The sequence below is a fragment of the Paenibacillus glycinis genome (genome assembly GCF_009909185.1).
Lineage (GTDB): Bacteria > Bacillota > Bacilli > Paenibacillales > Paenibacillaceae > Paenibacillus_Z > Paenibacillus_Z glycinis.
Genome location: NZ_JAAAMV010000007.1, coordinates 173,014 through 230,684, shown reverse-complemented (window position 1 = coordinate 230,684; position 57,671 = coordinate 173,014). Strand labels below are relative to the sequence as shown.

Annotated in this window: 46 protein-coding genes (2 of these 46 only partly in view); 41 read left to right on the top strand and 5 right to left on the bottom strand. The window is 57.7% G+C overall.

What is annotated here, in order from left to right; translation table 11 throughout:
- The 10 genes from GT019_RS12165 to GT019_RS12120 form a co-directional block, all read left to right on the top strand.
- On the top strand, nt 1-624 hold the 3' portion of the coding sequence (locus GT019_RS12165) for an aldo/keto reductase (protein WP_161743419.1). It extends 303 nt beyond the left edge of the window; 624 of the gene's 927 nt are visible here — the last part of the coding sequence; its start codon lies off the left edge, out of view; it ends in the stop codon at nt 622-624.
- Between the two features lie 28 nt (nt 625-652).
- Nucleotides 653-1,528, top strand: a complete 876-nt coding sequence (locus tag GT019_RS12160) for an NAD-dependent epimerase/dehydratase family protein (RefSeq protein WP_161743418.1) — start codon at nt 653-655, stop codon at nt 1,526-1,528.
- Nucleotides 1,529-1,649: 121 nt separating this feature from the next.
- Entirely contained in the window at nt 1,650-2,240 is a 591-nt protein-coding gene (locus GT019_RS12155) for a hypothetical protein (RefSeq protein WP_161743417.1), read from the top strand.
- Nucleotides 2,241-2,931: 691 nt separating this feature from the next.
- Entirely contained in the window at nt 2,932-5,532 is a 2,601-nt protein-coding gene (ppsA, locus tag GT019_RS12150) for a phosphoenolpyruvate synthase (protein WP_161743416.1), read from the top strand.
- Nucleotides 5,533-5,886: 354 nt separating this feature from the next.
- Nucleotides 5,887-7,680 (top strand): ABC transporter ATP-binding protein, encoded by a 1,794-nt coding sequence (locus GT019_RS12145; RefSeq protein WP_161743415.1) that lies wholly within the window; start codon nt 5,887-5,889, stop codon nt 7,678-7,680.
- Nucleotides 7,677-9,470, top strand: coding sequence for an ABC transporter ATP-binding protein (locus GT019_RS12140; protein ID WP_161743414.1), 1,794 nt, complete (start codon nt 7,677-7,679; stop codon nt 9,468-9,470). Before GT019_RS12145 ends, GT019_RS12140 begins: the two co-directional genes overlap by 4 nt.
- A gap of 176 nt (nt 9,471-9,646) precedes the next feature.
- Entirely contained in the window at nt 9,647-10,825 is a 1,179-nt protein-coding gene (locus GT019_RS12135) for an SDR family NAD(P)-dependent oxidoreductase (protein ID WP_161743413.1), read from the top strand.
- Between the two features lie 204 nt (nt 10,826-11,029).
- A complete protein-coding gene (locus GT019_RS12130) occupies nt 11,030-12,478 on the top strand; it encodes a spore germination protein (RefSeq protein WP_161743412.1) in 1,449 nt (482 codons plus the stop codon).
- A 24-nt stretch (nt 12,479-12,502) separates the two neighbouring features.
- Nucleotides 12,503-13,591, top strand: a complete 1,089-nt coding sequence (locus GT019_RS12125) for a GerAB/ArcD/ProY family transporter (protein ID WP_161743411.1) — start codon at nt 12,503-12,505, stop codon at nt 13,589-13,591.
- Entirely contained in the window at nt 13,588-14,652 is a 1,065-nt protein-coding gene (locus tag GT019_RS12120) for a Ger(x)C family spore germination protein (RefSeq protein ID WP_161743410.1), read from the top strand. The genes GT019_RS12125 and GT019_RS12120 overlap by 4 nt, the downstream gene beginning before the upstream one ends.
- 98 nt (nt 14,653-14,750) lie before the next feature.
- Here GT019_RS12120 and GT019_RS12115 read toward each other — a convergent pair whose 3' ends face one another.
- The 3 genes from GT019_RS12115 to GT019_RS12105 all read right to left on the bottom strand — a co-directional run bounded on the left by GT019_RS12115 (nt 14,751) and on the right by GT019_RS12105 (nt 17,110).
- A complete protein-coding gene (locus tag GT019_RS12115; protein ID WP_328803951.1) occupies nt 14,751-15,461 on the bottom strand; it encodes an alpha/beta fold hydrolase in 711 nt (236 codons plus the stop codon).
- A gap of 20 nt (nt 15,462-15,481) precedes the next feature.
- Entirely contained in the window at nt 15,482-16,663 is a 1,182-nt protein-coding gene (locus tag GT019_RS12110) for an MFS transporter (RefSeq protein WP_161743408.1), read from the bottom strand.
- 156 nt (nt 16,664-16,819) lie between these two features.
- Nucleotides 16,820-17,110 (bottom strand): ArsR/SmtB family transcription factor, encoded by a 291-nt coding sequence (locus GT019_RS12105; RefSeq protein WP_161743407.1) that lies wholly within the window; start codon nt 17,108-17,110, stop codon nt 16,820-16,822.
- A 349-nt stretch (nt 17,111-17,459) separates the two neighbouring features.
- Here GT019_RS12105 and GT019_RS12100 point away from each other — a divergent pair, with 349 nt between their 5' ends.
- From GT019_RS12100 to GT019_RS12080, 5 genes are all read left to right on the top strand, one after another.
- Complete coding sequence (locus GT019_RS12100) at nt 17,460-19,226, top strand: Rieske (2Fe-2S) protein (RefSeq protein WP_161743406.1); 1,767 nt, start codon at nt 17,460-17,462, stop codon at nt 19,224-19,226.
- Between the two features lie 433 nt (nt 19,227-19,659).
- Nucleotides 19,660-20,595 (top strand): ABC transporter permease, encoded by a 936-nt coding sequence (locus GT019_RS12095; RefSeq protein WP_235947802.1) that lies wholly within the window; start codon nt 19,660-19,662, stop codon nt 20,593-20,595.
- 16 nt (nt 20,596-20,611) lie between these two features.
- Nucleotides 20,612-21,523 carry a carbohydrate ABC transporter permease gene (locus tag GT019_RS12090; protein WP_161743405.1) on the top strand — a complete coding sequence of 304 codons (912 nt, stop codon included), beginning with the start codon at nt 20,612-20,614 and terminating at the stop codon, nt 21,521-21,523.
- Between the two features lie 165 nt (nt 21,524-21,688).
- Nucleotides 21,689-23,299: an extracellular solute-binding protein gene (locus GT019_RS12085; protein WP_161743404.1), complete on the top strand. Its 1,611-nt coding sequence runs from the start codon at nt 21,689-21,691 to the stop codon at nt 23,297-23,299.
- Nucleotides 23,300-23,472: 173 nt separating this feature from the next.
- Nucleotides 23,473-24,489 carry a glycoside hydrolase family 130 protein gene (locus tag GT019_RS12080; protein WP_161743403.1) on the top strand — a complete coding sequence of 339 codons (1,017 nt, stop codon included), beginning with the start codon at nt 23,473-23,475 and terminating at the stop codon, nt 24,487-24,489.
- Between the two features lie 110 nt (nt 24,490-24,599).
- On the opposite strand, the gene GT019_RS12075 is transcribed toward GT019_RS12080, so the two are convergent.
- Nucleotides 24,600-26,939: a helix-turn-helix domain-containing protein gene (locus GT019_RS12075; protein ID WP_161743402.1), complete on the bottom strand. Its 2,340-nt coding sequence runs from the start codon at nt 26,937-26,939 to the stop codon at nt 24,600-24,602.
- A 340-nt stretch (nt 26,940-27,279) separates the two neighbouring features.
- On the opposite strand from GT019_RS12075, the gene GT019_RS12070 reads away from it, so the two are divergent.
- The 13 genes from GT019_RS12070 to GT019_RS12010 all read left to right on the top strand — a co-directional run bounded on the left by GT019_RS12070 (nt 27,280) and on the right by GT019_RS12010 (nt 43,126).
- Entirely contained in the window at nt 27,280-28,368 is a 1,089-nt protein-coding gene (locus GT019_RS12070) for an amidohydrolase/deacetylase family metallohydrolase (protein ID WP_161743401.1), read from the top strand.
- A complete protein-coding gene (locus GT019_RS12065) occupies nt 28,346-29,452 on the top strand; it encodes a DgaE family pyridoxal phosphate-dependent ammonia lyase (RefSeq protein ID WP_161743400.1) in 1,107 nt (368 codons plus the stop codon). Before GT019_RS12070 ends, GT019_RS12065 begins: the two co-directional genes overlap by 23 nt.
- The gene (dagF, locus tag GT019_RS12060) at nt 29,452-30,207 is read left to right on the top strand and encodes a 2-dehydro-3-deoxy-phosphogluconate aldolase (RefSeq protein ID WP_161743399.1); all 756 of its coding nucleotides are present in this window, start codon (nt 29,452-29,454) and stop codon (nt 30,205-30,207) included. The genes GT019_RS12065 and dagF overlap by 1 nt, the downstream gene beginning before the upstream one ends.
- Nucleotides 30,200-31,213: a sugar kinase gene (locus GT019_RS12055; RefSeq protein WP_161743398.1), complete on the top strand. Its 1,014-nt coding sequence runs from the start codon at nt 30,200-30,202 to the stop codon at nt 31,211-31,213. The genes dagF and GT019_RS12055 overlap by 8 nt, the downstream gene beginning before the upstream one ends.
- Nucleotides 31,214-31,241: 28 nt before the next feature.
- On the top strand, nt 31,242-31,964 hold the full coding sequence (locus GT019_RS12050) for a GntR family transcriptional regulator (RefSeq protein ID WP_161743397.1): 723 nt from the start codon (nt 31,242-31,244) through the stop codon (nt 31,962-31,964).
- Nucleotides 31,965-32,130: 166 nt separating this feature from the next.
- The gene (chvE, locus tag GT019_RS12045; protein WP_161743396.1) at nt 32,131-33,303 is read left to right on the top strand and encodes a multiple monosaccharide ABC transporter substrate-binding protein; all 1,173 of its coding nucleotides are present in this window, start codon (nt 32,131-32,133) and stop codon (nt 33,301-33,303) included.
- Nucleotides 33,304-33,423: 120 nt separating this feature from the next.
- Nucleotides 33,424-34,953: a multiple monosaccharide ABC transporter ATP-binding protein gene (gene mmsA / locus GT019_RS12040; RefSeq protein ID WP_161743395.1), complete on the top strand. Its 1,530-nt coding sequence runs from the start codon at nt 33,424-33,426 to the stop codon at nt 34,951-34,953.
- 6 nt (nt 34,954-34,959) lie between these two features.
- Nucleotides 34,960-36,126, top strand: a complete 1,167-nt coding sequence (gene mmsB, locus GT019_RS12035) for a multiple monosaccharide ABC transporter permease (protein WP_161743394.1) — start codon at nt 34,960-34,962, stop codon at nt 36,124-36,126.
- A gap of 99 nt (nt 36,127-36,225) precedes the next feature.
- On the top strand, nt 36,226-37,239 hold the full coding sequence (locus GT019_RS12030) for a substrate-binding domain-containing protein (RefSeq protein ID WP_161743393.1): 1,014 nt from the start codon (nt 36,226-36,228) through the stop codon (nt 37,237-37,239).
- Nucleotides 37,240-37,260: 21 nt separating this feature from the next.
- Nucleotides 37,261-39,141, top strand: a complete 1,881-nt coding sequence (locus GT019_RS12025; protein ID WP_161743392.1) for a cache domain-containing sensor histidine kinase — start codon at nt 37,261-37,263, stop codon at nt 39,139-39,141.
- Entirely contained in the window at nt 39,107-40,300 is a 1,194-nt protein-coding gene (locus GT019_RS12020; protein ID WP_161743391.1) for a response regulator transcription factor, read from the top strand. The genes GT019_RS12025 and GT019_RS12020 overlap by 35 nt, the downstream gene beginning before the upstream one ends.
- A gap of 217 nt (nt 40,301-40,517) precedes the next feature.
- Nucleotides 40,518-41,723, top strand: coding sequence for a hypothetical protein (locus GT019_RS12015; RefSeq protein WP_161743390.1), 1,206 nt, complete (start codon nt 40,518-40,520; stop codon nt 41,721-41,723).
- Between the two features lie 590 nt (nt 41,724-42,313).
- A complete protein-coding gene (locus GT019_RS12010) occupies nt 42,314-43,126 on the top strand; it encodes a M48 family metallopeptidase (protein WP_161743389.1) in 813 nt (270 codons plus the stop codon).
- Between the two features lie 120 nt (nt 43,127-43,246).
- Here GT019_RS12010 and dapA read toward each other — a convergent pair whose 3' ends face one another.
- Nucleotides 43,247-44,158, bottom strand: a complete 912-nt coding sequence (gene dapA, locus GT019_RS12005; protein ID WP_161743388.1) for a 4-hydroxy-tetrahydrodipicolinate synthase — start codon at nt 44,156-44,158, stop codon at nt 43,247-43,249.
- 119 nt (nt 44,159-44,277) lie between these two features.
- Between dapA and GT019_RS12000 the strand changes: the two genes are divergently transcribed.
- The 13 genes from GT019_RS12000 to hutH form a co-directional block, all read left to right on the top strand.
- Nucleotides 44,278-45,177, top strand: coding sequence for a LysR family transcriptional regulator (locus GT019_RS12000; protein ID WP_161743387.1), 900 nt, complete (start codon nt 44,278-44,280; stop codon nt 45,175-45,177).
- A gap of 277 nt (nt 45,178-45,454) precedes the next feature.
- Nucleotides 45,455-45,925 carry a DinB family protein gene (locus tag GT019_RS11995; protein WP_161743386.1) on the top strand — a complete coding sequence of 157 codons (471 nt, stop codon included), beginning with the start codon at nt 45,455-45,457 and terminating at the stop codon, nt 45,923-45,925.
- A gap of 126 nt (nt 45,926-46,051) precedes the next feature.
- Nucleotides 46,052-46,546, top strand: coding sequence for a DinB family protein (locus tag GT019_RS11990; protein ID WP_161743385.1), 495 nt, complete (start codon nt 46,052-46,054; stop codon nt 46,544-46,546).
- Nucleotides 46,547-46,813: 267 nt separating this feature from the next.
- Entirely contained in the window at nt 46,814-47,257 is a 444-nt protein-coding gene (locus GT019_RS11985; RefSeq protein WP_161743384.1) for an SRPBCC family protein, read from the top strand.
- A 63-nt stretch (nt 47,258-47,320) separates the two neighbouring features.
- On the top strand, nt 47,321-47,758 hold the full coding sequence (locus GT019_RS11980; RefSeq protein ID WP_328803950.1) for a cupin domain-containing protein: 438 nt from the start codon (nt 47,321-47,323) through the stop codon (nt 47,756-47,758).
- Between the two features lie 172 nt (nt 47,759-47,930).
- Entirely contained in the window at nt 47,931-48,089 is a 159-nt protein-coding gene (locus tag GT019_RS31585) for a hypothetical protein (RefSeq protein WP_201755355.1), read from the top strand.
- Between the two features lie 210 nt (nt 48,090-48,299).
- The gene (locus GT019_RS11975; RefSeq protein WP_161743382.1) at nt 48,300-50,114 is read left to right on the top strand and encodes a cache domain-containing sensor histidine kinase; all 1,815 of its coding nucleotides are present in this window, start codon (nt 48,300-48,302) and stop codon (nt 50,112-50,114) included.
- Nucleotides 50,111-51,151, top strand: coding sequence for a response regulator transcription factor (locus GT019_RS11970; protein ID WP_161743381.1), 1,041 nt, complete (start codon nt 50,111-50,113; stop codon nt 51,149-51,151). Before GT019_RS11975 ends, GT019_RS11970 begins: the two co-directional genes overlap by 4 nt.
- 125 nt (nt 51,152-51,276) lie before the next feature.
- Nucleotides 51,277-52,992: a type 2 periplasmic-binding domain-containing protein gene (locus GT019_RS11965; protein WP_161743380.1), complete on the top strand. Its 1,716-nt coding sequence runs from the start codon at nt 51,277-51,279 to the stop codon at nt 52,990-52,992.
- A 97-nt stretch (nt 52,993-53,089) separates the two neighbouring features.
- Nucleotides 53,090-53,995 (top strand): ABC transporter permease, encoded by a 906-nt coding sequence (locus GT019_RS11960; RefSeq protein ID WP_161743379.1) that lies wholly within the window; start codon nt 53,090-53,092, stop codon nt 53,993-53,995.
- A gap of 19 nt (nt 53,996-54,014) precedes the next feature.
- Nucleotides 54,015-54,911, top strand: coding sequence for a carbohydrate ABC transporter permease (locus GT019_RS11955; RefSeq protein ID WP_161743378.1), 897 nt, complete (start codon nt 54,015-54,017; stop codon nt 54,909-54,911).
- A 55-nt stretch (nt 54,912-54,966) separates the two neighbouring features.
- The gene (locus tag GT019_RS11950; protein ID WP_161743377.1) at nt 54,967-56,250 is read left to right on the top strand and encodes an MGH1-like glycoside hydrolase domain-containing protein; all 1,284 of its coding nucleotides are present in this window, start codon (nt 54,967-54,969) and stop codon (nt 56,248-56,250) included.
- Between the two features lie 335 nt (nt 56,251-56,585).
- A protein-coding gene (gene hutH / locus GT019_RS11945; protein ID WP_161743376.1) for a histidine ammonia-lyase crosses the window boundary here: on the top strand, nt 56,586-57,671 show its 5' portion. The gene runs 444 nt beyond the window's last position; the window shows 1,086 of its 1,530 coding nt (coding positions 1-1,086); its start codon is at nt 56,586-56,588; its stop codon lies off the right edge, out of view.

Here is a 57,671-nt window from a genome sequence, read left to right as displayed (position 1 = left end):
GATAAAGTCATCGAAGCTTTCGAGAACAGCTTGAAGAGGCTCGGGACGGATTACATCGACGTCTACTTCTGCCACCTCTGGTGGGATAAGCATGAGGAAACGGAAGCGTTCATGGCGGCCTTCGATCGGCTGAAGCAAGACGGTAAAGTTAGGGCGGTCGGCGTGTCTACCGAGAATTTAGACTATATCAAGCATTTTAACCGAGACGGCGGACTGGATGCCGTGCAGCTGGATTACAGCATCTTGAACCGTTCCACGGAACAGGAAGTTTTGCCTTATCTGCAGCAGCAGGGGATTGGCGTGGTCGTGCGCGGTCCGCTCCGCATGGGGCTGTTGACTGGAAAATTCCACGCGGGCACGGAATTCGCGGAAGGGGATATTCGCAGATTTTGGCCGCATGAAGCGTGGTATGCCCAGGATCTCGCAAAAGTCGATGCGCTCAAGTCGCTTGCTAACGAGAATCGTGCCCTTTCGCAGGTGGCGCTGCGTTTTGTATTGAACCATCCGGCCGTGTCCGTGGCGATACCGGGCGCGAAGACGGCGAAGCAGGCGGCATCGAATGCGTTGGCGTCAACGCGTCCTTTATTATCCGCTGATGACGCAAGACGGATCGATCAACTCTAGGCGATAGAACGAATGGAGGTCTATTCGAATGAAAGTACTGGTAACCGGAGCATCGGGCAATGGCGGACAAGCGGTATGCCGCGCGCTGCTGCAGGACGGCCATACCGTTCGCATGGCCGACGTCATGCCGACGATGGCGGCGGATTTAAGACAAGCGGAGTTCGTTCGTTGCGATTCGCGAACGGTCACGGACGTTCAACGCGCGGTTAAAGGCATGGATGGCGTCATCCATTTGGCGGCTTGGCATTGCGCGCATCAACCTCCCGTCAGCGACGATACGATCTTCGCCGTCAACGTGGACGGGACGTACAATGTGTTCGAAGCGTGCCGCCAAGAAGGGATCCGATCCATCGTGTACGCTTCATCGATGGCTTACGGCTGGGGGTCCGTCTATGGCGTGAGCAAGGTGATTGGCGAAGAACTATGCCGCTCGTATCAGGAGATGACCGGGGCTTCAATCGCGATGCTGCGGTATCACGAATTTATCCCGCGGCCTTATTTGGAGTTTGGCGCTCGATTGCTGCGCAACGGCGTCGACCGCCGGGATATTGCGTCTGCCACCGTCATGGCGCTAACCGCCGCAGACCGCCGAGCGTTCAAGCTGTTCAAAACCATCGTACATACCGACCACGGCATGCCGGAGCCGGTGAAAAACGACTTCGCCCGGCTTGGACCCGACTGGTGCGAACAAGAGGTTCCCGGGGCGCGAGCGTTGCTCGATAAATACGGGATTGCGCTGCCCGAGCAGGTGGAACAACATGATCTGTCGGAAGCGAAAGCCGTGCTGGGATGGCAGCCGCAGATCGGGTTCGTGGATTTTCTGAAGGATCTGAAATCAAGGGATGAGCGGGGCCTCGACGTGAGCGGGCTCTTCGTTCCGTCCGAACTTCCGCAGGATTTATAACCTTTCAGGACCATCGCGAACATCGGCGATGGTTTTTTTTGCGCTGTCAGAAATAAATCCTCTTCATCTCAATCGAGGATTTAGGTATCTTATAGTCGTGAGTAAGGAGGAGGGAGCGTCAGTGAACAATTTCTCGATAAAGTCTAGTGCGCCGTATGCCTTGAATTACATGATCTATCTTCAAAACGCAGGCATCGGCACCAGGGAGAACGAGCGAAAATTCCCCTCTCTCGATAGTTCCCGTTGGGGGCTTATCGAAGGGCAGTCCTTCCGTGATGCGTATCAAGACGTATGGGCGGAGACGACTCGGCGGATAGCGCTGCACTTTTTTACGGTAAGCAACGGTTTATTGGAAGCGGAACAGGAGCTCATGCTGCGTTTATTTAAAGCCGACCGACAGGGAGCGGAAGGCTTTGCGGAAAGCAACAGGTCGTTTCATGCCTGGTTTACGAGCTTTGCGGGACTGATTACGATCGAAAGAGCGGCGGATTCGATCCTGTATGACGAGATGAAGATCTATGAAAAGCTATCGGCGAGGATCAAGCTTCAAGAGAAACAGGAATTGCTTATCAGCCTCATCTATGATGAGTGCACGTTGGGAACGGATGATGATTGTTCGTGGCATTCCGTTATTTCGTTGCGGGACATTCATCTACATAAGAACGAGCTCGTCTCAAAAATTGCGGAAAAATGGAACGCTGGCGGCAGTTGACTCGAGAAAACTGAATATCCAATCTGCGAAGGCAGCCGATCGATTAAAGGGGAGTAGAGGGGGTACTACAAAAGTTAGCACTATTTGATCCAAGGAGGGCGGAGTTATAATCCATGTAACTTGACATGACAAGTTAACCTTCAAGTTTGGCACGAATTTATGTTGAGGAAGTGGCGGACACGATGCGGTTTGTGAACTTTGTATGCTTGTTGACGGGCTCGTTTATCTCCTGCTGTGTGTCTTGATCGAACAGAAAATAAAATCCTTCCTCCGCTATCCCTTATACCCGATAATCTGTGCGCTGGCTTTTGTAATACCTACTTCAATCATTCTAGCAAGTCATGGCGGCGGGAGCATGATTTTGCCCGAAGCGCGGCTATTTATCATTCTGTTTGTCTCGACCGGGGTATCTTTTGGTTTGGGGTTTGGTGTCGTTTCAAAAATATTAGATAAAAGATAGTGTTGAGGGGGGCCTCTGGCTTTACGGTTGACTAAACCCGAACATCAAAAAAGAACCTGGACAGAAGGATCCGGTTCTTGAGATTGCATATAAACAAACACAATGTTACAATCGTTTCGACTCAAAAAAATAAATCGTAGACATAGTAAATCCATCTTACAATTTAAATGTATCATGCCGGCGGAGTTTTGTCAAATGTTTATTCGCAAGCTGATAAGGGAGCGATGTTCAATGCGTGCTTTGGTTCTCGGTTTTCAGGAAATGGACGACACGAAGCTTATGCTCGTTGGCGGAAAAGCGCTGAATTTAGGCGCATTATCCACGATAGAAGGCCTGCAGGTACCGGAAGGATTTTGCGTGACAACCGCGGGATTCCAACAAGCCATCGGACAAAACGAAGCCTACCACGCGCTAGTGGAGCGACTAAGCACGCTGACGGCACAAGATCGCGAGCCGATCGGCGAGATCGGCGAGCAGATTCGGCAAATCATCCAGGAAGCGGAAATGCCTGCCGATGTGGAGCAAGCCGTTGCTCGCTATCTCGCCCGGTACGGCGAGGAGCACGCGTATGCCGTGCGTTCCAGCGCGACGGCCGAGGATTTGCCGCATGCCTCCTTCGCCGGGCAACAAGACACCTACTTGAATATCGTCGGCAAAGAGGCGATCATGCGGCATATCGGCAAATGCTGGGCGTCCCTGTTTACCGATCGCGCGGTCATTTACCGGATGCAGCACGGCTTCGACCACAGGCAGGTTTATTTGTCCGTTATCGTGCAAAGGATGGTTTTCCCGGAGGCTTCGGGGATATTATTCACTGCCGATCCGATTAACGCCAACCGAAAATCGCTTTCGATCGATGCCGGCTTTGGGCTCGGCGAAGCGCTGGTCTCGGGTCTGGTCTCAGCCGATAGTTATCGCGTGCAGGCAGGGGAAATCGTCGATAAGAGGATTGCGGCCAAAACATTGGGCATCTACGGACGAGTAGGAGGCGGAACGGAAACCCGGCAGATCGCTCCCGATCGTCAACGTACCCAGACGCTGACGGACGAACAAATTTTACGTTTGGCGCGCCTCGGCAGACGGATCGAGGCTCATTTCGGCTGCCCCCAAGACATCGAATGGTGTTTGGCGCAGGATACCTTTTACATGGTCCAGAGCCGGCCGATCACGACGTTATTTCCGATCCCCGAGGCGAATGACCAAGAAAATCGCGTGTACGTATCCGTCGCCCACCAACAAATGATGACCGATCCCATAAAACCGTTGGGCTTGTCCTTTTACCTGATGACGACTCGGGCGCCCATGCGCAGAGCCGGCGGCAGGTTGTTCGTTGACGTGACGCCTATGCTGGCTTCGCCTGTCAACAGAGATCGGTTCATGGATACGTTGGGCAAATCCGATCCGCTCGTCAAGGACGCGTTCCTGACCATCATCGCACGGGAAGATTTTATTAAACCGCTGCCCGACGACGGGAAGATGCAGGGGCCCGGCAGAAGCCTTACGGACACGAAGGTCTCATTCGACAATGACCCGACAATCGTCGCGGAGTTGATCGAACGCAGTCAAGCCTCGATCGAAGCGTTAAAACAAACCATCCGAACGAAATCGGGTTCGGCCCTAATGGACTTTATTGCGGACGATATCCAAGAATTGCAGAAGATCCTGTTCGACCCGCGAAGCACGAGCGTGTTTATGTCGGCCATGAATGCCACGTCATGGATCAATGAGAAGATGAACGAGTGGCTGGGCGAAACGAACGCGGCAGATACGCTTTCCCAATCCGTGCCGGGCAATATTACCTCGGAAATGGGTCTGGCGCTGTTGGATGTGGCAGACGCGATTCGTCCTTATCCGGAAGTCGTTGCTTATTTACGGCAGGCGAGAGACGAACGCTTTCTGGACGATCTCGCGAAGCTTGACGGCGGACGGGAAGCGCGCGACGCGATTCAGGCTTATCTCGACCGATACGGCATGCGATGCGCCGGGGAAATCGATATGACCAGAACGCGCTGGAGCGAGAAGCCGACGACGCTTGTCCCGCTGATCTTGGCCAACGTCAAAAACTTCGAGCCGCATGAAAGCCGGCGGAAGTTCGAGCAAGGACGAGAAGAAGCTTCGGAGAAAGAAAGATCGTTATTGGAGCGATTGAAGCAGCTGCCGGACGGCGAAGCGAAGGCCGCTGAGACGAAACGCATGATCGACCTCGTCCGGAATTGCATCGGGTATCGGGAATATCCCAAGTACGGCATGGTCAGTCGCTACTTCGTCTATAAGCAGGCCTTGCTGAGAGAAGCCGAACGACTCGCGCAAGCGGGCGTTATTCGCGATAAGGAAGATATTTATTACCTCGCCTTCGAGGAGCTTCGCGAGGTTATCCGCACTAATGAACTGGATGACCGGATCATCTGTGGTCGACAAGAAGAGTACAAGTTCTATGCAAAGCTAACGCCGCCGCGCGTGATGACGTCCGATGGCGAGATCATTACCGGCACGTACAAAAGAGACCATCTCCCGCCCGACGCGATCGTCGGCCTGCCCGTTTCTTCCGGCGTCGTAGAAGGGCGCGCGCGCGTCATCTTGAACATGGAAGATGCCGATCTGGAGGAGGGGGATCTGCTGGTCACCGCCTTCACGGACCCTAGCTGGACGCCGTTGTTCCTGTCCATAAAAGGCCTCGTCACCGAAGTCGGCGGACTGATGACGCATGGCGCCGTTATCGCGCGCGAATACGGATTGCCGGCGGTCGTCGGCGTGGAGCATGCCACCAAACGGATACAAGACGGGCAGCGCATTCGCGTGAACGGAACGGAAGGGTATATCGAACTCTTGTAAAGGCTCCATCCCGCGGATCAGGGACGGGCATGGCAATGAATAACCTGACTATCCAGATTCTGGGTTGACGCTGTTCGCAAGCACGTGCTATAGTTTGCTTATTCGAGTTTCGATTCGAAACCATTCACAAAGGAGGTCGCCAAAATGACAAGTCCAATCGCCCAAATCCCATCCAATTTCATAGGCTTGTATCTATTGGCTGACCCTGCCGTGCGTATGCGTATGCATTAATTCCCCTACGTACTTCGCTCCAGGCGGTTGCGCCTGGAGTTTTTTATTGTTTTCTCCAGGCCCCCGCCTGCACGGTCACGGTCACGCCGCGATTGCTCAAACCAGAAAGGGGCTCTCCTCCGCATGCCGCAAAAACAAAAAAGCGAACCGCAATCCGACCGCAATCCGCAATCCAACCGCGATCCGAAACAATCCATGTCCTGGCTTCTTCAATACCTGCGTCCCGTCAAATGGCGAATGCTCGCGCTGCTGCTGTTGCTGCTGGCGACGACCGCGCTGCAGCTCTTGAACCCGCAGATCGTACAACGGTTCATCGACCAGGCGACGGGCTCGGGAAGCGTCTCCGGCCTGTTGTCGCTGGCGGGACTGTATCTCGCCGTGGCCGTGCTCAATCAATTGTTCACGGTATCGGTCGACTTTCTGGGGAATGACGTCGCCTGGCGGGCCACCAATCAGATTCGGGCCAACCTGCTCAAGCACGTCCTGCGGCTCGATATGCGCTTCCATAACGTCAAGACGCCGGGCGAGATGATCGAACGCATCGACGGAGACGTCACCAACATGTCGAACTTCTTCGCGATGTTCATCGCCAAGATCGTGGGTAGCTTCGTCCTGCTCGCGGGCATTCTGGGCTATATGTTCGTCTATGACTGGATGATCGCCGCGACGATGACGGCCTTCACCTGCCTGTCCATCGGCGTCATGTTCCGAATCCGCGACCTGGGCGTAAAAGCCTCCCAATCGGAGCGCCAAGCGAACGCCTCCCTCTTCGGCCTGATCGAGGAGCGGATCGCGGGCATCGAAGACGTGCAAGCGAACGGCGGGGTGCCGCGCTTGATGAATCGGTACCATCGGGCGATGCGATCGGTATTCCTGTCCGGCCGCAAGGCTTGGATGCTCCGGGTCATGCCTTGGAACGTCACGGTCGCGATGTTCACGGTCACCGTCACGATCGTGCTGCTGCTCAGCGTCCGCATGTATCTGCAAGGCCATATCACGCTCGGCATGTTATTTCTCTTTTTCCAATACACCCAAATGCTGAACGACCCGATCGAACAGCTCGGCGATCAATTGCAAGAGTTTCAAAAGGCCAAGTCTGGCATGCGCCGCGCGCGGGAGCTGCTCTCGCTGCGAAGCGAGATCGCGGACGGCGACGGCGACGAGCTGCCGCCGGGTCCGCTGTCCGTATCGTTCGAGCGGGTGAACTTCGGCTACGGCGAGGATCAGCGCATCCTGCACGACATCAGCTTCAAGCTGAAGCCGGGGGAACGGCTGGGCCTGATCGGAAGGACCGGCAGCGGCAAGTCGAGCATCAGCCGGCTGCTGCTTCGCCTGTATAATTCGGACAGCGGCGTCATTCGGGTAGGCGGGGCGGATATCCGATCCCTGCGCCTGGAATCGCTGTATCGCAGGGTCGGCATGGTCACGCAGGACGTGCAGCTGTTCGACGGCACGCTCCGCGACAATCTGACGCTGTTCAATCCGCGGCTCTCGGACGAAACGATCCTCGAGACGACCGAACGGCTCGGATTGCGCCCGTGGATCGAGGCGATGCCCGAAGGGCTGGACGCGCGCCTCTCCGCCGGAGGCGCATCGCTCTCCGCTGGGGAAGCGCAGCTGTTCGCGCTGACGCGGGTGTTCCTGACCCAGCCGAGCCTCGTTATCCTCGACGAACCTTCCTCGCGGCTCGACGCCGCGACGGAAGCGACCTTGCAGAGGGCCGTCGATCAACTGCTGGAGCAGTGCACGGGGATCGTGATCGCCCACCGCTTGGCCACGCTGGACAAAGTCGACAAAATCATGGTGCTGCGTCAGGGACGCATCATCGAGTTCGGCCCGCGAGCCGCGCTGGCGCAGGATCCGTCATCGGAATACGCGCGGCTGCTGCGAGCCGACCGACAGGAGGAATTGGCATGACCGTCACGCAATTCATGGGGAAGCTGTTTCGTTACAACCCCCTGCTATATCTCGTCAATGCCCTGCTATGGGGCGGGTTCCACGCGATGCCCGTCGGCATCGGACTCGGCATGAAATGGTTCTTCGACCGGGCGACGACCCAATCGCACGATTACCTATGGCTCGCGGTGCCGCTGATCGTCGTCGCGCTGATCCGCTTTTCCAGAGTCGGGCTGTTTTTTATCGCTTTTTTCAAATGGGTGACGTACATCTATCACCTCCAAGCCGTCCTGCGCCGCAATATGCTGGCGGGAATCATGCGCTGGCCCGGACGCAATCTGCCGGCTTCGCCCGGGGAAGCGATGACCCGTTTCCGGGAAGACGTGGACGAAGTCGTCGAATACGTGGAGTCCTGGGTCGATTTCTGGGGGCGCGTGATCTACGCGGTCACCTGCGTCGTGATCATGGCCCGCATCAATTGGCAGATCACGCTCGTGGCCATCCTCCCGCTCGTCATCGTCACGCTGTTTAATAACCTCTCCGGCAATCGGGCAAGACGGTATTCCCGGCTGAACCGGGAAGCGACCGGCCGGATCACCGGCTTCATCGCGGAGACGTTCGGCGCGGTGCAGGCCGTGAAGCTCGGGCGGGCGGAGGACCATGTGCTGAACCGGTTTCTCCAACTGAACGAGAGCCGGCGGAAGGCGGCCCTGCGGGATAACCTGTTCAGGCAGTGGATGCGATCGCTCAACCAGCATGTGCTCAGCATCTGCACGGGCGTCATCCTCCTGATGTGCGCCGCGGAGATGAAGGCGGGCCGCTTCACCGTCGGGGATATCGCGCTCTTCACGTCCTACCTGAGCACGTTCGCGTTCAGCGTGTCCCTGTTCGGCTACATGGTCTTCCAGCACAAACGGCTGCGCGTTGCGCTCGACCGGATGCGGGTTCTGTTTCGCCCGGGCGAGGAAGATCGCATCGCGGAGCATAGCGAGATCCATCTGTACGGCGATCCCCCGGAGACCGAGGCTCCGGTCGCGAGCGCGGACGATCGTTTGCAAAGCCTGGAAGTGCGGGGCTTATCCTATACGTACCCGAACTCGGAGAACGGGATCCGGGACGTCGGCTTCCGGCTGGAGCGCGGCAAGTTCCTGGTCGTGACCGGACGGATCGGCTCGGGCAAATCGACGCTCGTCCGCACGCTCCTCGGTCTCCTGCCGAAGTCCGACGGCACGATCCGATGGAACGGGCGATTGATCGAAGACCCGGCTGCCTACTTCCAGCCGCCGCGGACGTCTTATACGCCCCAAGTGCCGCGGCTGTTCAGCGACACGCTCGGCGAGAACATCACGCAGGGCAGCCCCGTCACGCCGGAAGCGATGGACCGCGTCATTCGCTTGGCCGTCATGGAGCAGGATCTGCGAACGTTGGATAACGGGCTCGAGACGTTCGTCGGCCCCCGCGGCGTCATGCTCTCCGGCGGACAGATTCAGCGTGCGGCCACGGCCCGGATGCTGATGACGCAGTCGGACGTCTTCCTCTTCGACGATCTCTCCAGCGCGCTGGACGTCGAGACGGAGAAAGTGCTGTGGGAGCGGCTGTTCCGGGAACGGGACGTGTCCTGCATCGCGGTGTCCCATCGCCGGGCGGCGCTGGCGCGGGCCGATCACATCCTCGTGATGAAGGATGGACGGGTCGAAGCCGAGGGCTCGCTAGCCGAACTGCTTGCCACCAGCGCGGAGATGCAGCTGCTCTGGCAGGGCGAGGAGTCGAAGGCGGAGAGCGAGGAGGAAGAAGCGGAACAACCGGCGTGAGGTTGCGATTGCGGGGAGTGCGAGCAGCAGTAAGCGCGATGATCGAATGATCCGAAGGAAGGCTGCTATAGAAAGTTAAGATTTTAAGTAGATTATAGCTACTGAGTTGTTTATTGAAACTTACTAATGTATAGTCGTCAAGTGCTATTGCACAATCACATCCGGAGGTTACACGCATGACGACTCAGAATCCTATCGCGCTTCAAACTCCGCTTCGAACGGGCTTCGGGCCAAGAACGACCGCCAAGGAAGCCTTGGGCGGCCAGGACCTGACCGGCAGGATCGCTATCGTTACGGGCGGTTATGCCGGGCTTGGTCTGGAAGCCGTCAAAGCGCTTGCCTCTGCCGGAGCAACGGTGATCGTGCCCGCCCGCACGCCCGAGAAAGCGCAAGCGGCCTTAAGCACGGTTCCGGGCGTGGAGCTGGAACGGGTGGAGCTTATGGATCCCTCGTCCATCGATGCGTTTGCCGAACGTTTCCTCGCTACCGGTCGCCCTTTGCATATGATGATCAATTCCGCAGGCATCATGGCGGCTCCGCTGGTTCGCGATTCGCGCGGATTCGAATCTCAACTTTCGACGAATCATTTGGGCCATTTTCAGTTAACCGCGCGATTATGGCCGGCGCTCAAGAAGGCGGAAGGCGCAAGAATCGTATCCGTATCGTCGTTCGCGCATCAGCTCGGCGGTTTTGATTTCGAAGACCCCAACTTCCATACGCGCGATTATGAGAGGTGGGTTGCGTACGCGCAATCGAAGACGGCGAACGCATTGTTTGCCGTGGCCATGGACAAACGCGGAAAAACGCATGGCGTACGGACCTTTTCCGTACATCCGGGCACGATCATCACGAATTTGAGCCGCCATATGACCGAGGACGAATTGAATGCGTTCAGTGCGTTGAACGAGCGCGGGGAACGCGTCTTATTGGCGTACAGCGACGAATTCAAGACGATCGAAGAAGGCGCGGCCACGCTCGTCTGGTGCGCGGTCCATCCTCAGCTCGACGGGAAGGGCGGCGTTTATTGCGAGAACGGGGACATCGCGGAAATCACGTCCGTTCCGTTCACGCCCGGCGTATTCGAACGCGCGGTGAACGCCGAGGACGCCGAGCGGCTGTGGACGTTAAGCGAACGACTGACCGGCGTGAAGTTCGAACTTTTACCGGTCGGATCGAGCGTTTGCCGGCCTTGCTCCGGTTTCCGGGATCCAGCGGGCTCCGATGAAGGAAAAAGAAGGAGCAACCATGATGTATGCCCAACCGGCTGCGCTGAGGCAAGGGCTTGCCCTGCGAGTCGATCCGAGAACATAAGAAAGGCGGCCAACGAATCCGTTGGTCGCCTTTCTTCATTATGAACCGCGCGCTCGATGCCGGCGCTCGCTTATTGCCAGTATTTCGCGATAATGCCGATAAAGGATACGAAGGCAGCGGTCGGGAAGGGGGCAATCCGGATAGAGGCGAAGCGGCTTCAACCCGATTCACGGAGCTGCACGCACGTATAAGAAGCGGGTGACAGTGAATAATGATACACAAAGTTACAGGAAAAGGAGGTATTTTAAATGCCTGCAATCCCCAAGGAGTGGGAGGAATTCAGGGAATCCTCGGATTTCGTTATTTTCCATCAATCAAATCACGGAGAGCCTTATTTGATCTGCTATTTTAAATCCATTACGGATATCAACATTCTCAATGAACAGATTCTTGATTATATAAGCAAGAACGCCGGACTGCCGTTCGATGAATTATTCGAATCGCTGCCCATCGCGGAGAAAGAGCGCTCGTCCGACTGGAACGCGATCCGAAACAAATTGCTGCGCGGATACGCGGCGATTGGGCACGCCTCCAACCCCGCAACGATGCTGGTGAACGCCTGTCTGTCAAAGGGCCGCGTCGTATCGAAACCCGAAATCGAATTCAATGTCGAAGGTCCGAAAGAAGCGCTCGTCGAGTCATTGGACACGAACTTAAACCTGATTCGCCAGCGGCTGCCGGTCGCTTCGCTGCGTATCAAAGAACTCCAGGTCGGGGATCTTTCCAAGTCGAGGGTGGCGATTTGTTACATCGAGGGGATCGCGAACGAGCAATATGTCCAAACCTGCCTGCAGCGCGTCGGGGACATGCAGTTCGATTCCGTGACGGACATCACCATCATTCAACAAATCATCGAAGACAATTCGAACTCGATCTTTCCGCAGATGCTCGGAACGGAACGAACCGACCGCATTACGTGGAGCTTGACGCTCGGACAAGTCTGCGTCCTGGTTGACGGGTCTCCGAATGCGATTATCGGTCCCGTTACGTTCGAGCATTTCTTCACCTCGTACGAGGATTATTTTTTGCCATGGATCATCGGTTCGATTATTCGCATGATTCGAATCACGTCCGTGATATTCTCCATATTAGCTTCGGCCGTGTATGTAGCCGTCCTGACTTATCATGGTCACGGGATCTCGAATACCTTTCTGCCCACGATCATTGCCTCCCGAATCAACGTTCCATTCCCTCCGGTCGTCGAGGTTCTGATCATGGAACTGTCCATCGAGCTGCTGCGCGAAGCAGGAGCGAGATTGCCGTCCAAGATCGGGCAGACGATCGGGATCGTCGGAGGCATCGTCCTCGGCACCGCCGCGGTGCAGGCTGCGCTGACCAGCAACTTCCTGCTCATCATCGTGGCATTGTCGGCGATGGCTTCGTTCACGACGCCTGTTTTTCGCATGAGCAATACCATACGGATCCTGCGGTTTCCGTTCATTCTCTTTGCTCAACTGTGGGGCTTGCTCGGGATTTTCCTTTGTACCTTCATCGTCGTTACGCATCTGCTCCGCCTTACATCCCTCGGAATGCCGTATCTGGTTCCGTTTTATCCGTTTCGCCCGAAGAGTCTGACCGATACGTTGATCCGTCCGCCGTATGCCGTCTTTCATCATCGGCCGGCGTTCTTTAGGACCCGGAATCCGGTCCGGTACGATAAAGAAAAGGCAAAATTAAAAAAAGACATTGACGACTAACAACGGGTTCGGGGAGGATTGACGTTGACTTCACCTATTCAAGAACGATATACCGTCTCTCCTTATCTCACGTTCGTCATCGTGCACGCCATGCTCTTCGGCATCGACTTTCTGTTCGCGTCCGTCAAGCCGGTCCTGATCGCCGGCCAGGACGCTTGGATGTCCGTGCTGCTTTGCTCCCTGGGCATCCATATCGTCATCGCCATGATGTACCGCGTCCTTAACCGTCATCGGACGGACCTGATGAGCATTCATATTCGATTGTTCGGCAGATGGATCGGCCTGATGTTTAACCTCGCCTTTGCGGTCTATTTTCTGTTCGTAACCGTCTATCATGTCCGATTATTTATTGAAGTGATCCAGGTTTGGGTGTTTCCGGATTTAAAAACGTGGCCGCTGGCGGCGGTTGTGCTCCTGATCGCCTATTACATCATTTCATGCGGTTTTCGAGTTATCGTCGGCATAGGCATGTTCAGCCTGCTCAACACCGTTCTTTTCGCCACGATCTTTTCCATGGTCCCGTTTTTTCACTTCAACAATTTATTGCCCGCCATGAGCCATTCGCCGGAAGACATACTCAGCGCAGCAAAGGAATTGACCATTTCCTACATGGGCATAGAAATGCTCCTGTTCTGCTACCCGTTTATCAAGACACCGGAAAAATCGCAAACATGGGCGCATGCGGGAACGTTATCCATGACCCTGCTTTACGTGATGGAAGTCATCTTCGGGGTGATCACCTTCAAACCTCGGCAGTTGGCGCATGAAATCTGGCCGGGCTTGACCAAATACGGATTCATTCAGTTTCCATTCGTCGAACGATTCGAATTCATCGGCGCATCCGCAACGGTGCTGCGGTTGTTTCCCGTCATCGGATTATGCGTGTGGGTTGCCAGCCGGATCATGAAGTTTACGTTCGCGGTCAGGCAAATGACCGTTCTTCCGTTTTTGTTGGGTTTGGTTTTCATCGCGGTCTGTTTGATTCCGAATCGGATCGGCGTAGACGCCGTTCAATCCTGGATCAGGCTGTCGGGGATCGGCGTTATATTCGTCTATGTCCCCGCGCTCTTTCTATTCGATACTCTCAGAGCAAAGGTGATCAAAACGAAGTGAAACGGACCGCTTGCGTGATGCTGACGATATGCCTGTTAGGGACGGCATGCGTGAAACAACAAATCCTGGATAGAGTCAACCTGTTTATAGTCGCCTCCTACGACAAAATAGCCAACGATCAAATCGAAATCACATTGGCGGTTCCCAAATTTCAAGCCGGAAAGCCCGAGACCGTGACGGATGAACTGTACTCGAAAACAGGCCGTACAAATTCCGGAATCCGGGAATTCATGAGTTCGCAAATGGACAAGCCCTTGCAGACCGGGAAGCTTTCCGTCGTATTATTCGGCAGCGACAAAGCCTCGGGCGGGGTAGCGAAGGAGCTGGACGTCCTGCTGCGCAACGCGGTTTTTTCCCACCGGATGTCCTTGGCCGTGGTGGACGGAAACGCCAAAAACGTATTGGAGCGGAATTTTAGCAAGAAACAGGAGAAAGGGATGTTTATCGATCATCTCCTTGATTCAAACACGAGGAAAGGAGCGCTTCCCAGTCAAAATCTGCATGAATTCGAGTATTCGCTCCTAGGGGAAGGGCTTGACCCCTATTTGCCGCTCCTTCAAATCCAGCATGACCGTCTCGTCGTGTCCGGAACTGCCTTATTCAAAAACGACAAATACGTCGCATCGCTGGATTTTAGCCGGTCGAAGCTCATGAAGCTGCTGCTGCAAGACATGAATCAAGGGATCTTCGACGTGAGGCTCGACAGCGGAGCGTTCGTGGCCATTGAAAATGTCGGCTCCTCCGTGAAGTACCGCATGAAGAATGACGCTGTCGCGATCGGCCTGTCGATGAACGGCAAGATAAGGGAAGCGGACGGCTACCGAATATCGGACAAGGATCTCCGCAATCTGAACAAACGCTTCGAACGACAGCTCGTCCAAGCAGAATCGGAGCTCGTCAAAACGTTTCAAAAACATGGAGTCGACCCGCTGGGCTTAGGGGATTTCGCGAGGAGCCGAAACAAAAACTGGAATGAAGCGGATTGGATGCGCAATTATCCGACGATGGACGTGAGCCTGGATGTCGACGTCAACATCAAGGAGACCGGGACCAGGCTTTAGAATGAGCGCCCGAGCAAGACCATGGACGGCCGATTCCCGATCAAAACGACATGCCGTGCCGCGTTCTTGCGAGAACAGCGGCCACGGCATGTCATGGCTCATTTTTCCCCGATGCCGAGCAGGATGGCACCTAATTGTCCGGGCGTCGAATAGAACGGCGAGTGATCCGTATCCAGCGAGAATACTTCCTTGCAGGGAGAAGCGGCTTCCATTAGCCTCTGCGATGCGATGGGAATGGCTTGATCTCGAAGACCTTCAATATAGTAACGCGGGACTTGACCGTAGTTTTGTTCCGTCAGGCTGAGCGGTGCGACGAATGGACGTAAAGATTGTACCTTTAACCGCGCTGCTGCACGGGCTGCATCCTCGTCCAGGCAATGATTGTAGAAGATATCCTTTGCTTTGTCCGCGGGAACGGCAATCGTACGGCCATCATCGGAGACGCGCATGGCAGGGTTAGGCGGAACCGCGAGCATGTTTTGACCGTGCTGCAATAGAAAGGCAGTCAAATAAACGAGCGAGCGAATGCGTTTCGGGCGGTACTCGGCCGTTTGCGATACGACGATCCCGCCCATGCTGTGTCCGACTAGAATAACCTCTTCATCAAGTTCATCGATGGCAGCTACCACGCGATTTGTATAGGCGTCGAGCGTGACGTCCGATACCGGAGTCAGGTCTTCTCCATGTCCGGGCAAATCAATCGCAATTACGCGATGACCGGCGTTTTCCAACAAGGGAACGATGTTCTCCCAACACCAAGATCCGTGCCACGCGCCGTGAATGAGTATATAAGTCGACAATGAAATCACCTCGGAATGTTGTTAGGTTCTTAGGAGGCAAGCTTGTTCCTGGCTTCCGTTTGACCGGTCAAAATGCCGCTGGATACGAAATAGAACAAGGCGCCGGCGAAGCAGAGCGCGGCAAATACGGCGACGCCGACAAAACCGTTAAAGTTCGCATAGATCAAGCCTGCCAGCCAAGAACCGAGCGTTGTCGCAGCATACATGATCGAGTTGCCCAAGCTCGAGATCGTGCCGCGAATCGACGGATTCAATGAAGTCAGAAGCCCCATGATCAACGGAAACGCGATCCCCATGTTCATGAATACGAAGAAGTATACGCCGTCGAAAGCCGCAACCGAGGGCATGAAAGGCAAGGCGATAAAGCATGCGGTGGCGACAAGAAAGCCTCCTGCCAGCGTATTGAAACGATTGAACCTTTGAATGATATAAGCGCCGCCGAAGCTGCCTGCCAGATTGCCTAAACCCAGAAAAAACATGACGTACCCCACCTGATCGACCGAAAGCGCAAAGCGGTCCGTCATCGATTTTCCGATGAACGCAAAGGCAGCCATAAAGCCGCAATTAAACAGGAAATGACCGAGGAAGGATCTTCTTGCGATTCTGCTGGTCAACAACGGGAGATATCTTTGGAAGATCGGCAGCCTGGTTCGTCGGTCTTGGTTCGGTTTCATCGACGGCAAAGCGAAATGGATAAAGATCGACACTGCCAGGGAACATGCGCCGATGACATAGAAAGGATACGACCAATGGGTTGAAGCGAGCAGACCTCCGATCGGAATCCCGAACGCTTGCGCGGAAGCCAAGCCGGCCATGACGATGCCGAGCACTTTGGCGTTCTTGGCCGGAGGGAACAAAACCGGAATGGAAGCCCAGACTTGAGGCGACGTAAACGCCGCGCTGATGCCGGCCAAGAAACGGAACAATAGCATCGACCAAAAACCCGTGGCAAAGCCGCATAAAATGGTGGCGAGCGAGAAACAAAGCATGCCGCAAAACATGACCTTCTTGCGATCCCAACCGTCGGAGAGCGGGCCGGCGATCAAGGCGAATATCGCATAGCCCAGAGCATAGGCTCCCACCATCCAACCGGAGATTTCGGTCGGGATATCGAACAATTCCTGAAGCGTGGGGATGAGCGGCGAGATCAGAAACGTATCCGTGCCGATAAAAAACATGATCATGAACAATAAAGCCGTGAGCTTACCCAATATGACTCATCCTCTGTCGCTTAGTTTTGTAGTTCAACAAATATTGAACTAATGGACAAAAAAATAAACCTTCGATTTATGCCCTTTGATTCACCTCTTGCTATTTGTTCAGTAGTTCAACAAATATCAAACTACTGAACAAAAAAAATTTCTTGTTTACAACGTATCCAGAAAGCCGGGTAAGTACGATTGAAAGGTTTCCATATCGATGCTCATATACCTCGTTTGCGCGTCTTTTCGTACCTTGATCAATTTCGCCTCCCTTAACGTACGCAAATGATACGAGGTATTCGATTTTGAAATCCCTTGTATGTCTCCCACTTCTCCGCAATTCATCTCGTTTTGCTTGGCGTAGAGATTCCGTATGATTTCCAATCTCGTTTCATCCGCCAAAGCCTTGAATATTCTCGCCCTGTGCTCATCGTTTAATGTTTTTTCGATTGTCATAAAATCATTGTACTAAAGAATCGAAATAAATCAAATCTCCCGGCGCGCCGGCCGCTTCGCGGGCTAATTTGCGATTGGTTGTCCTGCTAACGGCTATTGACGATAACTGTATTCATCACCTCCCGATGGTCGCTACACTCATAGTAGGGGTTCGCCGGCCCGAGATCAATGCGAGCTTTTCTATGATTACGATAGATCCGATCAATGATGCGCCCGGACGAAACGATTGCCATGAGGGCCAACGCAAGAACAATAAGCTATAATGGAACTGGATACAGCAGGCACAGGGCTTCGACCGGATACCATGGTTGCCGCAAGGATTGCAGCTAAAACCAAGGAGGCTGAATCGATGAGCGTCAGTGTAAATTGGGTTTCGGCAGGTGATTTGGAAGCGCTTAAGCAAGAGGGCGCCAAGGTCATACGAGGCGGGATCGCCGTTTTTTATCATGAAGGCCAGGTATACGCGGTGGACAACCGCTGTCCGCATTTGGGCTTTCCGCTTCATATGGGGAGCTTGTGCGACGGGATGTTGACCTGCCATTGGCATCATGCGCGGTTTGACATCTGCGGCGGCGGCACGTTCGATCCGTGGGCGGACGACGTTCCGTCGCACGAGGCGCGGGTCGACGGCGGCGAAGTATGGGTGAATCCGGTCTCCAGAAGAGCGGAAGGCGCGAACAAATACAAGCTGAAGCTGAAAGAAGGGCTCGAGCAGAATATCGGTATCGTCATCGCGAAGGCGGTCGTCGGACTGATCGAGGCGGACGTGCCGGAGCAGCACGTCGCCCGCATCGGCATCGAATTCGGCACGACGCAGGGAACGGGCTGGAACGCCGGGCTGACCATTCTTACCGCGATGGCGCGATGCGTCGGCAAGCTGGATAAGAACGGCAAGATCCTGGCGCTGTACCAAGGACTTGTCCATGTCGCACGGGGAAGCGCGGGGAGAGGCACCCGGCACCTGCTGTCGGCGCTGCCGTCGGCGGACGTGCCGTTCGAACGGTTAAGCGCATGGTACCGAAGCTGCATCGAGGTGCGGGATACGCAGGGGGCCGAGAAGGTGCTGCTCACCGCCATCCTGAAGGGCATCGACACGAAGCGGCTGTCGGAGATGATGCTTGCCGCCGCGACCGATCATATGTACCTGGACGGCGGGCATGTGTTCGACTTCCACAACAAAGCGTTCGAGGCGCTGGCGTGGGCGGAGGACGCGCAAAAGGAACGGATCCTGACGTCGCTCGTGCCGATGATGGCACGGCCGACCCGGAGCGAGGAGCTGCACCAATGGCAGGCGCCGCTGAATCTCGCGGAGCCGATCAAGCAAGCCGTCCGCGAGCTGGAACGGCATGCGGAGCAGGCGGCGAAGTCCGCCGGCGGTTCAACGCAATCCCGGCTGTCGGCCGACTCGGAGGCGCAATTGCTGCAGCAGCTGCTGAGCGATGCGCCGGAGCGGACGATTGCCCTCCTGCGCGACCTGCTCATCGCGGGCACGGCGCCGGCGCAGCTGGCGCAGCTCGTCGCGCTGGCCGCCGCGGAACGGATCGTTCGATTCCACACGCAAAACGATTTCGGCGATTGGATCGCGGTGCTCCATACGTTCACGTATGCGCACGCGGTGCACGAGAGGCTGCTGCAATCGGATGAACCGCTGCTGCGCCGGGCGATTTTTCACGGCGCCGCCAGCGTCTATCTCGACCGCTTCCTGAACGTGCCGGCAGCCGCGCGGCCGAAGCCGTCCGGTTCCGCCGCGCCGGAGAGCCGGCAAGAGCTGCTTGACCTGCTCGATCAGCGCCAGCAGGTCGGACCGGCCGCGCAGTGGGTAACGGACTACGTCCACGGCGGCGGCGAGCCGGGCGCGCTGCTGAACACGCTCGGCCATGCGCTGCTGCGGGAGGATGCGGAATTCCATTCGTTCCAGATGTACGAGGCCGCGGTGACGGAATTCGGCCATTGGCAGGCGGCGACGGGCGAATTCGCGGCGAAGGCCAGGGAAACGATGCTGCTCGCCTGCGCCCGGTATTTGGCGGCGCACGCGCCGACCGCGCGCGAGCTTCCGCATACGGCCAAGATCGCCTGGCGGCTGCACAAAGGCGAACGTTTGTTCGAAGAAGAATAGCAGAGGTTAGACCAGCCGGAGCGCAGGAGCGCTTCGGCTGTTTTATTGCGGTCGGCGCGCGCAACCCGCAACCTCCTGCAGCGCTGCAATCCGCCCCAAGAAAGCAATTCACGCCCGCGGCAAAGCGCAATATGTATCATTTGAGCGTGGCGCCGCAGGTAAAATACCACACATTTCTCCCCGGACAAGCGACCTTCCGGCGACCGCGGCTCCGATGCCGAAGGCCTTGCCATGCCTGGCATGACGGGCTTTTTGGCGTGACAATTCATAATCGACATATATACGGCCGTCCGCGAGATTCCGTAAAATGTGACCTATGAACGGGCAAGCCGAATATGAATGCGCTTGCTTGAAGGATCATCAGCCGCCTTCGCGAGAGGGCGGAAGCTGAGCCAAGGGGAGGAGACGGTACGTTTTGAAAGCAAGTCAAGAGCTGACGCTTCGGACGCAGCCTGGAACCGGGAAGGCCTCCGGGCGAAGAAGAATTCTGCGCAATTGGGAGCTGTACCTGTTTATCGCGCCGTGCATGCTGTATTTCATCGTATTTCAATACGTGCCGATGTACGGGGTTCAGATCGCCTTCAAAAACTTCCTGCCTTCCAAAGGCATCGCCGGGAGCAAATGGGTCGGGTTCGACCATTTCGAACGGTTCTTCAATTCCTATTATTTCTGGGACCTGCTGTGGAACACGTTCAGCCTCAGCTTGTATGAATTGGCGATCGGGTTTCCGCTGCCGATCATTCTGGCGCTGGCGTTCAACGAAGTCAAGAACGGCCTGTTCAAGCGAAGCGTGCAAACGGTTACGTACGCGCCGCATTTCATCTCCATCGTCGTCATGGCGGGCATGATCATCACGTTCCTGAGCCCGTCCTCGGGCATTCTGATCCGCATCATCGAGTGGGTCGGCCTGCAGCCGGCGCATTTTCTGGAGGACCCGCGCTGGTTCAAGACGGTCTACGTGCTCTCCGGCGTATGGCAGAGCGCGGGCTGGGGCACGATCATCTACCTGGCCGCCTTGTCGGCCGTCGATCCGCAGCTGCACGAAGCGGCGATCGTCGACGGCGCGAGCCGCCTCAAGCGGGTGCTGCATATCAATATTCCGACGATCGTCCCGACGATCTCGATCCTGCTGATCCTGAACGTGGGCAACATCCTCGGCGTCGGCTACGAGAAGGTGCTGCTGCTGCAAAACTCGCTGAACATCGAGTCGTCCGACGTCATCTCGACCTTCGTCTACAGGTCGGGCCTGCTGAGCAATCAGCTCAGCTTCTCCACGGCCGTCGGCTTGTTCAACTCCGTGGTCAACGCAATCCTGCTCTTGACGGTCAACCGCATCGCCCAAAAAACCAGCGACAACAGTATCTGGTAGCTAGGAGGTCGCCTCGATGGTATCGGCAATCAAAGAATCCAAAGGGGACAAGCTCTTTCTTGTCCTGATCTACCTCTTCCTGACCGCGGCGCTGATCGTCGTGCTGTACCCGCTGATCTACATGCTCAGCGCCTCGGTCAGCACGCCCAAGTACGTGAATTCCGGCGAGATGTGGCTGCTGCCGAAAGGCTTGACGCTCGAAGGCTACAAGCTCGTGTTCGGCAACGCCAAGATTTGGACGGGCTACCGCAATACGATCGTCTATACGATCATCGGAACCCTGATCAACCTGGCGGTGACGCTGCCGGCCGCGTACGCGCTCAGCCGGAGCGACTTCTACGGACGGCGGCTCTTCATGATCGTGATCCTGATCACGATGTTCTTCAGCGGCGGCCTCGTGCCGACCTACCTGGTCGTGAAGAATCTCGGCCTGATCAACTCGATGTGGGCGCTGATCCTGCCGGTCTCGGCTTCCGTGTGGAACATCATCGTGGCCAGGACGTTCTTCCAGTCCACGATCCCGAAGGAGCTGCAGGAAGCCGCGCATATCGACGGCTGCACCAATATGCGGCTGTTCGTCCGCATCGTGCTGCCGTTGTCGGCCCCGATCATCGCGGTCATGGCGTTGTTCTACGGCGTGGGGCACTGGAACAGCTATTTCTCCGCCCTGATCTACCTCAACGAAGAGTCCAAGTTCCCGCTGCAGATGGTGCTTCGGCAGATCCTCGTGCTCCAGCAGATGGGCGCGGAGACGAACGGCGCGGTGCTGAGCGGCGAAGCGGCCAGTCTGGCCGCCTCCAAGGCGGAGATCGCCTCGCTCGTGAAATACGCGGTCATCATCGTGTCCACGCTGCCGATCATCGCCGTCTATCCGTTCCTGCAGCGCTATTTCGTGCAGGGCGTCATGATCGGCTCGGTGAAGGGCTAAGCAAGCAAGCGATTCCAAGCATGAATATCCGAAGACCCGGCCCTTCCCCGACACGGACGAACGGACGACACGCCGCATGGAGCCTGACGATCCGAGATTCGATGATAGGGAACCCGTCATCTTCGTTTATTATAAAAGGCATGCAATCAAAAGGAGGAGCACGGAATGAAGACAGGAAGAAGAGGGTTGAATCTTCTGCTGGCGGGCGCGATGCTGGCCGGCGTATTGTCCGGCTGCGGCTCGGCGGACAAAGAGACGGAAGGCAAGCCGAGCGCCGCCGCGGACAACGTGAACAAGGAAGGCTTTCCCGTGGTCAACGAGCCCCTGACGCTCACCATGATGGGCCCCGACGTGGGCATCCAGAATTGGGACAAGATGCCGCTGTTTCAAGAGATGGAGAAGCTGACGGGCATCCATATGGAGTTCCAAAACGCGCCGAAGGACGCCTTCGAAACGAAGAAAAGCCTCGTGTTCGTCAGCGGCACGTACCCCGATATTTTCTACGCGGCCGGGTTGACGCCGGCGGAGCAGATGAATTACGGCGAACAGGGCATTCTCGTCCCGTTGGAGGACCTGATCGAGGGGTACGCGCCCAACGTCAAGAAGATTCTCGACGACAATCCCGAGATCCGCAAATCGATCACCGCGCCGGACGGCCATATCTACGCGCTGCCGGTCATCGAGTTCAACCAGCCGTGGTACCGCAACCCGCTGTGGTACAACGGCGAATTCCTGAAAGCGCTCAAGGTCGACAAGCTGCCGGAAACCACCGAGGAGCTGTATACGTACCTGAAGCGGGTCAAGGACGAGGACCCGAACAAGAACGGCAAGCCCGACGAGATTCCGCTCTCCTCCGCTTCGCCCGGCAACAGCCTGCGCGATATCCGCACCTGGCTGCTCGGCGCCTTCGGCATCTATGAAGAGGAGATTTACGTAGACGACAACGACAAGGTTCACTATACCCCGATCGAAGCGGGCTACAAGGACTACCTGACGTACCTGAACCGTCTCTGGAACGACGGTCTGCTGGATCACGAGAGCTTCTCGCAAACGAGCGAGCAGCGCGAGGCCAAGGCGCGCAGCAACCAGCTCGGCTTGTTCTCGGCCTGGACGGCCTTCCAGATGATGGGCGAAGAGCCCAACACCGACGACCCGATGTTCAGCCCGGTGAAGAGCGACTCCGTGGATAAGCCGGCGATCGCCAAGAACAAGGGCATCAACACCGGCGCCTTCGCCATCTCGAAGACGAATCCGTCGCCCGAAGCCTCCATGCGCTGGGTCGACTATGCGTACTCCGTCGAAGGCGCGACCATGTTCAACAAAGGCCCGGAAGGCATCCTGTGGAAGTACACGGACAAAGCCAACTTCGTGAAGGAATACCTGCCCGTGCCGGACGGCGGCGACCGCGAGGAGTACCGTTCCAGGATCACGCCGAACTACGGCATTCCCGCGCCGACGATCAACCTGCCGGAGATCGACAAGGGCCTGCTCGGCGACGTGGACGCCTGGGTCGCCAACGAGACCAAGACCAAGCTGCTCGACCGCGGCGCCCGCATCCCGTTCCCGGTGCTGTTCCTGACGCCGGAGGAGCAGGCGGAAGTGACGTCCATGACGTCCGACCTTAACACGTACGTGCGTCAGATGGAAGCCAAGTTCGTCACCGGCGCCGAGCCGCTGACCGGCTGGGACGGCTACGTCGGCACGATCAAGAAGATGGGCGGCGACCGCATGGCCGAAATCTACCAAACCGCCTATGACCGCTGGAAGGGCAACTGATCCCAGTCCTTATCCCCTTATCCTCGCCCGAAAACTCTCCGAGGGTTCAAGCTGCCCGGAGAGTTTTTCTTTCCGCCGGAAGCCGGCGAACGGTGCCGTTCTCCCGATCCGGCCCGATGAAGGCCATAGAACCATAAGCGCAGAAGCTGCGCCTGCACAGGAGGAAGCATTCCATGAAAATCACGAGACACCCCGCCAACCCGATCGTGGTACCCGGCGAATTCGAATGGCGCAAGGCGACGGTCTTCAATCCGGCCGTTATCCTCGACGGGGATAAATTCTATATGATCGAGCGGACCGCCGGTTCGCTTACCCCTTGCAAAAACTACCTCGGCCTGCTGGAGAGCGAGGACGGCGTGCACTTCACCCACGTGAAGGACGAACCGGTCCTGACGCCGGACGAGCTGGGCTTCCCGTATGGCAGCGTGCAGGATCCGCGCGTCGTCAAGATCGACGGCACGTTCTACATGAACTATGCGCTGCGGCCGTGCGCGATGAATTACTACCCGACGAACACGGGCGTGCCGGAGCGCTCGTTCCCCAAGTACCCGGACGGCTGGGGCGAACAGGAAGGACATTGGCTGACCCGTTCCTCCATCGTCAAGTCGGACAACCTCGTCGATTGGGTGTTCGTCGCGGATACGACCGAGCTGGATATCAACGACCGCGACAACATCCTGTTCCCGGAGAAGATCAACGGCAAGTACGTCCTGCTGCGCCGGCCGGAGGAATACGTCGGCGAAGACTACGGCACGGAGAAAGCAGCCATATGGATCACGTACTCCGACGATCTGATTCATTGGGAGAAGCCGAAGCTCTTGGCCAAGGCCGGGAACATGGCCTGGGAATCCCGCAAGATCGGCGGTTCGACGCCGCCGGTCAAGACGGACAAGGGCTGGCTCGTGCTCTATCACGGCGTCGACGACCGGATCGTCTACCGGGTCGGCGCGCTGCTGCTCGATCTGGACAACCCGGAGAAGGTGATCGCCCGGACGCGCGATTTCATCATGGAGCCGGAGACGTACTACGAGAAGTTCGGCTACCAGATCCCGAACGTGATCTTCCCGACCGGCAATGTCGTGAAGGACGGTCTGCTGCATATCTATTACGGCGTTACGGATACGGCGATCGCGCTTGCGACGGTTCCGCTCGACGAGCTGGTGGCGCATATTTTGAACGAGGACGCTTAAACGACTTCAGGGCAAGGTTAGGCAATCGAGGGGCTTGAAGCTGAAGCATGAATAAGAGCCGTCCTCGCGTCGTACAACGGGGACGGCTCCGTTCGTTCTTGGGCGGCGCGTTACTTCGCTTCGGGGAGCGTCGCGATGCCGGCGCCGTGATGCTTGCGGTATTGGCCGGGGGTATAGCCGGTTTCCTTCTTGAATTTGCGGATGAAGTTCGGCGCATCCAGATAACCGACGCGCTCGATGATCTCCTTGAGCGGCGCGTTGGTATGGAGGAGCAGGCGGATCACTTCCTTGAGCCGGCATTGCCAGATGTACTCCGTGAAGTTGCAGCCGATCTTCTCTTTGAAGCTGCGGCTGAGATAGGAGGTGGAGGTATCGTATTTGAGGGCGATATGCTCCAAACTGAGCGTGTAGTCGGCGTAGTTCTGTTCGATGTAGGCGACGATCTCGTCCATGAGCGCCGGCTGGGCCGTCTCGGGATGGTTCGCGGCCGCGCCGCATATCCGCATGGCGAGCGAGCTCAGCTTGTTCTCCAGTCCCTCGAGCGTCTCGAAGGCATGCAGCGACGAGATATCGCCGCGCACCTCGTCCATGCCGAGCTCGGCGGCGGTCCGCAGCAGGGAATTGAGCATGTCGAAGCACAGACACCGCAGCAAGCCGACGGACAGCGTCTCGCCCTTGATCTTCGCCATCATGCTCGCGATCAGTTGGAGCGCGGTGGCTTCGTTGCCTTGCTTGAGGCTCTGCTCCAGCTTGAGCAGCCACTTCTTGGGGATCCAGAAGCTCTCGCCGGAAACGGCCGTTTCCGATAACGCCGTCAATTCCTCGAAGTACGCGATCCGGCCGCTATCCGTCAGCATCCGCTGCTCCAGCGCCGAGGCCGCCTCGAGAAACGATTGGTTCAATCCGGACAAGTCGTCGTACATGGCGCCGACGCCGAGATTGGGCCGCTTGGGCAGCCGCTGCGCCAACCGCCCGTCCAGCTCGTCGACGATCCGGCCGACGCGGCTCGCCTCGCCCGTTTCCGCAGGCGGCAGCAGCGTCACCATGAGGGCGAGCTGATGGGTGACGGACAACTCGACCCCGCAGATGCAGGCCCGCAGCTCGGGCAGCTCCAACCGGCTCAGCCAAGCGCGCAGCGCCTGCTGGTCCTCCCACGACTGCCCGCCGCCGTTCGGTTCGTCCAAGCTCAGGATGATCGCGAAGCAGCGGGCTTGCTCCGGCAGCTCCAGGCCGGACCGGACGATCATCCGCTCGATCTCGGGGTCGTCCGGCATGCCGTGCTTGAACAGCAGCATGAGGCATTGATTGCGCACGAACGGCTCCTGCATGTCGATGCGGGCGTGGTATTCGCGGATCGTCTGCTTGATCCAGTCCCATTCGTTGCGGCTCTTCGGCGTTTCCTTGGCGCCGCTCTGCAGCGAAGCGAACTCCAGCAGGTCGCGGATCGGATGGTATTGCCTTCTGGCGAGCAGCATCGCCGCGACGATGCCCGTCAGCGCCGCGAAGGCGAAGGCGAGCAGGATGATCGTGCGGATCTGCCCGACCCGCTCGAAGAACTGGTAGCTGGGAATCGCCGTGGCGTACGTCCAGCCGTTGACTTTGGACTTGACCGTGACGACCGAGTAGCGCTCGCCGCCCAGCTCCATGCCGTGGATGCCGGGCTCGAGCGCGGTCAGCGACGTCAGGTCGTGTCCGCGCAGGGCGTCGCCCCTGTAGTTGGCCGTCAGCACTTCGCCCGTGCCCGAGAAGATATAGCTGCTTCCGGAGAAGTCGTTCAGGATCGAATCCATGACGCCGGTCAGCTGGGCTTCTTTGATCAGATAGAGCACGGTGCCGTACGGGTAGGGATCGTTGGTCTTGATCGGGACGAGCATCGCCAGCATGGATTCGCCGCGCGACCGCACGATCGCGTTTTCGGCCGGACGCACGGTGTTGAACGTCGTATCGTTGAGCGCCTGTTTGATCTCCCCGGGCTGCCAGTGCTCGAAGCGGAACAGCTTGTCGAAGACGAGGTCGAGATCGGTCATTCCCGAATTGGAATAGATCCGGTCGTCGCCGCGGTAGTAGAGAAACAGCTCCTCCAGTATCGTGTTGTTGGTCTTGTACCGCGCCAGGGAGGCGATGGCGTCGCGGCCGTAGTACGGATGCGAGACCATGTACTTGGTGAGATGTTCGTCGAACGAGATATTGTTGGCGGTCTCCAGCAGGTTGGTCATCTGCGTGTCGATGGACAGCCGCACCTGGCTCAGCTGGTTGACGTTGGACTGCTCGATCTCGGCGCGCAGATTGGCCGTCGCGTTGCGGTAGATGACGAAGGTGACGCCTGAAAGCGGAACCAAGAATATGAGGATGTAAGAGAGCGTATAGGTCAGGAGCAATTTCGACTTGAAGCGGTTCCAAGTGAAGCGGATGCCCGATGTCATGCTGGACGGCTTAACGGATAATTTCACGATGACCTCCCGGAGATATGGCTTCTTGGCGTATTTTTGCACCCTGCGCGAGGCGTGACGGTGCATGATGGCTGTAAACCTCATGCCCCGAGAACCCGCCTGCCGTTCCGCCGGTGGCAAGGCGGAAATGCGGCTGATGCGCGCAAGAATGCGCTTTCTACAAGCGATTGGGTCTTGCTTCGTATGATGCGGGTCAGCCCGCGATATAGCGGATAAATTTGTTATTTATATAAACATTATAACGTTATGTTCATTTAATTACTAGAATATGTTAAGCTATGGAAAAAAGAGCGGACAACGTAACATGCGCTGTCAGCGAAAGGAATGACGCGTCAACGGCATGGGGATCGTACTGCGCAATATGAAACGGTTGGACGGACGAGAGGCGGATATCGTCATCGACGGCGGCAGGGTTGCCGCCGTCGTCGCCCCTGGGACGGGGGAAGGCGAAGTCGTCGCCGAAGGCGGCTATGTATCCGGCGGCTGGATCGACATGCACGTGCATGCTTTCCGCGAGCTCAAGCCGTACGGGGACGCGATCGACGAGATCGGCGTGAAGCAGGGCGTGACGACGATCGTCGACGCCGGCAGCTGCGGCGCGGACCGCATCGGCGAACTGCAGGCGGCAGGGAGCCGGTCGGCCACCCGGCTGCTGGCCTTCCTGAACATCTCGCGGATCGGGCTGGAGCGGGTCGACGAATTGTCGGATCCGGCTTGGATCGATGAGCAGGCCGTACGGGAGGCGGCGCGGGCATATCCGGCATTCCTCGTCGGACTCAAGGCGCGGATCAGCCGCAGCGTGGTGAGGGAGCAGGGGATCGAGCCGCTGAGGCGCGCCCGCCGGCTCTCCGAGATGACGGGATTGCCCTTGATGGTCCATATCGGTTCGGGGCCGCCGGCGATCGACGAGGTGATCGGGCTGCTGGCGCGCGGGGATATCGTCACCCATTATCTGAACGGCAAAGCCAACAACCTATTCGACGGGCAAGGCCGGCCGCTGCCCGAGCTGACGGAGGCGATCGCGCGCGGCGTGCGTCTGGACGTCGGCCACGGGTCGGCAAGCTTCTCGTTCCGCGTGGCGGAGCAGGCCCGTGCGGCCGGCGTGCCGCTGCACACCATCAGCACGGACATCTACGAACGCAACCGGCTGCACGGGCCGGTCTACAGCCTGGCCGACGTGATGAGCAAGTTTCTCCATCTCGGCTACGGCCTGCGGGAGGTCGTGGACGCCGTGACGGTCCATGCGGCGGGATGGCTCGGCCGGCCGGAGCTCGGCGAGTTGAAGGTCGGCGGACCGGCCGACCTGACGCTGTTCGACGTCGTGCGGGGCGGCAGGACGCTGGTGGATTCCGAAGGGGAGACGCGTACGGCGGATACCTATATTCAAGCCAAGGGAGCGGTTATCGATGGATCATACTTTGCATGCTAAATACGGATTGAAACGCGTCGTCAACGCCAGCGGCCGGATGAGCATCCTCGGCGTCTCGGCGCCGACCGACGGCGTCATGGCGGCGATGAGAACGGGCGGCCAAAGCTACGTGGAAATGGCCGATCTGGTAGACAAGTCCGGCGCGTACGCGGCGAAGCTGCTGCATGCCGAAGACGCGGTCGTCGTCAACTCCGCCTCGAGCGGGATCGCCGTGACCGTGGCGGCCGTCGTCACGCGCGGCGACGAGCGGGCGAGCCTCAAGCTCCATCAGGAGCTGCCCGAGCAGAACGAGATCATCCTGTTCAAAGGGCATAACGTCCAATACGGCGCTCCGGTGGAGACGATGGTCGCGCTGGGCGGCGGCAAGCTCGTCGAGGTCGGCTACGCCAACGAAGGGCGCAAGGAGCATCTGGAGATGGCGATCAACGCGCGCACGGCGGCGATCCTGTTCGTGCAGTCGCATCATTGCGTCCAGAAGAACATGATCAAGGTCGTGGATGCCTGGGAAGTCGCGCGGCGCCGCGGCGTGCCGCTCATCGTCGATGCCGCGGCCGAGGAGGATCTGCGCAAGTATACGGCTTGCTCGGACCTGGTCATCTTCAGCGGCTCGAAGGCGATCGAAGGCCCGACCTCCGGCATCGTGGCAGGCAAAGCCGCTTATGTCGGCTGGGTCAAGACACAGCTGCATGGCATCGGCCGCAGCATGAAGGTGGGCAAGGAGTCGATCTTCGGGCTGCTGCAGGCGCTGGACGAGTATTTCGTCAAAGCGGACAAGAGCGGGGAAGAGCGCGCGGCGCTGGCGGCGCTCGACGAGCTGAACGCGCTGCCCGGCGTGAGCGTCTCCCTCGTGCAGGACGAGGCCGGACGGGCGATCTACCGCGGACGCGTCAAGATCGACGAAGCGGCGGCAGGCTTGTCGGCGCGGGCGGTCAACGACGGGCTTCGTGGCGGAGACATTGCGGTCTATACGCGGGACTACGGCTTGGCGCAGGGGTACTTCGACCTCGATCCGCGTTCGTTGCAGGGCGACGATCTGCGCGTGATCATCGCGCGGATCCAAGACATTATCGGAGGTGAACGCTAGTGGCAGGCATCTACAACCGACTTTACAAAAACAGAGCAGCGCTTAACGTGCTGGCGGGCAGCATCGACAATGCGCGCGCGATCTACGAAGCGGCGGAAGGCCATGTCGTGATCGGCGTGCTGTCCAAGGCGTATCCCGACGCTCCGGCGGCGGTAGAAGCCATGAAACGATACGGCGCGGCTATCGAGGACGCGGTATCGATCGGCCTCGGCGCGGGAGACAACCGCCAAGGCGCGGTCGTGGCCGAGATCGCCAAGTCGTACGCGGGCAGTCACATCAATCAGATCTTCCCGGCCGTCGGCGCCACCAGCGCGAATCTGGGCAGCCGCGAGAGCTGGATCAACGCGCTCGTGTCGCCTTGCGGCCGGCCGGGCTACGTGAACGTCTCGACGGGCGTGCACAGCGCAGCCGCCGAGGATAAAGCCATCGTCCCGGTCAAAGCCGCGATCGCGCTCGTGCGGGACATGGGCGGCCACGCGCTGAAATACTTTCCGATGCAGGGACTCCAGCTGGAGGAAGAATACCGCGCCGTCGCCAAGGCTTGCGGCGAGGAGGGCTTCGCGCTGGAGCCTACCGGCGGCATCGACCTCGGCAACTTCGGCCGGATCCTCGAGATCGCGCTGGATGCGGGCGTTCCGCAGGTGATCCCGCATGTCTATTCGTCGATCGTGGATCCGGCAAGCGGCGATACGCGAATAGAGGATGTGCGGACGCTGCTCGCCGAGCTGAAAGCGCTGGTCGATCGCCATGTCTAGGATCGCCGCGTTCGGCGAAGTGATGATGCGCCTGGAGACGCCGGGCTTCTCGACGTTGTCCCAAAGCGGCAATCTCGCGTATTCCTTCTCGGGGACCGGGGTCAACGTCGCTTCGGCGTTGGCGCGCTTCGGCCATGAGACGTATCTGGCCAGCACGCTGCCGGACAATTCGCTCGGCGAAGCCGCGCTCGCCTACCTGCGCAAGCTGGGCATCCAGACGACGTTCGTGAACCGGGGCGGCCGGTATATCGGGATGTATTTCCTGGAGCGCGGCTTCGGGATCCGACCCGGCAAGGTAACCTACACGGACCGGCTCGGCAGCAGCTTCAACACCGTGCCCCGCGCCCCGGAAGACTGGGTGCGGATCGCCGATTCGGTGGACGCGGTGCATCTCTGCGGCATCACGCTGGCGATGAACGAGCTGGCCCGCACGCAGATCAAGCAGCTGGCCCGCGCGGTCAAGAGCCGCCGCGGCACGGTGATCTTCGACTGCAACTATCGTCCTTCGTTATGGGGCGACGGCGGTTATGCGCTGGCTGCGCCGCACTATCGCGAGATGCTGGAGCTGGCGGATATCGTCTTCATGAACGAGAAGGACGCGCTGCTGACCCTCGGCATGCCGAGCGGCGGCACGGATCGGCTGGCGCAGCTGCGCGAGCTTATCCCGCAAGTGGCGAAGCAGTACGGGATCGGCACGATCGCCGGCACGCATCGGCAGGTGAATGGCGACAACACCCATACGCTGACCGGCTATTCGTATACGGAAGGGGCCTTTTGGTTCGCCCAGCCGTCCACGTTCTCGGTGTACGACCGGGTCGGCGCGGGCGATGCGTACGCGAGCGGAATCATCCATGCCGCCCTGCGCGGCGATGCGCCGCAATACGCGGTCGATTACGCGACGGCCGCGGCGGTGCTGGCGCACACGGTGCACGGCGATACGCCGATGGCGGCGGAGGCCGAGGTCGTGAAGGCCATGTCCCGCACGGCCGGCGACGTGGAGCGGTGAGACGGGGACCGGAGAAAGGGGAGCAAGGATGAGCATCTCGCGCAAGAAAGGCCCGCTGTATCTGCAGGTCAAGAAGATCGTCAAGGACCGCATTCTGCACGGGATCTATCCGATGGGCGGCCATATTCCCCCGGAGCCGCAGCTGGAGAAGGAGTTTAACGTCAGCAAGATGACGGTGCGCAACGCGATCCGCGAGCTGGCGGAGGAAGGCTACGTCGAGAAGAAAAGCGGCGTCGGCACCATCGTCCTCACCAACATGTCGATCTCCCGCCTGTCCAAGGGCAAGCGGTTCACCGAGCTGCTGGTGGAGGAAGGGCATCGCTTGGAGAAACGGCTGCTCGTTACGGCCCGCGAGCGGCTGGATCCGGGAACGGAGCTGCACGGCCTATTGGGAGCGGAGGCGATTCGCGTCGAACGGCTGTATGTGCTGAACGACCGTCCGTACATTCACATCCTGCACTACCTGGCCGATGCCGTACTATCGAAGGCGGAGCAGGCGGAGGGCGAGTTGCCGTTCGAGTCGTTGTACGATTTGCTGGAGGAGCAGGGGATCGCGCTGGACAACTTCCGCGACGCGTTCTCGGTCGGCGCGGCCTCGGCGGAGACGGCGAGCGTGCTCGGCCTATCCGCGGGGACGCCTCTGCTCGTGCGGCTGCGCCGCACCTATGACGTCGAGGGGCGGCTGGTGGAGTACAGCATCGGCTATTATCAGACGGGCCTGCAGCCGTATCTGGTCAGTTACGATACGTAGGGCCGGGCAAGACTGGAAAAGGCTTAAGCAGATTTACTTGCTTAAGCCTTTTTGTTTGTTTTTTTATAAAAACGAGTAAACGAAGTGAAAAGATTTAAAGCGCTTTCACCTGTATGATTTGTCTATCAACCCATTCCATTCACAAATCGAGAGGGGATAGACAGAAATGAAAAAGATGTTATCGATCTTGATGGTAACCGTATTCATCGTCGTGCTCGCGGCTTGCGGCGCGAAGAGCAACGACACGAGCAATAGCAACAGCACCGGCGGCAATGGCGGCGAAAAAGCAGCAAACAGCAACGCGTCCGGCGCCAACAACACGGCGAGCGCGAACGCGGATGCATCCGCCGAAAAAGGCAAAATCGGCATCGCCATGCCGACGAAATCGTCGGAGCGCTGGGTGGGCGACGGCGCCAACATGAAGAAGGAATTCGAAACGCTCGGTTATACGGTAGACCTTCAATATGCGGAGGATGTCATCGAGAACCAGGTTTCACAAATCGAGAACATGATTACGAAGGGCGTCAAGGTGCTTGTCATCGCCGCGATCGACGGCGAGTCGCTGACGGACGTGCTGCAAAAAGCGGCGGACGCGAACATTCAAGTGATCGCTTACGACCGTCTGATCAAAAACACCGAGCATGTCAGCTACTACGCTACCTTCGATAACTTCAAAGTAGGCGTGCTGCAAGCCTCCTATCTCGAAGAGAAGCTTGGCCTGAAGGACGGCAAAGGGCCGTTTAACATCGAACTGTTCGCCGGCTCTCCGGACGATAACAATGCGTACTTCTTCTTCGACGGCGCGATGTCGGTTCTGAAGCCTTACATCGACAGCGGCAAGCTGGTCGTGAAGAGCGGCCAGACGAAGATGGAGCAGGTCGCAACCCTGCGTTGGGACGGCGCGACCGCACAATCCCGGATGGATAACCTGCTGAGCGCGAATTATGCCAGCGACACGGTAAACGCCGTCTTGTCGCCATACGACGGAATCAGTATCGGCATTATCTCCTCCCTGAAAGGGGTAGGCTACGGCACGGCGGATAAACCGATGCCGATCATCACGGGCCAGGACGCCGAGGCCGCTTCGGTGAAATCCATCATTGCCGGCGAACAAACCTCCACGATCTTCAAGGATACCCGCGAGCTTGCGAAAGTAGCGGTAGGCATGGCGCAAGCGGTGATCGAAGGCAAAGAAGCGGAAGTCAACGACACGAAGACGTACGACAACGGCGTGAAGGTCGTTCCATCCTTCCTGCTGGAGCCGGTATCGGTCGACAGCGCCAACTACAAGCAAGTGCTGGTCGATTCGGGCTACTACACCGAAGACGAATTGAAATAAGCGCCTTTGAAATAAAGCGCATCGAAGCATTGCGGCAGCCCAATGATTTAGCGACGGCCCCAACGCCGTTGCTAGATCATTTTCCGTATTCCTTATCTAACTGAAGGCGTGGTGACGGCTTTGACGGATATCTTGCTCGAAATGCGGGGAATCACCAAAACCTTTCCGGGCGTAAAGGCGCTCGAGAACGTGAACCTGAAGGTAAAAGAAGGCGAAGTGCACGCGCTTATGGGAGAGAACGGCGCGGGCAAATCGACGCTGATGAAGGTGCTCTCCGGCGTATATCCGTTCGGATCCTATGAAGGCGACATTTTATTCAAGGGCAAAGCCTGCGAATTTAAAGATATCGGAAGCAGCGAGCGGCTTGGCATCGTCATCATCCACCAGGAGCTTGCGCTTATTCCGCAGCTGTCCGTGGCTGAAAATATCTTTCTCGGCAACGAGCGGGCAAGGCGCGGCATCATCGACTGGAACGAGACGGTGCTGAAGACGCGCGAGCTGCTCGGCACGGTCGGCTTGTCCGAATCCCCGAACACGCTTGCAGGGACGATGGGGGTAGGCAAGCAGCAGCTGGTGGAGATCGCAAAGGCTTTATCGAAGGAAGTAAAGCTGCTTATCCTGGATGAACCTACCGCGGCGCTTAATGAAGAGGACAGCGAGAATCTGCTGAATCTGATCCTGGCGTTCAAGAAACAGGGGCTGACGTCCATCATCATTTCTCACAAGCTGAACGAGATTATGAAGGTTGCCGACTCGATCACGATTCTGCGCGACGGCCAGACAATCGAGACGTTGCGGGTCCGGGAGGATCGGATTACCGAGGACCGGATCATTAAAGGGATGGTTGGACGCGATCTGACGCATCGTTATCCGGAGCGGGAGCCGAATATCGGCGATATCCTGTTCGAGGTCAAAGACTGGAACGTCTATCATCCGCAGCAATCGGAACGGAAAGTGATCGACGACGTCAGCTTCCAGGTTAACCGCGGCGAGATTGTCGGCATCGCGGGGCTGATGGGGGCAGGGCGCACGGAGCTCGCGATGAGCATATTCGGTCAATCCTACGGGAAAAAAATCAGCGGCCGGCTGTTCAAGGACGGCAAGGAAATTCGGCTGCCCGATATCAGCACAGCGATCGACGCGGGCATTGCTTACGTAACCGAGGACCGCAAGGAATACGGGCTTATCCTGATGGACGATATCAAACGCAATACGACACTTGCCAACCTTTGGGGCATTTCCAAATGGTTCGTGGTGGACGATTACCGAGAGATGACCGAGGCGGAGGGCTTCCGCAAGAAGCTGAACATCAAGACGCCAAGCGTCCATCAGAAAACGGGCAACCTGAGCGGAGGAAATCAACAGAAGGTCGTGCTGAGCAAATGGATTTTTACCGGTCCGGATCTCCTTATTCTCGATGAACCGACCCGGGGTATCGACGTAGGGGCAAAATACGAGATTTACACCATTATCAATCAGCTGGCGGAACAAGGGAAAGGCATACTGATGATTTCCTCGGAGCTGCCGGAGCTGCTCGGAATGTGCGACCGGATCTACGTCATGAACGAAGGCCGCTTTACCGGGGAAGTGCCAAGGGCTGGAGCCAGCCAGGAGACGCTTATGAAATACATGACGAGAAGCAGGAGGTAGGACAGCATGGAAACCGCTCTGAAATTAATTCGCAGCAACATCCGGCAGTACGGCATGTTTATCGCCTTGATCCTGATCATGCTGCTCTTTCAGTTTTTATCCGACGGCATTCTGCTGAAGCCGCTTAATATTACGAACCTTATTTTGCAGAACAGCTATATTCTTATTTTGGCCATTGGCATGCTTCTCGTCATTATCACCGGCCATATCGATCTTTCCGTCGGTTCCGTTGCGGCATTCGTCGGCGCGGTATCGGCCATCATGATGGTCAAGCACGGGATGTCCTTCCCGGTGGCGATGGTGCTTTCGCTCGCGTTCGGCGCTATCGTCGGCGCTTGGCAGGGATTCTGGGTTGCCTACGTGCGGGTTCCGTCCTTCATCGTCACGCTGGCGGGGATGTTATTATTCCGCGGCCTTACGATGCTGGTGCTGGACGGCAAGTCGGTAGCTCCGTTCCCGCAGGGCTTTCGCTCCATAAGCACCGGATTCCTGCCGGACATCCCGGGCGGCCGGGACATTCATCTGCTCACGGTGTCGATCGGAATCGTTCTGTCCATGCTGTACGTCTTTATGGAGTGGCGCGGACGCCTGGTTCAGAACAGATACAAGCTCGAGCTGCTGCCGATTCCGTTCTTCCTGATCAAGCTTGCGGCCGTGGCGGCGATCACGAACTTGTTTACGTACGTGCTTGCTTCCTACAAAGGTCTTCCGAACATTCTCGTCATGCTGTTTATCCTGATTGCCTTGTACACCTTCGTGATGCGCAAAACGGTCATGGGCCGTCATATCTACGCGCTTGGCGGCAATGAGAAGGCGGCAAGACTGTCCGGGGTAAAGACGAAAAAGACGACCTTCTGGGTCTTCGTCAATATGGGCGTGCTTGCCGCCCTTGCGGGTCTCGTGTTTGCGGCAAGGCTGAACGCAGCCACTCCGAAGGCAGGGGTGAACTTCGAGCTGGATGCCATCGCGGCGGTCTTTATCGGCGGGGCTTCGGCAACGGGCGGCGTGGGTACGGTAATCGGGGCCATGGTCGGCGGTCTCGTGATGGGCGTCATGAATAACGGGATGTCCCTTGTCGGACTCGGCATCGATTACCAGCAGGGCATCAAGGGTCTGGTGCTGCTGCTGGCGGTCGCTTTCGACCTCTATAACAAAAACAAATCCGCTTCATAACAGAGCGCCCCTTAGCGCGTCCAAACACTTCTTGTGTCTGGACGCGCTAAACTGCTATGTTAATGAAAGCGATTTTTTGCATAAATAGGGGGAATCCGGGTGAAGAAGCTGTTGCTCGTCTATATCGTGCTGATCGGGACGTTGATGGCTTATTTGTATATGGTATTCGTCAAGGAAGACGACAGCGGACTTTTGGACGAACCCGAAGGGCTGCACGGCACGCTCGACGAGAAGTACGTGATGGTGAATTTTCTGGCCGGCATCGATTATTGGAAAAACGGGCTAAAAGGCTTCGAGGACGCGGCGGAAGCGCTCGGCGTATCGGTCGAATACCGGGGCTCCACGCAATACGACGTGCAGGAGGAAGTCATGGTGCTCGAGCAGGTTATCGCGCGGAGTCCTGCGGGAATAGCGGTAAGCGCCATCGATTCCGAGGCGCTGAACCCGGCGATCGATAAGGCGGTAGAGGCGGGCATTCCCGTCGTGATGTTCGACGCGGACGCGCCGCGCAGCAAAGCCTATTCCTACATCGGGACCAACAACTATAACGCCGGGGTAACGGCAGCCCGAAAGATGGCCGAGCTGACGGGCGGAGCCGGCAAGGTCGTCGTCGTCACGCTGCCGAATCAATTGAACCATCAGGAGAGGACCAGAGGCTTCGAGGAGACGCTGGAGAAGGAATTCCCCGATCTTCGGCTGGTCGAGACTGCGGATGGCAAAGGCGACCAGATGATATCGGAGCAGAAGGTGCGCGATCTGTTGAACAAATTCCCGGATCTAAGCGGCATATTCGTAACGGAGGCGAACGGCGGGGTCGGCGCGGGGAATGCCATTTTGCGCTTGAACAAACTGGGCCAGGTAAAGATCATCAGCTTTGACACGGATAAAGGAACGCTGGATATGGTCAAGAGCGGCACGATTTCGGCGACGCTCGCGCAGGGGATATGGAATATGGGGTATTGGTCGCTTATGCAGCTGTTCCATCTCCGCAACCATCTCGTAAATCCGATGTCGAATAACAGGGATTCCAGCATTCCGCCGCTGCCGACGAACGTCGATACGGGCATTACGGTCGTGACCCCCGACGACGTAGACCGGTTTTATGCCAAGTAACAGGTAAAGGGAGCGCCGATCATGGTATTCAAACAGCTGCAGAAGAGCTTCCAGCTGAACAACTGGTCTATCCGGTACAAGCTGATTCTTCATTTTTTGCTGATCAGCATCCTGCCTTCCCTTGTGATTGGGTTGTTAATGGGGTGGATCGTGAACGGCATCGTCGAGAAGCAGGTTAACGGCCATACGATGCAGCTTATCGACAACGTGAATAAGTCGCTGGACTATTACGCGGGCAATATTCAGAATATCTCCTATTTTATTTCGATGAATCCGGATATTCAGGCTTTCTTGAACGAGGGGAAGAAGGCCGTCGACGATGACCACGAGGAATACCGCATGTCCAAATTTCTGCAGGGATTTACCTCGCTCTACTCGGAGGTTGCCGGGATCATCGTCGTACGGCCGAACGGCGATTATTTCAGCAATGAGATGTATGCCCGGACCGGAGACAGCCTAGCGCAGGAAACCTGGTACCGGGAGGCTGTCGAGGCCAAAGGGATCTTCAAGATCATCGGCCATCCGGCGAGCCGGAACGTAACGACCCATTCCAATTACAAGGACAGCGAGGTCGTCTCGGTTGTCCGCGCCATGCAGGACCCGGATACGCAGAAGACGCTGGGCGTTGTCCTCATTGATCTTAAGCTGAGGGTAATCGCTGAGACGGTGCGGGACGTGCGGCTTGGGAAATCGGGCTATTTAATGGTGATCGACGATAAGGGCGAGAGCATCTATGCGCCGAAAAACTCCAAGCTCGAAAGTCTGGGCGTCGTTGCCCTGCCAAGGCAGCAGTCGTCCGGCATGTTCGCCCAAACGGTAGGCGGCCAGAAGCTGCAGTTTATTTATCAGAAATCCTCTTTCACCAATTGGACGACCGTCGGGGTCTTTGCCGTTCAGGACAGCGTGCAGGAGATTAAAGACATTAACCTCTATCTCGTTACGTTCGTGTTTATCGTCTGCATGCTTGGCATTGCCGCATCGTATTACCTGTCTCATTCGATCTCCAGGCCGATCTCGCAGCTGGCTTCTTTCATGCGCAAGGTCGAGGAGGGCAATATGAGTATCCGCATTCCGGAGGAGCGGGAGGATGAGATCGGCCTGCTCGGCCGCAGCTTTAACAAGATGCTCTCGCAGATGACCCGGCTTATCTCGCAGGTGTGGGCGGAACAACGGCTCAAACGGGAGGCGGAGCTGCGCAGTCTGCAGGCGCATATTCAGCCGCATTTTCTGTACAATACGCTGGATACGATCCAGTGGCTGGCCCGCAAGGACGGCGCGAAGGAAGCGACGGAGATGGTGGAGGCTTTGTCCAAGCTGTTCCGTATCGGGCTAAGCAAGGGCCAGGAGATGATCCCGCTCGCCGACGAGATCGAGCATATCCGGAGCTATCTGAAAATCCAGCAAACCCGCTACAAAGATAAGCTGAACTATACCATCGAGGTAGACGGCAGCTGCGACGATCTGTTCGTGCTGAAGCTTATTCTTCAGCCGCTCGTCGAAAATGCGATCTATCACGGCATCAAGGAACGCCGCGGGCCGGGGATGATTGCGATTCGCGCCATGATTAGCGAAGAGATATTGGAACTGGTTATTCAGGATGACGGAGCGGGTATGTCGGAAGCAAGGCTCGAGTCGCTGCGCGCCGTGCTTCGGGCCGTGCCTTCGGTTTATGAAGCGAGCGCAGCGCAGAGGTCGGCCGAAGAGCGTCCGCAAGGACAAGCGGCCAGCTACGGACTCAGGAACGTGCAGGAGCGGATGCGATTAAGCTTCGGCGAGACCAGCGGCATTGCGATCGAGAGCAGAGAGAAAGCCGGAACAACGGTAATCATCAAGCATCCTATTATTCATCGGAAGGGGCAGGGCGCGCATGACACGCACATGGAAGGTGTTAATCGCGGATGACGAGTCGATTATCCGGGAAGGAATCCGCAGTTCCGTACCATGGGACGACCTGCGGTTGAAGGTCGTCGGGGAAGCCGAGGACGGGGAGGAAGCACTGGAGCTGGCCGTGGAAAAGCAGGTGAATATTCTGCTCGTCGATCTGAGCATGCCCATTATGAACGGCCTCGCCTTGATCCGCCACCTTCGGGAGCAGCTTCCCAAATGCAAGATTGTCATTATTACCGGTCATGATGAATTTAACTACGCTTATGAAGCGATCAAGCTCGAGGTCGACGATTATATTCTTAAACCGGTTAATCCCGACATGCTGGGAGAAGTGCTGGCGAGAGTCGTGCAGAAGCTGGAGGAAACGACGGTTAATGAAGAACTTCTGCAGATGGCTTCCAAACAGATCGATAAGCATTTCGCGCTGCTCAGGGAAAGGTTTTGCCTCGAATGGATCAAGGGGGAGCTGGGCGAAGCGGAGATTCGCGAGCAGCTTTCGTTCCTTCGGATACCGGGCGAGGAGCCGGACTACGTGGGGGTCGTCCGGTGGCCGGAGCAGTCGAAGGGCAAGGCGTTTTTCTCCGAAAAGGACCGCCAGCTTTTATTGTTTGCGATCGAGAATATCATGGAAGAGCATCTCGAGCCGTTTACTACCGTTCATTTCCGCGATCATGTAGGATTAATCGTCGTTCTGATCTGGGGCAAGCCGCAGGAGACGGTCTTTCGTCGGATTGAAGCGGATGTGGCGGGGTATTTGAAGATCGAGATCGTAGCCAGCTACCGGCACGGCTCATCCGGGGATGTACCCTCGCTTTATTTGGAGGCAAGGGCCTCCGTTAACCGGGAGACGCGGCTAAGTCCATTTGTCCGGCGGACCAAGGAGATTATCTCCGACCGGTACGAAGACCGGGACTTGTCGCTTGAGGGGATTGCGGGCGAGCTGAACGTGTCTGCCGTATATCTGAGCCGTATTTTCAAGCAAGGGATGGGGACTTCTTTCGTAAGCATGCTAACAGCCGCCCGAATGAAGGAGGCGATTCGGCTGCTGAACGAGACGGATCTGGCCATACACGAAATCGCCGAGAAGACGGGCTATGAATCGCAGCATTATTTCAGCACGGCATTTAAGAAAACGACGGGTCTGCCCCCGAACCAGTATCGTAAGCGGAATTAGCCGGCTTTTGGGTCGCGGAGCCGCAGCGTCAGATCCGCATGATGGCGGAGCTGTACGAGCTGTGAGAAGCGATCATGTACCGCAAGAACCTCCAATTCCACCGAAGCTTGTGGAGAGGGAGGTTCTTTCTTCATGGACGGGGGCGGCCGTAGCTGCAACTAATCGGAAAAACAAATCGTCAACAGTAATGGAAAATATTTGATCGGGAGGAATGGAAATGAAAAAGAGAAACAAATGGCTGACGGCTGTGGCGCTTACGGTCCTGTTCGGCACGAGCGCCGCAGCGCAAACGCTTGGAACGGCAAATGCCGCTTCGACGGCGGTCGGCATAGCCGGCGCGGCAGTCCCTGTCGGAGAAATGTCCCTCTATCCGAATGGACGTATGTATGATCTTCGCAAACCGGGAGATCAGTTGCTGGTTAAGAACAGCATCACTTATATGTCCTTGAAAGAGCTGGCGGTGGTCTACAGCGACTACGTCTGGTCAATCGACGGACAAGGCGTCTTAAACGTCACGGGTCCGAACCATAAGCTGTCGTGGGGGAAAACATCCCGATACGCCTACACGAACTCGGGGACGCGCATGATGGCGTCGGCGCCGATCAAGCATAACGGGGAATGGTTTTACCCGCTCAAGTCCATCTCCGCATGGGCGGGCGGAACGATCCGGCTGTACCCGAGCAAGGAGCTTGGCGTGGATTATGCGCCTCTTAGCATGGTAACCGGCGATTCCTCCGGCTGGTATTGGGTGCGCAGGGACAACGGCATCGCTTACGAGGCAATCGGAAGCGAACTGCCGCATACGATCGGCTGGACGAACGTGCGGGCTTATCAGTACTACGGCATATCGGAAACGAAACTGGACGCGAAAGGAAGCGTGCTGTTGAAGATCATGCACAGCCATGGCGAGCCGAGCTTGGCCGCCGACTATTATTCGCTCGTGATTCAGAACGGCAAGCTGGTACGCCAGACGGAGGAGTTATACTATGGGTTCGGCAATACCCAGAGCATTCAGAAGTCAACGGATGGTTACCACGTGCTGCTGAATAAAACGGGAGCGCTGTTCCTGGATCATGCCGGCAATACGGTGCTGGGCTACGATATGGGATCCCTGCTGGGATCGGATAAGAATTTTACGATCGAATACGCATCCGTCGACGAAGGAATCGCGCTGGTCCGCCCATACGCAGCCGCAACGCTGCTGCTCGTCGATATGAACAAGGATACGGCCGTGCCACTCTACAAAGAGCTTCTCTCCGCGGAAGAACAGCAGCTGCTCGACACCTGGCCGAACAACCAATTCGATTACCCGACGGACAAGCTGAAGTTGATCAAGCGGGAAGGGAATGTCTTCACCTTCGAGCATCGCGCGCTCATGGGGACGGGCGTCGAGACGCTTTCGTATACGTGGAAACGTTCGTAGAATCTTTTATTATTTTAGAAGTCTGTGCAACGATAGCGCAATGATTTATAATCGGCTTGAATGGTTTCCAAACGAAGGAGAGCGTGTTCGTGCTTACACAAGAAATTCCGGGCAACACAAGCGAATCTGTCGAGATCTGTCCCGCGTGCGGCAGTCAGGTGCCTCGTCATGCGAATTTTCGATCGTGGTGCGAATGCGGGTGGAACCTTGAACCGTTCGAATCGATGACCTCGGATACTCGATTCGCGGCAGTCTATCATAAGCTCGGACGGAAGCTTGGAACGAAACTGCTTCTTGACATGATGAATGAGAAAAGCTTCAAACCAAGGCTGACGACTAACAAATTCATCGTATTTTTGTTCGCGTCGTTGATCCATCTAATCACGGTTTCTTTGGCTGTGAGCTGCTGCGTCTTGATCGTAAATGGCATTCATAGCCATTATTATTTTTATGTCTTGCTTGGCGCAATAGCAGCGCTTGCCGTATGGTTCTCGGCGCCTCGGTTTCCGAAGCTATCTCTGGACGGCGTGCGCTTATCGAGAGAACAATACAGTGCGCTCTATGGACTGGTCGACGAGATTAGCGATTACATGAAGCTGCCCAGAATCGACGGGCTGATCATCGATCATCGATTTAACGCCAGCTACCTACAAGCTGGCTGGCGCATGAAAAGATACGTGACGTTGGGACTCCCGTTATTCTCTATTTTGAGTCGCGAGGAGAAAGTGGCATTGGTCGGGCATGAAATCGCGCATGGCGTCAACCGCGACATCCTAAGCGGCTTCTACACGCTCTCCGCTTATCACACTTTGTTGAGATGGAGCGATTTGTTGGATCCGCAGGATTCAGGCATCACGGAAAGGAACTTGGCGTATTTCGTATCCAAGCATGTTCTGAAGCTGCTGTCGTACGTGCCTTGGCTGCTGGCCAATTTGTTTATTTATCTGCAGTTCTATGAATCGCAAAAAAGAGAGTACTTAGCCGATTACAAGGCCGCCGAAGTCGGCGGCACCGATGCCGCTATCGGAGTCGGGGAGAAGCTGTACGGCTGGCGGACGTTCGCGACCGCGCTGCACCGTTACGTCATGAATCGCCAAACGGGGAACTTCTTCGAGTCCTACAAGGAAATGATTAACGCGATGCCCGATCGCGAACGCGAGCGAATCAGACGCGTCGAATTATTGGAAGGCTCAAGGCTCCATTTCACGCACCCGCCCGGGGCATACAGACTGCAATTTTTACGGCATCATTTTCATGCCGGCTCGAGCGTGAGCGTTACGGACGAGCATTGGGCCAAATTGGAAGAAGAATTGAAAGAATTGGAGCCTCGCATACAAACGAAAATGATCGTCGACTTTCAAGACGATCTCGTTCATACGACGGACTTTCAAGTTTATACGTGATCGGGACCGGATGCAGATCCAAAGATATTCGCAAGTCTCGCTAACGAGCCGCAGCCAGCTCCCGTGAAGGGGCTGGCTGTCTTGTTCGGGAGCATCGCAGGGAACGGCGCGAGCAGCCGCTTACCGACCGCCGTCGATCTCCGAGGCGGAGGGCTTCAGTTCCTTCGCGAGCTGCCGCTGCAGCTCCTCCGATATGGGCAGCAGCGGCAGCCGCAGGGCACCCGAAGCAAGGATGCCTTGCTGCGCGAGCAGCCATTTGAGCGGGGCGGGGTTGGAGTCCCGGAACAGCAGCTCGATGAGGGGAGCCAGCGAATCGAAAGCACTCGCCGCCCGGGCTGCATGGCCGTCCCGGATCAGCCGGCACGTCTCGACGAACGTCTCCGTCCTGAGGTTGGCCGAGGCGACGATGCCGCCCGCGGCTCCCAGACTCAGCATCGCGAGAAAATGCTTGTCGTCCCCGCATAGCACGGGCTTCGAGACGCCCATCCGCTTCAATGCCGCGAACAGCTCGGTTCCGCCGGAGCTGTCCTTTAATCCGACGACCCCGTCCAGCTCGAGGATTGCCGCGGCCGTGTCCGCGCTCAAGCTCACGCCCGTGCGGGAAGGAACCTCATACGCGATTACGGGAACTCCCGCGCGCGAGGCTCGCCGGAAATGTTCGATGATGCCGGCCTGCGACGGCCTGCTGTAATACGGCACGACGACGAGCGCGGCATCGGCGCCGAGCGCTCCGGCTTGCTCGGTCCGGCTCGCGGTCGACCGCGTATCGTTCGTCCCGGTGCCGACGACGACCGGAATCGAGCGGCCTTTCCCCGCCAGGACGGCTTTCGTCCGTCGCACGAGCTCGCGGACCTCCTCCCACGAGACGGTCGGCGCTTCTCCCGTCGTTCCGTTGATGACCAGCCCTTGAATGCCATGATCCAGCAGACTGCCCGCGTAACGGTCGTACGATTGCAGGTCCAGCGAGTCGTCCGGCGAGAACGGCGTCACGACCGGCACGAAAATTCCGCGTAAGTCCTCTGACTTTAACATGACGGCACCTCCATGAGTTCGTTTGTCGATAAGATAAAGTTAGCATAGGAATCAGCATCATCGTTATCTATAATAATTGATAAGCAATATCAATAATATTGATAAGGTGGCCGCATGCAATGGAACTGATCTACCTGCAAACCTTTCGCGAGGTGGCGCTTCGCCAGAGCTTCACCCGGGCGGCCGAGGAGCTGGGCTACGCGCAATCCAGCGTGACGACGCAAATTCAAAAGCTCGAGAAGTCGTACGGCGTGGAGCTGTTCGAGCGCTTCGGACGGGGGCTGCGGCTCACGTCCGCCGGCGAAGAGCTGCTGCGGATGGCGGTGCAAATGCTCGATTTGTATCAGGAGTCCAAGGAAAAGCTGGCGCGCCAGGGCGGAGGCACGCTTTCGATCGGCACCATCGATTCCGTCGCGTCGTATTATCTCCCGCCTTACGTGCAGCAGCTGCGCCGGGATTATCCCGAGCTGTCGATCCGGCTCCAGCCGGACCGCGAGGAGGCCATTCTGCACGGTATCCGAGAAGGCGAATTCGACCTCGGGCTTATTCTGGCGAGCAGCCCGTCCGATCCGGCGCTGGAATGGCTTGCGATTCGGGAAGAGCCGCTGGTGCTCATCGCGAAACCATCCCATCCGCTGGCGGCGCTGGATCAGGTGGAGCTGCCGCAGCTCGCGGGCATGGAATGGTTCATGAGCGAGGACAGCTGCAACTACCGCATCATGCTGGAGAAAGTGCTTCGGGCGAACGGCATCGGTTACCGCGTCGGCTTGGAGCTTGGCAATCCGGAAGCGATCAAGCGCTGCGTCATGGCCGGCGACGGCATCGCGCTTTTGCCGCGGATGGCGGCCGCGGAGGAGATCCGCAGAGGCGATCTGGCGGCGCTGCCGTTCGCCCACCCCGAGATTCGGCTGGCGCTGCAGCTCGTGAAGCATCCGAAGAAATGGGTTTCTCATGCGCTGGCGGCGTTTATGAATCGGTTGCAGGGACAAAGTCAGGTTCGTGATGCCCAGGCAAGATGACTGGATGAAGAAGGATCCAAAACGTGATATTCGTTATCCCGATGGGCGAAAACGGTTGACGCGCCGGAAGCCATCATGTAAGATTATGGCATCGACAAAGGAGGTGGGAGCTATGAATGATAACCGCAGGGACGTTGTGCCGCAACTAGCCCCCCTTACGGAACAGATGTGCGTTTAGGACGCGCCTTGCGCGCGTCCGACCCCTTCTGGCCACGGGCTGATTGCCCGTGGCTTTTTTGTGTTCTCATCATCAATAGTTTACTAGGAGGCTTAACAAATGTTGAAATTATTCGAATATAACTGGCAGGTTCGGCAGGACTGGTTCGCTTGGTGCCAAGACGTGTCCGAGGAAGAACTGCTGAAGAAGCGAACCGGCGGGATCGGAGGCATCTTGCACACGCTGTTTCATGTCGTGGACGTGGAATACAGCTGGCTGTGCGGCCTGCAGGGGAAGCCGGAGTTCACGGAGCCGTTCGAATCCTATGCCAGCCTGCCGAAGGTGATCGATCTGGCCGCGAGATTTCACGAGGAAGTGCATCCGTTCGTCCAGTCGTGGACCGACGAGATGGAATTGAAGACGTTAGCGGATGTATCGCCGAAGGGGGAGCCCGTGACCTTCAAATACGGTGAAATCATGCGGCATGTCATTGCCCATGAAATTCATCATATGGGTCAATTGTCCGTCTGGTCGAGGGAAATAGGCAAAGTCCCCGTGACGGCCAATTTCATTCGCAGGGGACTGTATTAACCGTCTGCACATGCAAGCATGGAGGAGCTCGCCGCGCGGCAGCTCCTTCATTCCTCAAAGCAACGAGCGGCCGAACGAACGCCCGGTACGGGGTTACGCGTACCCCGATAGAAAAGGAGACATGAGATGAGCTTCTCGAAAAAAGAGATATTGTTAGATCAGCTAGCCGCTTGCCATAATGACCTGAGCTGGTTTCCTACGTTCGTGGATTCGGTTCAGGGATTAGACGCGGAGCAGGCAGTTTGGCGTAAAGATGACGCGCAGCACTCCATTTGGCAGCTTGTCAGTCACCTGATCTATTGGAATGAGAAATGGCTGCATTATTTTATCGGCAGGGAAACGTTCGTGGGCATTGGTGCCAATAACGATCGTACGTTCAACATAACAGAAGAAATAAACGATGAAAACTGGAGCTCGGCTGCGCGTCGGCTCGAGGCAGCATACATGGAGCTTCGTCAAGTGATCGCGGATTCGCCGGATTCCAAGCTGGACGCCCAAGTACCCCATTATCCTGGCGATTGCCCGTGGTGGGCGGCTATCTCCAACCTCTGCACCCATAATGCGTATCACATCGGTCAAATCGTGCTTCTCCGCAAACAACGCGGTTGGGCGGATGAATAGGCGACTACACGGTATTCACTTGCGAAGGGCAGCCGCGCGGCTGCCCTTGCCCATTAGCCAAACATGACGCGATAGCTCCATGGGGTGGATGTTCCCCGCAGAAAGGGGCTTGTTTTTTAATGCTTTACATGCAACCATATCGTTGCATATAATAACTACGAGGACAACGTGTCAGTCATGGGACGGAAGGTTCGAGCGCCGCCGGTTGGAAGCCCCCAACCAAAGTTCCACCCCCACTCACGCAAGCTTAAGAGGAGGATTTCACGCATGAGCAGCACGTCTTTCGTGTACGCGACCTACATCGCGACGACGCCCGAGAAGCTCTGGGCAGCCCTAACGAGCAGCGAATTCACGAGGCAGTACTTTTTCGGCAGCGAGTTTGTTTCCGATTGGCAGGTGGGTTCCGGCTTTCAATTGGAGCGGAACGGCAAGATCGATCATCATGGCGAGGTGCTGGTATATGATCCGTACCGGTTGCTCAGCATGACCTGGAGCGTCAAGGACGACGAGGGAGAACGGGTCTCCAAGGTTACGTACGAATTAACCCCCCTGAACGAAACGGTCAAACTGACGCTCTTGCACGAGGATTTATTGGACAAGGATATCCGCAAAGACGAGGGCAAGATCGTGGGATTCAATAACGGCTGGCCTGTTATTCTCAGTAATTTGAAGAGCCTGCTCGAAACGGGCAAAACGCTGCCGGCCTTTTGATGCACGGCACCGGCGCGGTCGCAGCGAATCGCATACAAATCCGTCCAAGATGGGGTGAACGCAGTGGAGCTCAAGCAAGCGAATTATACCGTTAACCATGCCGGAGCATTTTCGGATTTCGGAAACGTCACGGAGGGCAAGCTGAAGGGGAAAATATTTTTGAAAGCGGCCTTATCCCTGACGAGCATGGAGGTTTCGCTCAATAATTTGCCACCGGGAGGGGAAGTGCCCTTCTATCACAAGCACTTGGAGAACGAGGAGCTTTATATTTTTCTGAAGGGACAGGGCCGCATCCAAGTGGACGGCGAGGAATTGGACGTGTTCGAAGGTTCCTCCGTCCGAATCGCGCGTGACGGCACGAGAGCGCTGCGGAATACCTCTGCGTCGGAAGACTTGCATTTTATCGTCGTGCAAGCCAAAGAGAACAGTCTCGCCCAATGGGCGGAGACGGACGGGGTCATCCTGGAACAGCCTGTCGCATGGGAGAAAGTTGCCGAGTAAGTGCGGGGAGCTATAAATCGCGGCACCCAAATTCAGGAAACGATATGGACGCGAAAAACGGATGCCCCGGCATCCGTTTTCTTTACGCCGCGGCAGCGCGAATGATAAGCTAGCCTTATCTCAATAATTTACTATGCAAGAAATAAATGACACCGGCTTCCGGGAGGACACGATGAAACTTTTTCTATTCGGCATCTATGCCGCCGTATTGGGCATTATTTCTTTCTTTACGCATGAAATCGTCACCTACGTGATGCTCGGCTTTATCTTGATCGCGCTGAATAACGTGCTGTCGGTATTGAAGGATATTTCCAAAAAGCTGGATAAATAACGAGCAGTCCGAAAGACGGAGGCGCCGGGTGCGCCTCTTTTTTTATGGGCCGAAAATATTCTGCGATTCTATTATTCACGCGCCATTCGCGCGTCTGTCCCCATCGGGCGTGCCGCGATCTTACGCCGGAATCATAGCGCTTTCACCCGGAATCGGCTATATTGAATTGAAATTACTAGCGTAACGGCATAGACACCGGAGGGATGCGCATTGAAACGGTTACGGCAAATCTCGCTGCAAAAGAAGATTCTGATCCTGATGAGCTTTCTCTATATTCCGCTGCCGATCATCGGCTGGGTCTGGTACGAGAAGACGTACGACGTCATCGAGCGCAATGCGGTCGATTCCAGCATCCAGCTGGTGAATCAGGTCAACACGCATTTGGAGACGTACTTCACCGAGGTGCAGCGGACGATGCTGCCGATGCTGGCCAGCGATCTGACGGGCGAGTTCCTGAAGGACCAGGACGACGACCCTTATAAGCGGTACGAGCTCTCGTACCGGATCGACAAGGAGCTGTTTTCGAAAATCGTGCTGAACCGCACGGATATTTACGGCATCTCGCTCATCTCGAACCAGATCAAAGCGACCTCGAGCTCCAGCTTTACGATGGCGGAGCAGCGATATACCTCGTACCTGAGCCGATTGAAGGCTCCCGGGAGATTCGGCATCATGGGGCTCGAAGCGACGCCGAGCAGCGAGGTGGTCGCCATGGCGATGAAATTCACGCCTCCGCAGAGCCATATGAAGCAGGGGATGCTGATCGTCGACATGAAGCGCGACGAGATGGTGCATATCATACAGGACGTCCAACTGGGCCGGACGGGCTTCGTCTGGGTCGCCGACACGGAGAACCAGGTCATCTATCATCCGCAGGGCGAGCAGATGCCGAAGGTCGTGCCGGCCAATTACTTGCGAGAAATGGGAACCAAGCAAAGCGGCGCGTTCACCGTTCAGACGGACGAAGGCAAGAAGCTGATCGTCTTCATCCGCTCCGGCCGCACCGACCTGACGCTGATCTCCGAAGTGCTGCTCTCCGAGCTGAACCAGTCGATCGTGACCGTCAGCCGCGTCTCGATCGTGGTGCTGATGCTGTTGTTCCTGCTCTCGATGCTGGCCGCAAGCGGCGTCGTGTACTCCATCACCCGGTCGCTCGTCAAGCTGCTGCGGCTGATGAAGAGCGCCGAGATGGGCGACTTTCACGTCAAAGCGCCGGATGAAGGGGGCGGTCAGGAGATCGGCAGCCTATACCGCGGCTTCAACAAGATGGTCGAAGAGATCAAGCGGCTCGTCGAAATCGTGCACGTGTCGGAGCTGCGCGAGAAGGAGCTCGAGGTCAAGCAGAAGGAGTCGCTGCTGCATGCGATGCAGGCGCAGATCAACCCGCATTTCCTGTACAATACGCTGGAGTTCATCAATTCCAACGCGATCGTGGAGGGCAACGACAAGATCAGCAGCATGATCGTCTCGCTCGGGGACATGTTCCGCTATAACGTGCAGAACCCGAACGCCGGCGTTTCCCTGGCGGACGAGATCCATCATATCGAAGCGTATCTCTCGATTCAGGCGGAACGGTATCCGTCGTTCGCGTACGAGATCGACGTCGATCGGGCGCTTGCCGCTTGCGTGCCGGCGGTGCGGTCCATGCTGCAGCCGATCGTGGAGAACTGCTTCAAGCACGGCTACGACCGGCACGGAATCCGTCCCGGCTTGATCCGCATCGCCGGCCGAACGGAGGACGACCGGTTCGTGCTGGAGATCGCCGACACCGGCCAAGGGATGTCCGCCGACACCAGAGAACGCTTCAACGCCGTTTTTGCGGAGGGGGAAGCGGCAGAGCAGCTGGGAAGCATTCATGGGCAGGGGGATAGGCCCCCGTCCATCGGCTTGCTGAACGTGCATGCGCGGCTGCGCATGATATTCGGCCATGCGTACGGCCTGCATATTGCCTCGTCGGACGAGCACGGCACCTCGATTCGGATTACGCTGCCGCTGCACGCAAGCGGAGAAGGAGGAGTAGCATGAGCTTTTCGATCTTATTGGTGGATGACGAGCCGATGGTCAAGCTGAGCCTGCGCAAAATCATTACGGGCGCGCATCCCGATTTCGTCATCGCCGGCGATGCGATGGACGGACAGGAGGCGCTCGAGCTCGCGGAGCGCGCGCGGCCGCATGTCATCGTGACGGACATCAGCATGCCGGTGATGGGCGGACTCGAGCTGATTCGCGCCGTGCACGAGCGGGGCTGGCGACCGGAGATCGTGATCTTGTCCGGGTACGGCGAGTTCGAGTATGCGCGCGAGGCGCTCAAGTACGGCGTTGCCGACTATATCCTCAAGCCGATGCGTCCCGCGGCCGTGAAGGAGCTGATGCTGGGGTTGTACGCGAAGCATCTTGAACGCATCGACGCATCCAAGGCGAAGGGCGAGCTGCTGTTCCGCTGCTTGCGCCTGGCCGATCTGCTGATCGAGCGGATCTGGATGGTCGACGAGCCCGGCGTCAGGTCGCTGGCCGACGAAACGGTGCGCACCGTAACGGATTTCGGCCCGCTCGCGGACGAGCAGAAGAAGGGCGCGCTGCTGGACGCGGCGGCCGCGCTCCGTCACCAGTCCGAGGAGCGGGGAACGCCGCTTGCCCTCGAGCTGGCCTGGAGCGAGCGGCTGTCCGAGATGACGGAGCAGTTCCGCGACATGCTGCTGCGGGCGGTGGAACAAGTGAGGAGCAGCCGGAATTGGGGCAAGCACACCGCCATCCAAGAGGCGCTCCAAGTAATACGGGAGCGCTATGCCGACCCGGAGTTCAAGCTGGACGACCTGCTGACCCGGCTGCGCATGTCCGTGACGCATTTCTATAATTCGTTCAAGCAGGAGACGGGCAAGTCGTTCATCGCCTACCTCATCGATTACCGGATCGAACAGGCCAAGACGCTGCTCGCCGGACAGAAGGAGCTCAAAACCTACGAGGTCGGCGAACGGGTCGGCTACCCCGACTATCCGCATTTCACGAAGGTATTCAAGCGGGTCGTCGGCGTCACGCCGAACGAATACCGCAAGCTCCGCTGACGCATTCGGTGATGAAAAACACAATAACGTGAAGATATCTACATCCTCAATCCGGCGATTGTCCCCTAATATGAAGCATGTAAGCGCCATCACGCACGAAACACATTACGGTTAGGGGGATACACATGAAGCTTCGCACGAACACGGCGCTCGCGCTGGGCTCTGTCCTGCTCGCGGGCGGACTGCTGGCGGGCTGCTCGGGCAACGGCAACGACGCGGCCGACAACGGCGGAGACAGCAAGGCGAATACCGCCGCCAACGCGCAGCAAAACGCGACGGATACCGCTGCCGCCCCGAAGGTGAACGAGTTCGGCTGGACGATTCCGGACAAAACGATCACCGTCGATTACTACACCGCGGACAAGGACAACCCGGACAAGGTCGCGAAGAAGCTGACCGCGATGCACGATTACCTACTCAAGAATTTCAACGTCGACGTCAAGAAAACGCAGTACGACGTGGACGGCAAAGAAAAGCTCAACCTGATGCTGGCCTCCAACGATTATCCCGGCGTCATGTCGGCGATCGACAGCGACACGATCGACAAATGGCGCTCGCAGGGCAAGCTGATCGACCTGGCGCCGCTCGTGGACAAGTACGGCCCGAACATCAAGAAGGAGCTCGGAGACAAATACAACTCTTATTTGGATGCAGACGGCAAGCTTTGGGGAATCCCGCGGGGCTGGGGCCTCCTGCCGATTCCGGACAACAGCGCGCATATCCGCTGGGACTGGTATCAGGCGATGGGCGCGCCGAAGATCGAAACGCCGGACGATTATTACAACGTGCTGAAGCAGATGGTAGCGGCGCATCCGAAGAACGAGCAGGGCCAAAAGACGTACGCGATATCGTGGAATGACCAAGTAACGGACAACCTCGACAGCGTGCTCGGCATCTGGGGGCTGAAGGATGGCTACAAGGAGGACGCGGACCACAACCTGACGCACTGGCTGAACACGTCCGAAGGTCTCGAAGCCGTGAAGTTCTACAACCGCTTCTACCGCGAGGGCCTCATGGATCCGGACAGCTTCCTGAACAAGTTCGACGATTGGAAGCTGAAATTCTCGAACGAGCAGATCATCGGGCATATCGGCCCGTGGTGGCAGTCCTGGAACGCCGGCCACGAGGTGTGGAAGACGACGAAGCCGAACTGGACGGACGACCAGCGCTATGTGCAAATCGCCCTGAAAGCACCGGGCGCCGAAGCGTCGTACCTGTCGCCGAAGGATACGACGGGCTGGAACTACACCGTCATCACGGATAAGGAAGCGCATCCGGAGGACGTCATCAAGTTCCTGGATTTCGAAATCTCGCCGATCGGGACGCGTCTCCTCGGCTGGGGCATCCCGAACCTGCCGGAATCGACGTGGACGTATAACAGCGACGGCACGTGGGCGTTCACGGACGCGCAGAAGCAGAAGCTGTTCGCGGGCACGTTCGATTCCGACAAAGCGGACGAGATCACGGGCCAGAACCAGATCTGGCTGGATCATCCGCAGGGCCTGATGAGCGACGATCACAAGTCCACCGCGTGGTACGACCAGAACTTCAACGACGAAGACAAGTGGAAAAAGATGATGAACGACAACCTGAAGGACACGATCTACGACAATACCGCCAGACGCATCGTCTTCACCGCGGACAATCCGCTGACGATCGTCAATCAGCAGATCGAGGACCTGATCAAGACCGGCTTCGCGAAGGCGGTCATGAGCAAGACGGAGGACGCGGCCGTGCAGGCGTTCAACGACATGCAGGGCAAAGCGGTCAAGCTCGGCCTGAAGGACATCGAGGCTTTCCGCACGGAAGAATACAAGAAGAATTTAGCGAAATTGCAGTAATTCGCCTTGCTCTCGAGCAAACCGCAGGCGGGGGATCGTTCCGGACGCGAACGGCCCCCGATTCTTTTGACACCGATTGGAAGTGGAGGCTTGCGCAATGGCAGCAGTATGGAAAAGAGTGCGGCGCGAACGGCAAATCTGGCTGCTTTGTCTGCCGATGATCGTCTGGGTGCTGATGTTCTCGTATTACCCGATGTACGGCTTGCTGATTTCCTTTCAGAACTATGTGCCGGGACATTCCATGTTCTCGAACTGGGTCGGATTCGATAATTTCATCCGGTTCTTCCACGAGCCGAACTTTCTGCAAATCATGCGCAACACGCTGGTAATCAGCGGCTTGAACCTGCTGTTCGGCTTTCCGGCGCCGATTCTCCTGGCCCTGCTGCTGAACGAGGTCAAGGGGCGCGCATTCAAGAAGACCATTCAATCGCTGTCGTACATTCCGTATTTTATCTCGTGGGTGGTTGTCGCCAACATCCTCATCACGATGCTGGGAAGCGACGGGGTTCTGAACGATATATTGATAAAGCTCGGCTTCATCGACGAGCCGCTCGCGTTCCTGACGAACGGCAATTATTTCTGGGGCATTCTGGTCAGCAGCAACGTGTGGAAGGACATGGGCTTCTCCGCCATCATCTACTTGTCCGCCATGGCGGGCATCGATAAAGAGCAGTACGAGGCGGGGCGCGTGGACGGGCTCGGCCGCTTCGGGCTCATTCGCCATATTACGGTGCCGGGCATTCGCTCGACGGCCGTGCTCCTGTTCATCCTGGCGATCGGCGGCATCCTGAACGCCGGCTTTGAGCAGCAGCTGCTGATCGGCAATCCGCTCACGCAGGATCACTACGAAGTCATCGACACGTACGTGTACCGCTTCGGCGTGCAGCTCGGCAACTACTCGTACGGAACCGCCGTCGGCCTCATGAAGAGCTTGATCGGCCTCGTGCTCGTCTTTATCGCGAACCGCCTGTCCAAGCGTTATATGGAATCATCGATTTTCTAGGAAAAGAGGAACCAGGCAGATGGAAATCAAATCGATGCGAACCTCATGGGCAAGCCGGGCGGCGGACGTCGCCATTATCGCGGTGCTGCTGTTGCTCGGCTTTGTCGTCATCTATCCGTTCATCAACCTGCTCGCGCTGTCGTTCAACGACGGCACGGACGCGGCGCGCGGCGGCATTTATTTCTTCCCGCGGAAGGTATCGTACGCGGCCTACGGCATGCTGTTCGAGAACGAAAACCTGCTGAAGGGCCTCGGCTGGTCCGTGCTGCGCGTCGCGATCGGCACCGGCACCTGCTTGTTCATGACGGGGTTGCTGTCCTACATCGTCAGCATCCGGACGTTCTCCGGGCGCAAATTCATGCGCATCCTCTTCTTCGTGACGATGTACTTCAGCGGGGGCATCATTCCGACGTACATTCTGATGAACCAACTGCATCTGACGAACACGTTCCAGGTGTATTGGATTCCGAGCCTGATCAACGCCTACTTCATGCTGCTCATGGCGTCGTACATCTCCGATCTGCCGGAAGCGCTGTTCGAATCCGCGCGGATCGACGGCGCCGGCGAGCTTCGCATCTATTGGCGCATCGTGATTCCGGTGGCGATGCCGGTATTCGCGGCCGTGTCCATCTACGCGGCGGTGGGGCATTGGAACTCCTGGTTCGACGTCATCCTGTACAATTTCAACGGCAAATTCGATACGCTTCAAGTATACTTGCGCCGGCTGCTCCTGGAGGTCGAGGCGACGCAGCAGATCCGCGACCAGCAGCTCATGCTGCATAAATTCCAAGGCTTGTCCCCGCTCACGCTGCGGGCGGCGACGACGATCGTCGTGACGGTTCCGATCCTGTGCGTGTACCCGTTCCTGCAGAAGTATTTCATCGGCGGCATCACGCTCGGCTCCGTCAAAGGCTGAGTGGTTCCAGCACGCGATTAACGCGATTCCAGCGATAAGGAGGCATCGGCTGTCCATGTCTAAATCCAAGCTTACAAGCTCATTTACTTTGCAATCGTCCTCCGCTCGGCTCGATGCGGCAGCGCGATGGGCGACAGGGCAAGCGCTCGCCTATGCGTCGGTCGAAGATCCGGTCGGCCTCTGGTACGAGGCGGCGCTGCCGGGGCGCGAAGCGTTCTGCATGCGCGACGTCGCCCATATGAGCGCCGGCGCCGCCGCGCTCGGCTTGGGCGCGCACACGAAGAACATGCTGCTGCAGTTCGCCGCGCACATCAGCGCGTCCAAGGATTGGTGCACGTATTGGGAGATCACGAAGGACGGGCTTCCTTGCCCGGACGATTATACGAACGATGCCGATTTCTGGTACAACCTGCCGGCCAATTTCGACGTCGTCGACTGCTGCTACCGGCAATACCTGTGGAGCGGCGACCGCGATTATCTGCAGGACGAGCGCTTCCTGCAATTCTACGAGCGCAGCTTGAACGAGTACGTGCGGCGGTGGGATCGCGACGGCGACGGGATTCCCGACCATATTCGCGGCGAGGGCAGGCGCGGGATCGCGTCCTACGTGGAGGATGCGTTGACGCCGAAGGTCGCCGGCGATCTGGTCGCCGCCCAGTACGCGGCGTATAATGCCTATGCGGCGATGTCGCGGCTGCGCGGCGAGGACGGTAAAGCCGAGCAATGCGAACGCTTGGCGGGTCGGCTGCGAGAGCTGTACGACACGCAGTGGTGGAACGAAGGGAAGCGGCGCTTCAACGGGGCGATCCTTCAGGACGGAACGCCGTACGAGGAATATTATTTGGCCGCGAGCTTCCTCCCGCTTTACTTCGGCTTGATCCCCCCGGGCGAGAAGCGGGCGCTCGCGCTGGAAGACCTGAAGCGCGGCGGCGTCTCCAACGTGGAGGAAATGTCGCATCTGCCGGACGTCTATTACGCATCGGGCGAGCGGGAGGAGGCGTTCCGGACGATGCTCGAGCTGAGCGACGAGCGGACGGCGCGCAGGGAATACCCGGAGGTGTCCTATTCCGTGATCGGCAATATCGTCACCGGCCTGCTCGGCGTCCGGCCGCTGGCCGACCGGTCGGCGATCGAGGTGGCGCCGCAGCTGCCCGGCGAGCTCCAATGGGTGAAGGCGCAAGGGATCGCGCTGCTCGGCAATCGGATCGGCGTCGACATCCGGGACGGCCGGCTGACGGTAACCAACGAGGAAGGGCCGGTCATCCAGGTGCGCGCCGGGGATCGGCAACTCGCGATCGGGGAGCGGGAATCGGGATCGTTCGAGCTGCCTGCCGGGTGAATCAGGATCAAGCAAGAGCTGCCGAGGTATGCCCTCGCGCGGCCTTTTGCCGTGTCGGGAGCCTGGCGCCCCAGACATGCCCGGGCACATCGCCATTGACAACGTTCAAACCGGCATGTGACAATGAAAGGGCTTGGAACCAACAATCGAATCGAAATGAGTGGGTTGCGATGAAGTATGGGCGAAAGCTGGATACGGGACAATCGCATAGCACCCTTCGCAAAAAGGGACCGCGTGGAAGCTGACAGCTTCCGCCCGGTCCCTTTCTTATGTTAAAGCAAGAAAGGGGATTCATCACATTGCTTGTCGCTCAACAACGAGAGAGGGGTGTTGACATGACGCCTATCATCCTGGACGGACAGAGTCTGACGCCTGAACGGGTCATGGAAGTGGCCGTTGCACATCGAAAGGTCGCCCTGTGCGGCGAAGCCGGCGAGCGCGTGAGACGCTGCCGGGAGATGGTCGAGGGGCTGGTTGCCGACGGTAAAGTCGTTTACGGCGTCAGCACGGGGTTCGGAAAATTCAGCGACGTGCATATCTCTCCTCAAGATACCGCAAAGCTGCAGATCAATTTGATTCGCAGCCATGCCTGCGCCGTCGGCAACGCTTTGCCGGAACCGACCGTGCGCGCGCTGATGCTGCTTCGCGCGAATGCGCTGGCCAAAGGGTATTCCGGCATTCGTCCGGTTACGCTTCAGCTGCTGATCGATTGCATCAATCATGAGGTGCATCCGGTCGTGCCCGAGCAAGGGTCGCTCGGCGCGAGCGGCGACTTGGCGCCGCTGTCCCATCTCGCGCTGGTGTTGATGGGCGAAGGCGAGGCCTTCTATCAAGGCGAGCGGCTTCCGGGCGCCGAAGCGCTGGCGCGCGCGGGACTCGAGCCGATCGCCCTGCAGGCCAAGGAAGGGCTCGCGCTCATCAACGGCACGCAAATCATGACCTCGATCGGCACGCTGACCTATGTCAAAGCCTTGCGCTTGGCCAAGATCGCCGACGCGATCGCGTCGCTCACCTTGGAGAGCTTGCGCGGAATTCCGGAAGCGTTCGCGGAAGAGGTGCACCTCGCGCGCCCGTATCCCGAACAGATCGGCGTGGCGAAGAATCTTCGCGCGCTGCTGCGGGGCAGCCGACTAACGACGCGCCAAGGCGAGATCCGGGTTCAGGACGCGTACTCGCTCCGCTGCCTGCCGCAGGTGCACGGCGCGACCCGGCAGGTGCTGGCATACGCGCAGGATAAACTCGCGATCGAGATTAATTCCGCGACGGATAATCCGCTGCTGTTCCTGGAAGACGGGCAGGTCATCTCGGGCGGCAATTTCCACGGGCAGCCGATCGCGTTCGCGATGGATTTTCTGAAGATCGGCATGAGCGAGCTCGCGAACATTGCCGAACGCCGTACCGAACGGCTCGTGAATCCGGCG

Bases quoted from the DNA above. Each gene is read 5' to 3' on its own strand.
- GT019_RS12160 (WP_161743418.1), top strand. From the start codon at position 653: ATGAAAGTACTGGTAACCGGAGCATCGGGCAATGGCGGACAAGCGGTA.
- ppsA (WP_161743416.1), top strand. From the start codon at position 2,932: ATGCGTGCTTTGGTTCTCGGTTTTCAGGAAATGGACGACACGAAGCTT.
- GT019_RS12145 (WP_161743415.1), top strand. From the start codon at position 5,887: ATGCCGCAAAAACAAAAAAGCGAACCGCAATCCGACCGCAATCCGCAA.
- GT019_RS12140 (WP_161743414.1), top strand. From the start codon at position 7,677: ATGACCGTCACGCAATTCATGGGGAAGCTGTTTCGTTACAACCCCCTG.
- GT019_RS12135 (WP_161743413.1), top strand. From the start codon at position 9,647: ATGACGACTCAGAATCCTATCGCGCTTCAAACTCCGCTTCGAACGGGC.
- GT019_RS12130 (WP_161743412.1), top strand. From the start codon at position 11,030: ATGCCTGCAATCCCCAAGGAGTGGGAGGAATTCAGGGAATCCTCGGAT.
- GT019_RS12105 (WP_161743407.1), bottom strand. From the start codon at position 17,110: ATGACAATCGAAAAAACATTAAACGATGAGCACAGGGCGAGAATATTC.
- GT019_RS12100 (WP_161743406.1), top strand. From the start codon at position 17,460: ATGAGCGTCAGTGTAAATTGGGTTTCGGCAGGTGATTTGGAAGCGCTT.
- GT019_RS12090 (WP_161743405.1), top strand. From the start codon at position 20,612: ATGGTATCGGCAATCAAAGAATCCAAAGGGGACAAGCTCTTTCTTGTC.
- GT019_RS12085 (WP_161743404.1), top strand. From the start codon at position 21,689: ATGAAGACAGGAAGAAGAGGGTTGAATCTTCTGCTGGCGGGCGCGATG.
- GT019_RS12080 (WP_161743403.1), top strand. From the start codon at position 23,473: ATGAAAATCACGAGACACCCCGCCAACCCGATCGTGGTACCCGGCGAA.
- GT019_RS12070 (WP_161743401.1), top strand. From the start codon at position 27,280: ATGGGGATCGTACTGCGCAATATGAAACGGTTGGACGGACGAGAGGCG.
- GT019_RS12065 (WP_161743400.1), top strand. From the start codon at position 28,346: ATGGATCATACTTTGCATGCTAAATACGGATTGAAACGCGTCGTCAAC.
- GT019_RS12055 (WP_161743398.1), top strand. From the start codon at position 30,200: ATGTCTAGGATCGCCGCGTTCGGCGAAGTGATGATGCGCCTGGAGACG.
- GT019_RS12050 (WP_161743397.1), top strand. From the start codon at position 31,242: ATGAGCATCTCGCGCAAGAAAGGCCCGCTGTATCTGCAGGTCAAGAAG.
- chvE (WP_161743396.1), top strand. From the start codon at position 32,131: ATGAAAAAGATGTTATCGATCTTGATGGTAACCGTATTCATCGTCGTG.
- mmsB (WP_161743394.1), top strand. From the start codon at position 34,960: ATGGAAACCGCTCTGAAATTAATTCGCAGCAACATCCGGCAGTACGGC.
- GT019_RS12025 (WP_161743392.1), top strand. From the start codon at position 37,261: ATGGTATTCAAACAGCTGCAGAAGAGCTTCCAGCTGAACAACTGGTCT.
- GT019_RS12020 (WP_161743391.1), top strand. From the start codon at position 39,107: ATGACACGCACATGGAAGGTGTTAATCGCGGATGACGAGTCGATTATC.
- GT019_RS12015 (WP_161743390.1), top strand. From the start codon at position 40,518: ATGAAAAAGAGAAACAAATGGCTGACGGCTGTGGCGCTTACGGTCCTG.
- GT019_RS12010 (WP_161743389.1), top strand. From the start codon at position 42,314: ATGAAGCTGCCCAGAATCGACGGGCTGATCATCGATCATCGATTTAAC.
- dapA (WP_161743388.1), bottom strand. From the start codon at position 44,158: ATGTTAAAGTCAGAGGACTTACGCGGAATTTTCGTGCCGGTCGTGACG.
- GT019_RS12000 (WP_161743387.1), top strand. From the start codon at position 44,278: ATGGAACTGATCTACCTGCAAACCTTTCGCGAGGTGGCGCTTCGCCAG.
- GT019_RS11995 (WP_161743386.1), top strand. From the start codon at position 45,455: ATGTTGAAATTATTCGAATATAACTGGCAGGTTCGGCAGGACTGGTTC.
- GT019_RS11990 (WP_161743385.1), top strand. From the start codon at position 46,052: ATGAGCTTCTCGAAAAAAGAGATATTGTTAGATCAGCTAGCCGCTTGC.
- GT019_RS11985 (WP_161743384.1), top strand. From the start codon at position 46,814: ATGAGCAGCACGTCTTTCGTGTACGCGACCTACATCGCGACGACGCCC.
- GT019_RS31585 (WP_201755355.1), top strand. From the start codon at position 47,931: ATGAAACTTTTTCTATTCGGCATCTATGCCGCCGTATTGGGCATTATT.
- GT019_RS11970 (WP_161743381.1), top strand. From the start codon at position 50,111: ATGAGCTTTTCGATCTTATTGGTGGATGACGAGCCGATGGTCAAGCTG.
- GT019_RS11965 (WP_161743380.1), top strand. From the start codon at position 51,277: ATGAAGCTTCGCACGAACACGGCGCTCGCGCTGGGCTCTGTCCTGCTC.
- GT019_RS11960 (WP_161743379.1), top strand. From the start codon at position 53,090: ATGGCAGCAGTATGGAAAAGAGTGCGGCGCGAACGGCAAATCTGGCTG.
- GT019_RS11955 (WP_161743378.1), top strand. From the start codon at position 54,015: ATGGAAATCAAATCGATGCGAACCTCATGGGCAAGCCGGGCGGCGGAC.
- GT019_RS11950 (WP_161743377.1), top strand. From the start codon at position 54,967: ATGTCTAAATCCAAGCTTACAAGCTCATTTACTTTGCAATCGTCCTCC.